We start from the raw sequence: 53032 nt of genomic DNA on the forward strand, positions 1-53032 counted from the left end.
GGGGATTGCCCTGTTCAACCGAACGACACGCAGCGTGGAGGTTACGCAGGCCGGGCGTGAATTCATCGCGATGGCAGAGCGCATCCTCAACGATCTCAAGCTGTCGAGCCGCAGTCTGCGCGATCTGATCGACGAAAAACGTGGGCAGGTCATCCTGTCCTCGATCATGTCGATCGCCAACAATCGTCTTCCGGCGATCATCGCAGAGTATCGGCTGTCGCGTCCGGCGATCGAAATCTATGTGCGGGAAGGAGTGCATGGGCAGGCGCTGGAGGAGGTCCGTGGCGGCGCCGCCGATTTCGGTCTGTCCTACATCGATGACCTTCCACCCGGGTTGACGGCAGAGCCGCTGGGCGAAGAATTCTTTTATCTGGCGCTGCCCGAAGGTCACCCGCTGACCGCGCTGCAAAAGGTGGCGCTGACCGACCTTGTCGATGTGCCTTTGGTGGGCCTGCCGCAGAACGCACAGACGCGCCGGATCATCGACGGGACTGCGGCCATACAGCAGATTTCGCTGACCTATTCCGTGACCGTGACGCAATCCCCGACGATGATGAAGTTCGTCTCTCAGGGGGTCGGGCCGGCAATCGTGCCGTTCGGCACGACAATCGGCCGCCGGGACGAAGGTATCGTCTATCGCCCGCTGCACAGTCCGCGCATCCGGCGGCGGTTCGGCATCATCATGCTGGAGGATCGGTCGCCATCACCGGCCGCATTGGGTCTTCTTGACGCGATCCGGTCGTTCTGGCTGCACGATGAGCGGCACCATGATGAGCCGGTCTGATTATTGCGTTTTGTGCATCAAACTTACGTATCAATAAGAGATAGGGAATTTCCACGCGGCTTTGTAACGTCCCGGTATCAGATCAAAACCTGGGAGAGCGGCATGGCCGGACTGGAAGAACTCAAGATGTATTCGGACTTCAAAAGCCCGTATGCATTCCTCGCATTCAAGCCATTTTACGAACTGGCAAACGACTTTGCCATCCATCCGCGGTGGATCCCGTTCCAGTTGCGGATCAAGGGCAAGGGCCAGCGCAGCGTTTATTCGGAATACAAGGTCAAGTATTCCTACATGGATGCCCGCCGCAGCGCCAACATGGACGGCGGTCTCATGCTGCGCGGTCCGCTCAAGATCTTTGATACCACCCCGGCGCTGATCGGCGGCCTGTTTGCGCAACTGCAGGGCCGCGACATGGATTATGGGCTGAAGGCGTTCGAGCTGTTCTTCTGCCGGGAATTCGCGGCGGACGAGGTGGATGCAACCGCTGACCTGATCGCCTCACTCGGCATGTCCGCCGAGGACTACCGCGCGTTCTACGACGGGCCGGGCAAAGACGCCTACGAGGCCTGCCAAGAGGAAGCGTCACAGGATCACATCTTTGGCGTTCCGATGTTCATATTGCGCGGAGAGCAGTTCTGGGGCCACGACCGGCTGGACATGTTGCGGCACCGGCTGCGGGATCTTGGGCTTGAGAAATCCGCTGTTGCGGCCACGGCCTGACGCCATGCTGGACCTGTATTTCTGGCCGACGCCCAACTGTTACAAGGTGGCGATCCTGTTGGAGGAGCTGGGCGAAAGCTATGCCGTCAAGCCGGTCCATCTCGGCAAGGGCGCACAACTGACCAAAGACTATCTGGCGGTGAATCCGAACAACAAGGTGCCCGCGATTGTCGATCCGGACGGGCCGGACGGGGCCCCGATCACGCTTTTTGAATCCGGGGCGATCATGCTTTATTTGGCGGACAAGGCGGGCGGAAAATTCATGGGGCTGGGGCCGCGGGGGCGGGCGGTCGTCACGCAGTGGCTGATGTTCCAGATGGCCGGGATCGGGCCGATGCTGGGTCAGGCACACCATTTCCGCCGCTATGCCCGGGACGACGTCCGCTATGCCATCGACCGGTACACCAACGAGGCGACGCGCCTGTACCGGGTTCTGGACCGCCGGCTGGGCGAGGCCGAATACCTTGCCGGTGCGTATTCGTTGGCCGACATGGCGACCTATCCCTGGATCCGCCCCCACAAGTGGCAAGGCCAGTCGCTGGACGACCACCCGAACCTTCAGCGGTGGTATTCGGCCATGCGCGCACGTCCCGCCGTCCAGAAGGCCGTCGAGGTGATGCGCGACCGGCTGGACCGCAACCGCGAGGTTCCCAAGGGCGAGGCCTGGGAAACGTTATTCGGTACGTCGCAATTCGACAGGAGCGTCAAACATGACTGATGCCAAAGCCATGCTGAGCGGCTACAGGGTTCTGGACCTGTCGCAGTTTGTCGCCGGTCCGACCTGTGCCCGTATCATGGGTGAATTGGGCGCCGACGTCATCAAGGTCGAGATGGCGCCGGGCGGCGATCGCGGCCGGATGTCGGGCATGCGGCCACAGGACGCGGCGCTGAGAAAGTCTAGCGCCAGCACCTATTACTTTCAGCACAACCATTCAAAGAAAAGCGTCGCCCTAGATTTGAAATCGGATGCGGGCAAGGCGATCCTGCTCGACCTTGTGCGGGTCTGCGACGTGCTGGTCGAAAACTTCAGCCCCGGTGTGATGGCGCGCATGGGGTTGGCGTGGGACGATCTGCGCGCGATCAATCCCGGGCTGGTCATGTGCTCGATCTCGCTTGCGGGGCAGGAGGGCATCCTGTCGGACCGGCCAGGGTTTGACTACATGGGTGCGGCCTATGCGGGGGTCACGGCGTCGATCGGCGAACCGGACCGCGCGCCGGGGCAGCTGCCGATCGCCATCGGTGACAGTGCGACCGGCGTGGCGGCGGCGATGGCCGTGGGCTATGCCCTGCTGCACCGCGAACGCACCGGCGAGGGTCAGCATGTCGAGAGCACGCTGATCGACACCTATTTCCACATGCACGAGGTTAACATCCCCAAGGTGTCTCTGGCCGGGGCGTCCGTGTTGCCGGAACGGTCGGGGTCGATGCATCCCGACGGCGGTCCCACCGGCGTGTTCCGCACACCGGGGGGCACTGCAATCTCGATCATGGTCATGCCGTATCAGTGGCCGCAATTCGTCGATGCCATCGGACTGCCGGATCTGGCGACGGATGCGCGCTATGGCACGCCAAAGGCACGCCGCGACAACAAACGCACGTTGGCGGATGTGATCGAAGACTGGCTTGCCGGGTTCGCATCGCGCGAGGCGGCGGTGGAACATCTGATGAAATATCGCATCCCCTGCGCGCCGATCCTGACGCTTGCCGAAGCGATGGACCATCCGCACCACATCGCCCGCGGGACGGTTCGCACCGTCCACGACCGGCACATCGGCGACTTCAAGATCCCGGGAATGCCGGCGCGGTTTTCGGCCTGGCCCCAGGAACAGGCACCTTCGGCTGCGTTGCTGGGCGAACATAACGAAGAGGTCCTGAAGACCGTTCTTGGCAAATCCGAGAGCGATATCGCCGCCCTGTACCAGAGCGGCGTTCTGATCCGGGATCCGCTGATCGCGGAGTCCGAACCGTCCGCCCTGCGCGAGGAGGAACGCGCGCAGGGATAGACGGAAAACCACAAAAAAGGGAGGAAAAAACATGAAATTCAATGGATTGTTCGCGGCCGCCTTGGCCGCGGCGGCGCTGCTTGCGGCCGGTGCACAGGCTCAGGACCGCGACGGATGGCCGTCAAGCCTGACCATCGGCACGGCAAGCCAGGGCGGGACGCTTTACAGCTACGGCGCCGGGACGGGGGCGATGATCGCCGAAGAGCTGGGCCTGAACGTCAGTGCCGAAATCACCGGAGGCCCGGTGCAGAACGTGACGCTGGTGCAGACCGGAGAGCATGACATCGGCCTGATGACCATGGGCCCGATGTACGAAGCCTGGACCGGGAAAAGCGAACTGGCGCCGGGTCTGGAACACAAGGACATCCGCGCGCTGTTCCCGATGTACACCTCGGCGTTTCATGCCGTCGCGCTGAGATCCAGCGGCATCGGTTCGATCGCGGATCTTGACGGTCGGCGGGTCAGCGTGGGCCCCGCCGGCGGCACGCCGGGCACCTATTGGCCGCGCATCTTTGACGCTCTGGGTGTTGCGCCCAGGATCTCCTACACCAGCGGTTCGGATGCGGCTGACCAGCTCAAGGACGGGCTGATCGATGCCTATTTCTTTGCCGCCGGGCTGCCGGTGTCGTCGTTCAGCCAGCTTGATGCGGAAGCGGACGTGACCATCTTTGGCTTCACGTCGGAGGAGCAGGAAAAGGTGCTTGCGGGATTCCCGTCGGTGGCGAAGTTCACGGTTCCCGCCGGCACCTATCCAAGCCAGACCGAAGATCTCAACTCAGTCGCGATGTGGAATTTCGCCGTGGCCAACAAGTCCATGCCGGAAAGCCTGGCCTACGAGATCACCAAGCTGGTTCTGGGCAACAACGACCGGATGCTTCAGGTCCATGCTGCATCGCGTGAGACCGTGATCGGAAACTGGAAGAACAACAGTTTCCTGCCGTTCCACGCCGGGGCGGTCCGTTACCTTGAGGAACAGGGTCAGGTGATCCCCCCCGAGTTGCGCGACTGAGCCGGCGCCTGCCTGCCTGTCGGGTGACGGGCGGGCGGGCAGTCTTTGGATACCTGTGGGAGGATGGTCGATGACGGACATCGCAGGGGCGCCAGCGCCCGAACAGCACGACGCCGACCTGAGACAGGCCGTCGACGACGAGATCGTTGCTGCCAACCAGCGCACCTATCGCGGATCCGCGGGGGTGCTGGTCGCGACGGCCTGCATTCTTTACACGGCCTTCCATATCTTTGTGATGAACTTCTATCCGCTGGAAACATGGGTCTACCGGCTTGTCCATGTCAGCGGCGGTCTGGCGCTTGGCTACATCGTGTTTGCGACGCGGGCGATGGACACCGGGCGCGTTTCGGACCCGCGCCTGTCCATGTTCGGGGGCGTGCTGGCCGCGCTGTCCGGCCTGGCCGTGGCCTTTGCGGCCGCGTCGATCACACGGGCGATCCTGCAAAACGATCTGATCGTGACCGGCGCCCCTGCGGGCAAGATGGTCGCGACATTCGGATACCCGCTCATCTTTGGCACGAGCGCCGCCATTCTGGCCTCCTGGCTGTGCGGTCCCGGGGGGCGCAACCGTCTGTGTCTGGCCGATGCGGTGCTGGCGCTGGCCGCGATCACTGTGGGCACCTACATCATTGCGCATGCTGAATTCCTGCGTGTCCGTGCCCAGGTCTTTCCCCATCCGAACGACATGTGGGCCGCGGTCGCCGGAATCCTTCTGATCCTCGAAATGACGCGGCGGCTCGCGGGGATGGCCCTGGTCATCATCGTGACCGTCTTCATCCTCTATGCCTTTGTCGGCCCGTGGCTGCCGGGCGAGTTGTATCACGGCGGGTATGCGCCGGCCCGGTTCTTTGCCTTTCTCTATACCGACAATGGCATCCTGGGTCCGACCACCGCGATTTCGTCGACCTACCTGATCCTGTTCATCACCTTTGCGGCGTTCCTTCAGGCCAGCCGCGTCGGAGAATATTTCGTCAGTCTGGCCTTTGCGGCGGCGGGCGGCGCCCGCGGCGGTCCGGCAAAGGTCGCGATCTTCGGGTCCGGGCTGATGGGGATGATCAACGGCACATCGGCCGGGAATGTCGTTGCCACCGGGTCGCTGACCATTCCGATGATGAAGCGGGTCGGCTACCGTCCGCAAACCGCGGCGGCGGTCGAGGCCGCGGCAAGTTCCGGCGGGCAGATCATGCCGCCGATCATGGGTGCCGGCGCCTTTATCATGGCCGAGATCACCGGCATTCCCTACACCGAGATCGCCATCGCGGCGCTGATCCCTGCCGCGCTGTATTTCGTTTCGATCTATGCGATGGTGGATTTCGCGGCGCTCAGGCTGGGCATGCGTGGCCTGCCGCGCAGCGAATTGCCCGAGCTGAACACATTGGTCCGGCGCGCCTTTCTGTTCATCCCGGTGGTGATCCTGATCGGCGCGCTGTTCGCGGGATATTCGGTGATCCGGGCGGGGACTTATGCCATGGTCGCGTCGGTCGTGGTCAGTTGGCTGACGCCGCAGCGGATGGGGCCGCGACAGATCCTTTTTGCTCTGGAAATCGCCGCAAGGATGTCCTTGCAACTGGTTGCGGTCTGCGCCGCCGCCGGAATCATCGTCGGCGTCATCTCTCTGACGGGGATCGGGTCGCGGTTTGCGTCGATGCTTTTGGGCATAGCGCAGACTAATCAGTTGCTGGCGCTGGTTTTCACCATGTGCGTCTGTGTCATCCTCGGGATGGGAATGCCTACCACCGCTGCTTATGCCGTGGCTGCGTCGGTCATGGCGCCGGGGCTGATCCGGGTCGGGATCGACCCGATGGTCGCGCATTTCTTTATCTTCTACTATGCGGTGATGTCGGCAATCACGCCGCCGGTGGCGTTGGCGGCCTATGCCGGCGCGGCGATCGCGCGATCCGACCCGATGACCACGTCGTTCGAAAGCTTCCGCATCGGAATCGCCGCCTTTGTGGTGCCGTTCATGATCTACTACGCGCCCGGGCTGCTGATGCAGGGAAGCTGGGTCGACATCGTGCATGTGAGCGTAACGGCCCTGATCGGCGTGATCCTGCTGGCGTCAGCGGTGCAGGGATGGTTGACGGCACTGCTGACGATCCCGCATAGGGTGATCATCTTTGCCGCAGGTCTGGCGATGATATATGGCGGATGGAGCTCGGACATCCTTGGGCTGGGCGCGGCGGTGCTGGTCGCCGTCTGGCAGCGCCGGGCGGCGTCTGAAGCAAAGATGGTGCCCGATGCAGAGCGGTAGCGCGGAGGTGACCGGGCCAAAGATCTATGGCTCGGCGGGGCAGGCAGTCGAAGGGCTGCTGTTCGACGGCATGACGATTGCGGCGGGCGGGTTCGGATTGTGCGGGCTGCCGGAGCTATTGATCGAAGCGATCCGCGCGGCCGGGACACGCAACATCACCTTTGCCTCGAACAATGGCGGGCTGGACGATTTCGGCATCGGAAGATTGATCGGCAACCGGCAGGTGAGGAAGATGATCAGCTCTTACATCGGCGGCAATGCCGAATTCATGCGGCAGTATCTGGCGAGCGAGCTGGAGGTCGAATTCGTGCCGCAAGGAACACTGGCCGAACGGATGCGCGCCGGCGGGGCCGGGATACCCGCGTTTTATACGCCAACCGGCGCCGGGACCGAGATTGCCGACGGCAAGCCGCGGGCGGAATTCGGCGGCCGCCTGTGCATCCTTGAACAGGCGATCACCGCGGATCTGGCGATCGTTAAGGCGTGGCGGGCTGATCCCGAAGGCAACCTGATGTTTCGCAAGACCGCGCGGAACTTCAACCCCCTCGCGGCGGGCTGCGGGCGCGTCTGCATCGCCGAGGTCGAAGAGATCGTGGCGCCCGGCGGGATCGACCCCGATCATGTGCATCTGCCGGGGATCTACGTGCAGCGCATTGTCACCGGCGTCCATGCCAAGCCGATCGAGCGGCTGACCCTGGCCGGAGGCGCGGGTTGATGGGCTGGACACGGGATCAGATGGCGGCGCAGGTCGCGCGTGAATTTTGCGACGGGATGTATGTCAACCTCGGCATCGGCATTCCGACGTTGGCCGCGAACCACGTTCCACCGGGCTGTCGCGTAATCCTGCACTCAGAGAACGGGATGCTGGGCATGGGTCCTTTCCCGACGCCCGGAGACGAGGATGCCGATCTGATCAACGCGGGCAAGCAGACGATTACAGCGTTGCCGACCAGCGTCTTCTTTGACAGCGCGACAAGCTTTGGCATGATCCGCGCGGGCAAGATCGACCTTGCAGTCCTTGGCGCGCTTGAGGTGGCGCAAAACGGCGATATCGCGAACTGGAAGGTTCCAGGCAGGATGGTGCGTGGAATCGGAGGGGCCATGGATTTGGTGGCTGGCGCCAGGCGCATCGTCGCCGTGATGGATCATCAGACCCGGGAAGGCACGCCGAAGATCCGGATCAGATGTTCCCTGCCACTGACCGGACAGGCGGTCGTGTCCCGCATCATCACAAATCTCTGCATTCTGGATGTTTCGGACGACCGCCTTGAGCTTGTCGAACTCGCACCTGGCGTTTCCGCGAACGACGTCATTTCAAGGACCGAGCCCGAGATTTTCATTCCCTGACCATCGACATAGGCAGCCGTTCGCTTGGGCCGCATTTCGCGCAGCGGTTGGCTCACGCACCCCGGATCGCCACGCTCTGTCATGCCAAATCTCCGTCGGTGTCCACAGACCTTCTGGCAGAGGTAGTGTCGCAAACTTTCAGAAAACAGTTGCGCTCTTTCAAGCCACGGTTCAGTGGGTGCGCTTACCAGGTCCAATATCAGGATCGAGACATTGATCAGTTTAAAAGGCGCGCATTACCCAAAATCTGTGATCTTGTACGCGGTCTATTTCTACATTGGGACTATCGCAACAAAATTACGAAAAAACTCGTCACAATCGCGAACGCCCTTTGCAAAAGTCGGCAGAAATGGACCAATCAACACGCTTGAGAGATACAGTTGCTAACGGGGGCAGGTGCGTTTTCCTGAAGTCGCGCACTTCGATCCCACAGCCACTCTCTTTTGTTGTTGATACTGCTAACAAACGGGCGGCATCCAACCGTGACAGATACTAGATCAGCAGAAATCGTCAGGATGTCTTGCGCTCTTCAATGGAGCCCGGCTAAGCTCGTTCGTAAACCTCCGCCGAGGGCCGTCTGGCTGGTGGGCTGTGAGATCGTTTATCGAGTGTCCTTATGGGCGCACACGAAGACACCCCCCGCATTCAAGTTTTGTCGGTCTCTGATACTGGCCGTCGCCGCCGTTGGTCAGATGACGAAAAGATCCGTATCGTTGAGGAAAGCTTTGGCGACGGCGTGACATTGGCTGAGGTAGCACGACGCCATGATGTTTCGCGGTCTCAGCTTTACGATTGGCGATATAGGCACAAGAATGGGCTGCTTGGGGCTGGCCCGCAATTTTTACGCGTTCTTCAGGTCGAAGACGGTTCTGGCCCTGATGATGTTCCAGCGCCGCCAGCGCCAGTATTGACGATCGACCTTGGCCCTCGGTGTCGCGTGACGATCCCGTCAGGTTTTGACATGGAAGCTGCTGCGCATCTGCTCAATGGCTTGATGGTGCGGTCATGATCGCGTTTCCGGCTGGAACGAAGGTGTGGATTGCAGGTGGTGTGACGGATATGCGCCGAGGCATGAATACTTTGGCGCTGACAGTGCAACAGGGGCTTGGGCGTGATCCGCATGCGGGCGAGATCTTTTGCTTTCGAGGCCGCAAGGGTGACTTGGTGAAGCTGCTCTGGCATGATGGGGTGGGCATGTCGTTATATTTGAAGCGTCTTGAGGCGGGGAAGTTCATCTGGCCGGTGAGCCAAGACGGGGCAGCTGTTGTGATATCTGCGGCGCAGTTGGGCTATCTTCTTGAGGGGATCGATTGGCGCAATCCACGCTGGACGCAAAGGCCCAAAGCGGCTGGATAATTTGTGCTGAAGCGGCTGTTTTTATTGGTGATTAACGTCTTTTGTGGTAAATATTTGCCATGTCACACGCCGCTTCCAAAATTGCCAGATTAAGCGCTGCACTTGCCGCGCAGACTGCCCGTGCGCAGGCTGCGGAAGCCGAATTGGCGCAGGCCCGCGCCCTGGCCTCCTGCACGGACGCAATAATCCAAGAATTGAAGCTGGAGATCGCCAAGCTGCGGCGCGACAAATACGGCATCTCCTCCGAGCGTCGCGCGCGGCTGATTGATCAGTTGGAATTGCAGCTTGAGGAATTGGAAGCGGCCGCAACGGAAGATGCGCTGGCGGCTGAACAGGCTGCGGACAAGACCAGTACCGTGCGTGCCTTCACGCGACGCAAGCCCGTGCGCAAACCCTTTCCCGACCATCTACCGCGCGAGCGTCACGTGGTAGAGGCCCCGACCAGCTGCACCTACTGTGGTTCAGACCGCGTCGTCAAAATGGGCGAGGATATTACGGAGACACTGGAGGTCATCCCACGCCAGTGGAAGGTGATCCAGACGGTCCGCGAGAAGTTCACTTGCCGAGCTTGCGAGAAGATCAGCCAACCGCCGGCCCCGTTCCACGCCATTCCACGCGGTTGGGCAGGGCCGCAACTGATCGCGATGATCGCCTTCGACAAGTATGGACAACACCAACCGTTGAACAGGCAATCCGAGCGCATTGCACGTGAGGGGATTGAGCTAAGTCTGTCCACCTTGGCTGATCTGATCGGTCATGCCTGTGTGGCGCTGACTCCCATTCATGCGTTGATCGCGCGCCATGTGCTGGCCGCTTGCACGGTGACGATACCACCGTGCCGCTTCTGGCGCGTGGCGGCACAAGGACGGCGCGACTGTGGACCTATGTGCGCGATGATCGACCGTGGGATGGGGGTGCGCCACCTGCCGCACTCTTCCACTTCTCAACAGATCGCCGGAAAGAACACCCAACACGGCATCTGGCCGAATGGCACGGTATTCTTCAGTCGGACGTGTATGGCGGCTACAATGATCTGTATCTCGCAGATCGTAGTCCAGGCCCGGTCCGTAGTGCGCTGTGTTGGAGCCATGCAAGGCGCAAGTTCTTTGAACTGGCCGACATCAAGGCCATAGCCCGCAAGGGCAAAAAGGTAGCGCAAGAGATCTCGCCCGTCGCGCTGGACGCTGTGACGCGGATCGATGCGATCTTTGCTGTCGAGCGTGAGATCACCGGCCTGTCAAATGCAGGGCGTCATGAAGCCCGGCAGCAGTGGGTAGCGCCGATGGTCAATGATCTGCATGATTGGATGCTGGCCGTGCGGGCCCGGATGTCAAAGCACAACCCTGTTGCCAAGGCGATCAACTACATGCTCGAGGGGACAGGCCGCTGGGAGGCCTTCACCGCATTCCTTGATGACGGGTGCCTTTGCCTAACGAACAATGCCGCCGAACGCGCGCTCAGAGGGATCGCATTGGGTAGAAAGTCATGGCTTTTTGCAGGGTCTGAACGCGGTGACGATAGGGCAGCCTTCATGTATACCCTCATCGTCACGGCAAAGATGAACGACATCGACCCGCAGTCATGGATGGCAGACGTCTTGGCGCGGCTACCCGATATGCCTGTGTCACGCCTACCAGAACTGTTGCCCTGGAATTGGAAGGCCGCCATGGAATTGAAGAGGATTGCTGCATGACATTGGTCGCGCGCCTCAAGGTCACATTGTCCGATGTCGAGCCTCAGGTGCTTCGGCGCTTTGATGTGCCCCTCAAGATCAAGCTGAACCGCCTGCATGATGTGATCCAAGCTGCCATGGGATGGACCGACAGTCACCTCTATGAGTTCAGGGCCGATGGCAGCGGCTGGGGCGTGCCAGATCCAGATGGTTTTTACGATGGCCCGATGCCCGCCAGCAAAACCAGCCTGTTTGACGTGATCGAAGATGTGGGAACCAAGACCATCCATTACATCTATGACTTTGGCGACAACTGGCACCACGTGATCAAGATCGAGAAAATCGATGATGCCATCGCGGCCGCCGCCTATCCACGCCTTGTCAGGGCCATCGGTGCTTGCCCTCCGGAAGATGTGGGGGGCTTCCCCGGCTACGCTGACTTCCTCGAAGCCATGGCCGACCCCAAGCACGAAGAACACGGCCAGATGCTGGAATGGTATGGGGGACAGTTCGACCCGGATGAGGCAGAGATCGGCCGCATCCTCGGTAACTTCGAGCGTCTTGCCAAAAAATGGGCCCCGAAGCCGCGTAAACTAAAAGCCGTACCCAAACACCTCTGATCAATACCGCGCGCCTACGGCCTTCGCCGAATGCTTACGCTCGTTCCCTTCCTTTGCAATTATTGCTGCTAGCCTCAAAAACTCCAACGCCTCCGCATCTGAAAGCCCAGCTCGAATTTTTGGATGAAGGTCTTGAACAATGGGGGTCAGATCCTTGAGAGCTTTTGCACCAATTGGCGTGAGTGATAGCTCACGTGCCCGGCGGTCCCGTTTGCTAACAACACGTTCCAGCAACCCTTTGCTTTCGAGCCGGTCGACGACGCCACCAATCGTTGCCCGATCATAGGCAATGAGCCCCGCAAGCCTCACCTGATCAATGCCGGGGTGAGACTTTATGGCGTTTAGTGCGGCAAACTGAACGGATGTTATGTCCAGTCCGTTTGACTTCATCCGGTCCTGGAAAACCGACGTCGAAATTTGATTTAGCCGTCGGATAAGATGACCTGCCATATTATATATCTCAATTCGTGGACGGGTTTGGCTTGGGCAAACTGCTAGATACGCGACAGATTAAGAAAATGATGTCGTCCTATGTGGGTGAAAACGAAGAATTCATGCGTCAGTATCTGGCAGGCGAGCTTGAAATCGAATTCAACCCCCAAGGTACGCTGGCCGAACGCAGGCGCGCAGGGGGCTGCGGCATCCCCGGTTTTTTCACAAAGACAGGCGTCGGTACAGTCATTGCCGAAGGAAAAGAGGTCGAATCCTTCGATGGCGAGGACTACATTCTCGAAGAGGGTATCTTTGCGGATTTGTCGATCATCAAAGCCTGGAAAGCCGACGACACAGGCAACCTGATTTTTCGCAAGACGGCGCGCAACTTCAACCCACCCGCTGCCATGTGCGGCAAGGTTTGCGTCGCAGAAGTCGAGGAAATCGTGCCGCGCGGGACGCTGGACTCTGACACGATTCACTTGCCCGGCATCTATGTGCATCGCCTTATTCAAGGCACACATGAAAAACGCATCGAACAGCGCACCGTGCGCAAAAGGGAGACTGCATAATGGCTTGGGACCGCAACCAAATGGCCGAACGGGCCGCACAGGAACTGCAAGACGGGATGTACGTCAATCTTGGCATCGGCATCCCCACGCTGGTGGCCAACTATGTCGGCGATATGGACATCACTCTGCAATCTGAAAACGGGATGTTGGGGATGGGACCATTCCCGATTGAAGGCGAAGAAGACGCCGACCTGATCAACGCAGGCAAACAAACGATCACCGAGCTAAACCGCACTTCATATTTCGACAGCGCGACCAGCTTTGGCATGATCCGTGGCGGTAAAATCGCCGCAGCGATCCTTGGCGCGATGGAGGTGGCCGAAAACGGAGATCTGGCCACCTGGATGATCCACGATAAACTGGTCAAAGGCATGGGCGGCGCGATGGATCTTGTTGCAGGTGTCGGCCGTGTGATCGTCGTGATGGATCACACCAACAAACACGGGGAAAGCAAGCTTTTGAAGACATGCACCTTGCCGCTTACTGGTAAAGGTGTCGTCGACCGCATCATCACCAACATGGGCGTTCTTGATGTCGTGGAAGGTGGTCTGAAGTGACCGCGCCGTCTCTTCGAATAGGGGCGCGCGCCCGCTCGCCAATGGATGGACCTAATTTGGAGTTTTGGCTATAATCTGAAAATTAAACTAGCTGTTCCAGTTCGATGATAGTGCTCTTTAACTTCAATCTACTCTTGAATGGGTGGATCTTTAACATAAACTTCATTATGCGTTTTTATACTTAGTGTTGCGATAGTATATTATCGTATGTATGCTGAACTCCTGTCACGGAGGTTTCTCAGCATGCGCCATCCAATCAAGAAGCTCCTCCCCTCGGTCGCAGTCGCTTTGACTGTCAATCGCAGAGTAAAAGTGGGCCAGGTCGCGGCATAAAAAGGGGCCACTGCGTTTGATGTTGTTTTGCGCTTTGGCGCGCGTGCTCTTCACAAAGCTGAAGCGGGCCAAAGCGCATGCTGGCCCTTGGGCCAGCATTTTCCTGTCTTTGATTGTGGGTGGATTATTGAATCGCCCCGGATTTACCGGAGACCTATAGCTTCATTTCACGCGACCATATCGAGCACGTCGTGCTGTGCATAGAAGTTCTGTTCAGCCTCTGCTGGCGGGATGTTTCCGATGGGACCAAGTAGACGCCGGTTGTTGAACCAATCGACCCAGCCGAGGGTGGCCAGTTCCAGATCCTGCATGTTGCGCCACGGTCCTTGGCGATGGACCAGCTCTGTTTTGTAGAGACCGTTAATTGTCTCAGCGAGGGCGTTATCATAGGAATCCCCGACGCTGCCTACCGACGGTTCGATGCCAGCCTCAGCCAAACGCTCGGTGTAACGAATGGACAAATATTGACCGCCGCGATCCGAATGGTGAACCAATCCACTTTTCTGGACCGGCCGTCGGTCATGCAGGGCCTGCTCCAAAGCATCGAGAACAAAGTCCGTTTTGGCGGATCGTGAGACCCGCCATCCGACGATGCGATCAGCAAACGTATCGATGACGAAGGCCACATAGACAAAGCCCTGCCACGTCGACACATACGTAAAATCGCTGACCCAGAGAAGGTTCGGAGCTGGTGCTCGGAACACGCGGTTCACCTTGTCACGCGGACAAGGCGCTGACGTGTCAGGCACGGTTGTTTTGACCACCTTGCCCCGCACAGCCCCACGGATGCCAATCTGTTTCATCAACCGTTGCACCGTGCATCTTGCAACCTCAAAGCCCTCACGTTTCAACTGATGCCAGGCCTTGCGCACCCCGTAGACCTGATAATTCTCATCCCAGACACGTTTGATCTCCGGGCGCAGCTCTGTATCCCGCTGATACCGGGCAGAAGCTTTGGCCGGATCAGCGAGGCATGCCAGACGATGGTAATAAGTTGACGGCGCAATCGGCAACACCCTGCAGATTGACTCGACACCGTAAACAGCCCTTTGATCATCAATGAAGCCGATCATCGCTTGAGTGGGCGGTCGAGTTCCGCCTGCGCAAAATAAGCTGATGCCTTGCGGAGAATTTCATTCGCTTGGCGCAGCTCACGGTTTTCCCGTTCCAGCGTCTTGATGCGATCACGCTCTTCGGTTGTCACTCCGTCGCGCATGCCGCTGTCCTTCTCAGCCTGCTTGACCCATCCGCTCAAGGTTTGGGGAATACAGCCGATCTTGGGTGCAATGGCCGCGATCGCGCCCGCCTGCGTTTCGTAGGAGCCTTGATGCTCGAACACCATTCGGACCGCGCGAGCGCGGACCTCTGGCGAGTAGCGATTTGCCATTTTGCTTTTTGTCATAACCATCATCCTTACTTAAGTTGATGGTCTCCGACAAACTCGGGGCGATTCATATTGTCGGTTTTTGCGACTGTGTTTGAGCCGGTAGCTTTCGCCATTCATCTCGAGGATGTGGACGTGATGGGTCAAACGATCCAGCAACGCGCCAGTCAGGCGTTCTGATCCAAAGACCTCGGTCCATTCATCAAAAGGCAGATTTGAGGTTATGATGACGGATCCGCGTTCGTAGCATTGCGATATGACCTCAAAGAGCAATTCTGCGCCGGATTTGCTGAGGGGCACAAAGCCCAACTCATCAATGATCAAGAGGTTCTGGCTGGTCAGTTGTTTTTGAAGACGCTGCAATCGCCGCTCATCTTGGGCTTCGATCAGATCATGAACCAAGGCTGCCGCCGTTGTGAAGCGTACTTTCAACCCGCGTTGACATGCAGCCAATCCAAGTCCCAAAGCGATGTGCGTCTTGCCCGTGCCTGACGGTCCAAGGGCGATGATGTTTTCCTTGCGATCAACGTAATCACAGCGTGCCAGCTCCATCGTCAGCGGCTTGTTCAAGCTGGGTATGATCTTGAAGTCAAAGCTATCCAAGCTCTTGGTACTGGGGAACTTTGCCGCTTTGATGCGCCGCTCAATCATCCGGCGCTCGCGATCAATCAGTTCCATCTCACACAGCCGTGCCAGGTAGTGCACATGGTCTTTGTTCTCGGCCGCACAAAGCTGCGCTTGTTTGGCATACTCGCCTTGGAACGTTGGCAGTCGCAGCTTTTTGAGATGGTGGTGCAGAAGGATTTGAGGCGCGTCAGTCATGCTGCTGTCCCTCCGATCAAACTCATGTAGCTGGATGGCCGCGTCATGGCGACATTGGCCTTGGGCAGATACGGATAGAACTCTAAATCCAACCTCGGCGGTCGTTTCTCAACCCGGCACAGCACGAGATGCTTTACAGCGTCATAGCCAATTGCACCCAGATCAATGGCATGACTGATTGCGCCCTGTACAACATCCATGTCGAATGTTTCCAACAGACGCAGGACCTGAACGTATTCCCGCTTGCCCGGTTTGCCCATGCGGGCTTCGAGCAGGCGGTGCAGGGTCGCGAAGACGTCCGGCAGTTCCCAACCCTGCAAAGGCGCTGCCTGATCCAAGGCCCCAACCTTCTGCTCAATCAGCGGCAAGAAGTGCAGCGGATCAAAGATCATATCCGCGGATGCGTAAGACCGCTGGTGCCGTGCGATCACCTCATTGCCGCAACCGATCAGTACCTCGTGTACAAAGCCACGCACATGAACGTCATGGTGTGCATAGGCCACCGGTACCGAGTAATCATTGCCTTTGTAGCGCACCATCGAGATCGATGTGGCCCGTGTGCTGACGTGATCGCAGGCTTCATACTCCGCAACGGGCAATCCCATCAGCGCATCCAAATCAGATATCAAGCGCTCGCCGATGGTTTTGTCGTGGCCACGAAGTGTCTCGCCCTGTCGGGCCAGGCACTTCGCTTCAAGGTGCGCATTGAGATCATCAAAGCTGTCAAAGCGTGGCGCGGGCACCATGAAGTTGCGGCGGGTGTAGCCAACCATCCCCTCAACATTGCCTTTATCGTTGCCTCGCGCAGGCCGCCCAAACTTGTCATCAAACAGGTAATGCGATTGCAACTCTGTGAACCGCTGGGTCCGGACGCGGGTTTTGTCCCCCAGAATGCGGGCGACTGCGATCTTCGTGTTGTCGTAAAGAATGGACTGCGGGATGCCGCCAAAAAACGCAAAGGCTGACACGTGGCCGTCACAGAACGCCTCGGTTGTCTCGGCGGGATATCCCTTCACAAACACCGCATCCGAATGGGGCAAGCTCATCACAAAGAAGTGGATCTTGCATTCCACGCCGCCAATCACACCCAGCGTCTCGCCAAAATCTACCTGCGCATGGCCCGGAAGATGCGACAACGGCACAAACACCTCTTTGGTCCGCCGCTTTTGCTCACGAACGTAATAGGTCACCGTCGTTAAGCTGCCCGCATATCCATGTTCGTCGCGCAAACGCTCGAATATGCGCTTTGCTGTGTGTCGCTGCTTTTTGATCAAGGCTTTGTCAGTGCGAAGGATCTCATCGATCACACCAACAAACCCATCAAGCGTCGGGCGGCGTGGCGGTTCTGAACGCTGATAGCCGGGCGGCAGCTCATGGCGCAGCATCTTGGCAATCGTCTTACGATCTTTATTGAAGTAACGCGCGGCCTCCCGCGCTGACATGCCGTCCTTCAAACACGCGCGGCGCACGCGGCTATAAATATCCACAGAATACATCTCCCGCCCTCCGCATAAACGAAGGGCACAAACTGGCGGACTTTTACTCCGCTACAACTGCAAAACGCAGCCGCTTCCGTGGCCCAATATTGCTCCGCGTTTTACAAACAGGGTCCAATGAACCCATCACCATGACAGACGGAAGGTGGGCGGCAGGAAACGCTTACGATGATGCTCGCCGCAAGCTGGATCTCTGGCGATACGATTACAACAACGTCAGACCGCACTCATCACTCGGAAACCAAGCACCTGCTGAAGCGCGCCGTGCGCGTGAGCAATTTGAGGGCACCGCACACGACGCGCTTGCCCAAAATGACGATGAAGAATACGAAATCCAAACCCGCAAACTCTCACTATGAATGAGGGAGCCTCGGGGGGCAGGTCAGTGTCAAAGGCGAGACCGAGTTCATCAATGGCCTATTCGGTAATGTCGCCTAGTTGAGGTACCGACCGACACCAATGCTATTGCCAAAACTAACGCAACAGTCCCATAGTTTGACATCTACGAGACGCGGCGATCATTCGCCTTAGCTTAATAAGATTTTCCTTAAAGCTTTCTTCATCTTTGCGAGCCGGTGCGAGTATTGGGTTGTTGGTCTTTTGAGATCTTCAAGCAGCTCCCGTAGCTCAGGTATCTGGTCAAGCTTTCCCTCTTCCCGTGCGATCTGACAAAGATCCATGATCAGGGGAATTTCTTTTCGGTCATCCAAATCGATAGATCTGAGAAATGAAGCGTCGAAGCTTCCGTCAATGAAGATGTCTGGAGTTTCTCCAAAAACGAGAAACATCGCTTTAGTGCGGAGGCATTTGGAGCACACGCCACAATTTTTTGGCCGAACCTCCCGATTTTTGCAAAATGAAGCGGCATGGATCGCGGTATCATGCTGGGCCACGCTTTTAGCCTTCATCGTCCTTGTTCTATGATCACTTAGACCTGTAAGATAGAAATTGTTCCCCTTGAGGTAGCGGTTTGTCACGTGGTTTGAACCCCACGGAAAGAGGGACATATCCTGCTCCCAATTTGAATCGGTTGCGAAGAGTGCCTTTTCGAACTGTCCGGCAAACAGAAATCCGGCCGCCGCAAGTTGGAGCGACCATGAATAATAGCCGCCGGAAACTCGAGAAATAGCCAATGTTGCATGTTTGTAATTCAATTCATCGAGAAGGGGAGCCACCTGATCCTTCAGCCGCGCAAATTGCTCCGATCTGGTGCTTGAGTAATCAAATCCTTGCACCGTCAAAGCAGTGGTCGCTTGCGCCTGTCGACCCAATTCCAAGAGCATATCCGTGGAATCCAGCCCCCCCGAATAAAAGACGAGATTTCCAAACTTTTCGGCGGGTACCACCTTTGATGCTGAAGCGACATCGACGGGAGAGAATTTGTGAGGCTCCCATAATTCCCACGCCTTGGAAAAATGCCGGATATTTTCAATTGCCAACGCGTCCACGGGGCCGTCGATCTCAATCGTTTCACCGGTTTTCATCGCCCAAGGCAGCATCAACCACGCGGCAAATGTGTGGTCCGTGAGAGGGTCGAGATCTATCCCCTCCACTTGAAAAATGATCGGATCCCCATAACCGGACACTTCAACGATGTTCCCTGACTGCTTAACCGTTACCCGCATATGTTATCTCCGCCTTCGCTCGTTTCAAAACGATTATAGCTGCAATGCAAGTAGACTCTAGGCAGGATTTAAAATGTTTCAGGTCTGCGGATGTCGCGAGGTGTATCTCAAGCGCGCATCAGCCTCACGAACTGACCTCCTGTGATACACATAGAAATAACAAATATTCTAATGCGCGTAAGCAAACCTGTGTAGTCTACCAACATACTGGTCCAATTGAGTTCTTGAATATGGTGTAAAAACCATATTTATGAATGTTCCTCTCTTGGCCAATCTAACTGCTTTCAATGTGGGCAGCCAATGCCGTAATCTCGGTTTCCGCATCTAATGGCTCTACCCCCACAACGGAGTTTAGATCGACGACATAGCCGTTGATGGGTTGGCGAATGCAGGATTTGATCTGATCTGGCTTTACGCCTGCAACGATCATTGCGGCTTCATCCGCGTTCGGACCAGGGGGCAATTCCAATGCGTTCTCCTGGACAAACCCTGCTGTCACAGACGCGACTCGTCGCGCGTATGGCGCGTATAACTTTTTGACAACCACGATCTCCGATACTTGAGGGCCAAGCCCTGCACTTGCTAGTCGACGTGCTGCAATCCAAGTTTCGGCCACCCGACGCGACACTGATTTATCTAAAGCTCTTTCCCAGTCCTGCACAAAGTAGTTACCTATCTTAGAGCCACTCTCACGCGCTTGCATATTATCCGTCGCTTCGGCCGCAGTCGGTTGAACGAACCTCTTGGCGACTTTATGAAGGCAGGTTTGTTTTCCTTGACGGGCATGCAATAATTTCAATCTTTGTTCTGGAAGATAGAAAGCCCATGCACCTGATTGAACCTTGCTGGAAACACCCTCAAAGTCAGTATATTTCAAAGCCCCAAATGAAATTTTAGAATATCTAAGCTTAACGCGTTCGATGATTCGAACCTTTGGGAAAGGCAAGATATCTTGATCGTAAGTGCGCAAGGTGTCCATCCAGTGATTGCTATTCACGATTTTCTCTCATTTTGAGTACACTTCTCTACGACTTCAAACACAAGATTTCTCGAAGCAACAATCTAATTTATCAACTATCCAGCGAAGCATCATTTCTGGCGAAGTTGCAATGCGTGTAAATTCGCAAACAAGCCACCGCGAACAAGAAGTTCTGCTTCTGTGCCTTGATCTTCTGTCTGCCCCTGATTTAAAACGATGATCTGGTCAGCGCGCGCAACCACTGACATATGGTGAGCGATTACCAGCACCGTGCGTCCTTTGGATAACGTCTCGATTGCATCCTGTACCTGAGCTTCGAGCGCGGCATCTAGGGCTGACGTGGCCTCGTCTAGCAACAGAATTGGCGCGTCGCGCAGCAAGGCGCGCGCGATCGCGATGCGCTGTCGTTGCCCCCCTGACAAGTTCGATCCACGCGGCCCTGCTGGCGTTTCCAAACCAACTGGCATTGCATCAATGAATTCAGACGCATGCGCCGCTTCAATCGCCTCGCGCAAGACATCCTCTGGAACATCTTTCCGACCTACCAAGATGTTTTCCCGGATGGTTTCATCAAACAATAGCAAATCTTGGCTGACAACCGAAAACAAGGACCTCAGGTCAGGAAGGTCCATCTTGGATATGTCTTGATCGCCTATCGTTATGCGGCCGGAATCTACCTCGACAAGCCGGGTCAGCAGGTTAAAGATAGAGCTCTTTCCCGCACCGGAGGCACCGACCAAAGCCGTCATTTTCCCAGCCTCAGCTGAAAAAGTGAGACCACGAAGAACTTCAGCATCACCGTAGGAAAGATCGACATTCTCAAAACGAATTGTCGTGTCCTGCAAGTCGGGCTTTACCACTGGAGACGAATTCCCACTGATAGAGGGGCGCAAATCAAAGAGCTGAAACACACGCTCGAGGCTGGCGGCGGCAATTTGCCAGGTACCGGTCAGCGAGCCCAACCGCCGCAACGGCTGAAAAGCCAAAGTCATAGCGGCGAAAAAAGACATGAAATCGCCAACGGTCTTTTCGCCGGCAATGATTTCGCTTCCCCCGTACACTATGACGCAGAAAAAACCCAAGCCCGTGGCGATGTCGATGACGCCGGGCATCATGCCGGATGTTCCGGTCATCTTGACCTGAGCTTTAACGAAAGCACTGGTCAGCGAGGCGTATCGTCGATGCTGATACGCCTCCAGCGCATTGAGCTTAACCGACGTGACTCCGTGGAAAATCTCATCCAGCCTAGTAACACGCGCAGCAGCTATATCGCGCAGCGACGCGCTTTTCTTTCGGAGGTAACGTTGCAGCATCAGGTTCGGTAAGATCAACAATGGCGTGCCGATGAGGGCGACCATCGTCCAGATCGGATCAACCATGAGTGCAACAGTGAAGAGTGATAACAGCGATATGGCGTCTCGTCCGGCACCAGTGATCAAAGCGGACCAGATGTTTTGCGTAGCACGAGTGTCGGACGATATGCGCGAGATCAAAACACCTGGCGAGGTGGCCTGAAAGAACGAATTATCCAACGTAAGCACGTGTTTGAGCAAATCGGTCTGCATCTCAGCGCTAGTTTTGTTCGACACCTTTGCCATGATGAACTTTTGCGCCACCCCGGTCGTCGCGCGCAACACGAACAACCCGAAAATACCCAAGCCGACCCACCAGATAGCATCCGCCTGTCCTCCGACAAACACCAGATCAAAGGTCGGTTTGAGCATCCATGACAATACGCCCAGAGTGCTGCCTTCTATCACCATCAAGACAGAAGCCAAGACGATGGGCACCGTATGCTTGCGTAGGTATGACCGCCACAAGCGGCCAAACATCTCGCCATTTCCATAAACAGGATTTAATCGCTTTGACTTTGCCAAATGAAGGTCGCCTCAATGAATGATATTATTGGTCTGACGGTTAATCTAGTCCGTTTCAGGCTAAATATCTAGCTGTTGCAGCGGACAAAGGGGGTTGCTACAAAAAAACTCCCAATCCATTTTTTTTGACAAAAGAGACAGATATGGTGGCAACTCAATCTAGCATCAAAGCGATGCGGTTTTCCTAAGGCAGAATTTTGTCATGAAAAAGCATCGCGCGGAAAAATTTTGGAACTACGCCATTCGTTTCACTGCGCCTCCACCCTCCGGGTTGACGCTGGCAACGGACATGCATCCAGGCGGCACAATTGACGTGGACGTCTGTATTGTGACGAACTGCGCGTTTCCAGGAGGCAATGCTGCCACAACCATTACCGAACTGCAGGCATTGAAGGCGGCAGGTTTGAAAGTACTGATTGTACATTGCAGTATGCGTAGATCTCGATGGAAATGGCGTTGGATTGCCGAGCGTTTTTTGCCGGTCCAAGAATATGTCGCATCCAGCACCGACATTGACTCGATTAAATGCAAATCTTTGATTGTGCGCGGGCCAAGAATGACCATGTCTAGCGCTTTCCAAAAACTGGCATCGAAGATCAAACCTGAGCATGCGATCTTTGTCGTCAACAATTCCGCTTGGAACGAAGATGGGCGCCCTATTTTTTCCTGGCCAGACCTGCATCGCCGCGTCGATTCATTGCCTTGGCGGCGCAAGGAGGTCTGCCCAACAGGCCCGATCATCAGAGCTGAATCGGCGCGCGACAGCGAAGGCACGGATGCACCCGACACATTATCGACGCGTGACTGGCCTCCTGTACTGGATGAAGACGCCTTCGACTTCGCTCCGCGCACGACAATGCAAGAGCCGATCATCATTGGTCGACACGCCCGAGACCATTTTGGAAAGTGGCTCGAAGATCCCGAAGACTTGCTAGCTGTCTATCCGGCAGACGATCCGGTGCTCCGGGTCAGTATTCTCGGTGGCGCAGATACTGTAGGCAAAATTCTTGGTAAAATACCCAACGAATGGGATGTGTTGCCGTTCGGGCTGGCCGGCGTACAGGATTATTTGGCAACTTTAGATGTATTTGTGAATTTTCCCTCAGCCGAAAGACACGAGGCCTTCGGGCGTACCATCGTAGAGGCTATCCTCTCTGGTCTGCCGGTTATTTTGCCCCCCCGTTTCAAGGCGACGTTCGGCGATCTGGCGTTTTACTGTGGCCCCGAAGAGGTGCGTGGCGTGATCGAGAGATTGGCCTCTGATGACAAAGGGCGTTTGGCACATGTTACGGCATGCCGTGATTTAGCCGCGTCACTCTATTGCGCCCCCAGCCTAGTGCGCCGTCTGCGCGAAGGGACGAACGTGGCGCAGCCGAGCCTCGAATCAAGCCAAAAAGCTTGGCGCGCTGGAATTATGGCTCAACCGTAGCGTTGCTTTAGCCCTTCCAGTATGACGGCACGGTCCGTGTCTGACATTTGATCAAAGCTTTGGACGCAGAAGGACGCGAAAGCGTTGTCATTCAAGCGGTCCATCATTTCGACAAGAGATGCACCGGTCGGCCGCCCGGGTCGAACATAGCCAACATCGTGCGGCGGCTCCATCCGTGCGCCAGCTGCCATCTCAAGATGGTTTGACAACCCGATCGGCGATACTTGCGCCGCAGATCGAAAGCGATGACCCGCCTGCGCCCGTATCGGTGCCGGATCTCCAGCATAATATGTCGCCAGTGTTGATCGCCGCATTGGATGGGGCTGGTGCTCTGCCAGCAGGTAGGTGTCGGTCCGCCCCGTCAGCCGCGCCGCGTCCCGCTGCGCGGCAGCGTAACCCGGTCGATCGCGGCGCAACCTCGATTTCAGCCACTGCAACATAGGATTGGGAAAGCGGCGCAACGCTGCACGCAAAATCGGAACGTCGCCATCAAAGTAGTCCTCCGGTCGCATCGGTCGTCCGACGAAAATGTCGTCGTTCAGGTACAGAAAATGCTCGGCCAGTCCGGGAATTCGGTGGATCATCGTCTCGATCGAGCGGGACGAAAAAACCGGCAGCAAGTCCGCGTGTTCGCCAAAAACATCACGATGATCTACGATCCGAACCTTTTCCTGATCCTCTAAAACCGACCTTAGAATGTCCGGATACTGCTCGTCGGTGACAACATGAATATGACGGACGAACGGGCAAAAATGCAAAAGGGACAACACGGCGAAACGAACTTCGCCCGAACTGAAAAAACGGGTCTGCGACTTGGCATCCGCGTGAACTGAACCATCGGCAAAGCGGTCGCGTCGGGCCCGATGTGCTGGATCTGCCCCGTCAACCCAAGTGATAACCGCGTCAATCATCGAAACGACCTTGCCGAGTTGAATGCGCATCGTCTCCGATGTGTCGAATTCGGCATGGGTTGGGGACCTCTCGCAACAGCTTTTGGTATATGGCGATCAATGCGTCAGCCGTGTTCTCGAGCGTGAAGTAACAGTGGACATGGGCGCAAGCGTCGGTGCCGTGATGTAAGGCGGTAGCGGGTCGCGGCAGAGAGGTAACACCATCGGTGGATGTCGCGACAAACGCGCCGGTTCTTGCAATCGCGCACCGTGTATTAACTGAACACTTGCGCTGATAAGTAGGCCTGAAAATCCGCTTCAGGTTTCTGCGCTTAAGGTGTGCAAGAGTGAGGCCCAACACCATCTCGGTGTTGCGTCGCGCCTGCCAGCCACGCAGAGAGTGTGGCGCTGTTGCTGGCAGATCTGGACCCGTCGATAGAATTGCGGCCTTGCGAACCGGCAGTTGTGCAAACCTTGCAATCGTCGTGGTCACGCCCAGCAAACGGCCCTCGAGGTTTGGAGCAAGGATGACAGGATTGAACATAGACTTCGGAACGGCCTTGAATAGGAGAGGAGCGCAGGGGCGCGGCAAAAGGAAAGCAGACTTTCTGCTGAATCTTGATTTTATGCACTCTAGACATTTCAGCATCCCTATGTCAAATATCGAACGGTAATGAAGCGCGCTGGAATCTTTAACGATACGTCAGTCACTGGGCACTACGGTTGCACCGCTGTCATGCATACCGTGATATCTGAATTGTCTGCCCGCGGGATTGAACCTGCCTATCTTTGGCCAGTCGCTGTGGATTGGCATGATCACGCGGCTCTGTTGCGCAAGCTGGAACCCGATATCATCGTCGTTAATGGCGAGGGCACGATTTACCATTCATCTGATCGCAAACGGACACGCGATCTTGTTGATTTGGCCCATTACGCCAAGAATAGGGGGCTACCTGCGCACCTGATAAACGCTTCGGTCAGCGCGCTGGACGACACGGCACTCGATGCGCTGCGCGCTTTTGATACAATCCATGTTCGGGAAAGCGAAAGCTTGTCCTATTTGGAAAGTCACAATATTGAGGCACATGTCGTCCCTGACCTTTCGCTGGGTCTAAAATCGCCGCCAAGCGCAGTTGCTAGGTCCGGCATCGTGATCACCGACAGCGTGCTGAAAGAGACGGCCCAAGCACTTCAACGATTTGCGTCCTGCGTAGATGGGTACCACGAGCGAATGAAGCCGCGTCTCTCACGTCTCGACAAAATGCGCGACAGGATGACCAAGACTTTGCGCGGCAGCCCTGAGACTTGTCGCTGGCGTGCGCGCAGCAGTCCATTGGCTTTCGCGGAACGACTGTCTCAAAGCAGTTTGGTTGTCACAGGCCGGTTTCACAGCGTTCTACTGGCAATCCTGACAGAAACCCCATTCGTCGCACTGCCATCCAATACGCGTAAGATCGAAGCGGTTTTGATAGACGTATTTGGTGACACGGCACGGCTGCTCAATCCTGAGGATCTCAACGATCCCGGTTTCGCCGACCGTGCGCGCAATGGTATGCCGTTCAGCGAAAGTGAGCGCGCCGCCCTTAATCGGTACCGTGATCACGCCGCTGTGGCGCGCAGCGCGATGTTTGATCATATCGCCCAAACAGTCGGCTTTTAATGGATCAAGTTTGGTCAATCCGCTACGCCCGACGGCTTTTTCGCGACCATTTGGCCATGCAGCGCTGGTGGCCACGGGGGCCCTCACTTTTGAGTGCTGAAGCGTTCCGTGGACGCCGCATCATCCTCATTGGCCCGGCCGACACCGTGCTTGAGGATCTGGCCGATACTAATGTGGATGATTATGATTATGTGATCAGATTCAACAACGGAATTGAATTGTCTAAGCGGCATCCCGAAATAATGGGATGCCGGACCGATATATTGTTCCATAACCTGCGAGAAACAGGCGAACGCAGCGCGGGTGCTATTCCAGGGTCTTATTTGAACGAAAATGGGGTAAAACTGGTTGTTTACCCTCACTGGCGAACGTCGAGGCTACGCAATTTATATCTTAAAAAACGCGCTGTTCTTGCGCGTGAGGGCGGTCCGCCAATCAAATTGCTGCCTCCGCTCGAAATGAGACAGCTACGGGCTGATCTGGGTGATCGCGCTCCAACTATCGGCACTTGCGCATCGCTCTTTTTTCTCGCTAGTCCCGCTGCCGAAGTCGCCCTGCACGGGTTCACCTTTTTTGAGACCGCCTATGTTCTGGGCTACAATGGTGCCGTAAAAAATGCGGCCGATGCGCGTGCATGGGTCGATCAAGGAGGGGCCCACGAGCCGCTATCGGAAAAAACTCTACTTCGGCACCGCCTTAAGGAATCTGATGTCGCCAAAGTAGTTCTTGGCACTAATGTGCGGCGTTATCTTTACGCCGACCGTTGATTGCTGCCTTTTCTTGACGAATTAAAAGCATCATTTGCGATCTACCGTTATCCGCGCTGATAAACTGTCGTTCAGCGCCTGTGTCATAGTTTGCGCATCGCTGTGAGCGAATTAGCACCTCAAGCACGACATCAAAGTTCAGCCCGTCCGATCGACGGATACCGTAAAGAGGTATCAGCTAGACGTTGTAACGCGATGCTAACTCTTCTGCAGAATGCGCTGTATTGGCAGGATTTTCCATAAAATTTAAGCAAGGTGCGCGAAAAACATGCTGATCAAACGCGACTGTTGCACTGTTTAGGTGAGGCCGGGTTGGGGCGATGTAGGATTCCCGGATCATGCGTCGGCAAACAACTGACTGATGAATTTTATCTCCCCTCGTACGCCTGGTTGCTTGTGATGGATGTTGCCGCGTTTGATAGTTCTGATCGTCTCAATCCGGTATTGCCAAGTTGTTCGCTACAGATTTTGAGGGATTGAAGAAGGGTAGATCATGCCGCCATTTCGGCTGTGTAATCGGCCAAGAAGCTGAACGCATCTGAGCGGGCGTGGCGGTATGAAATTGCTGTGATTTGGTAACGACGAGGGCGAAAGATCAGGTTGATCCGGTCATGCGCGGATAGAAAGCTCTGAGCTTGGCAGTGGGATTTGACCGGCCCATTATTTTCTCCGGTTTTCGGGTCGACCGGTGCGACACCTCGATCGCGTTGTTTAAGCCTTTGTGAGCGAGATGATCAGTGTCTGGGACCAGCGACTTAATCGGTTTGATGTAGCTGCGCAACTTGTCCGTGATGACGACCCTGGGTTCGCCAAACTTGGTAACCAGCCCTTTGAAGAACCGCTTTGCAGCCTTGGCGTTTCGGAGCGTTTGAACGAGAATGTCGAGCGCGTCGCCATTTGCATCGATCCCGCGTCATAGCCAGTGCTTTTTGCCGCGGATCGTGATCACGACTTCGTCCAAGTGCCACTTGTCGTTCGGCCGTGGTCGATCCCGGCGGATGCAATCTGAAAAGTGTAGACCAAAACGATTTACCCAGAGCCGGACCGTTTCCCGGCTGACAATCACACCCCGGACAGCCAACAGGGCTTCAACACCCGCCGTGCTTAGAGCTAACCGGTGGTACGCCCAGACCGCGTAAGCAATTACCTCACGAGGATAACGGAAGCCCTTTAGGCGTGGCATATCAATTGAAATATTCATTACAGAAAGAAAGCCAAATCAAACGCGACAAACAACTTGGCAATACCCTTTGGCGTGATGGCCGTCATCCGTTGGTCCATCCGGAAAGGTCCTCCACCTGGGTCATGGCTTGCCAAGATGCTGGCTCGCAAGCCTCGTATGCTGGTGGCGACTGCACTAGCAAACAAACTTGCCCGTACTGTTTGGGCGTTAACAACCACAAAAAAGAACGATCGAATTCCACCGCTGGCTGCATAAGCTTTGCACCATGCGCTGGAGTAAACCGGCAATGTGAGAAGGGCGAAGGAGAGTAAGGAACAACGGGCATAAGACGGGGTTGGGAAAACCAAACAGAAGCCAAGAGCCACATGTTCGCGTCAACGATTCGGACCCGATCCACGGACATCATACAGACCAGCGGTGTTTGAAAGCCGCATTCAAGGGCCGGACACACGACTGCACAAATCACTTATTCCAAGCAATCTGAAAAACCTCACATTGAAAGGGCATCCACACACGGTTTTTACAATCCGCGACGCCGACACTCAACACTGGGCTGGAAAGGTCCGGTCGCATTAGAACGGAAGGTGGCCTAAACGAGCATTTGGGGCGGCACGAAAGAGCGAAAGGTCCACACGCAAGCGATGCACAATTATCACATGCGCCGCATATACATTAAATCAACCATAAGGTGTCCTTGCGAAGCGCCCGATAAACTGAAAATTAACACTGGTTAACGATAATCCTTAAAGGAATTCCAAATGAAGACTTCTATCTACGGAGCTGCGCTAGCTGTGCTCGTTTCGAGCCCAGTACTGGCGGGTGATCTGGTCGCCCCAGTGATGGAACAACCCGTAATTGCCGCTGAGCAGCCTGTCTTTCAGACATGGACTGGTGGCTACATCGGTGGCAACATTAACTACGGTTTTGGCTCGCTTGATGCGAACGATGACTTGGCTTCGATTTTGACTACCAACGGATTTAGCGACAATCTCTCCGAGCCCAACGGTGTATCCGGTGCACTGCGCGCAGGCTACGATTGGCAGTTCGGCCGCGGGCTGTTCGGTCTCGGGGCTGAGTATAATTTCGGATCATACGACGGTGACGGCGAAGGCATTTTGGCAGGTTCCGGCGTAGACGTCGAAATCCAAGATATGGCGACCATCTTTGCGCGTGGTGGTTATCTTGTGAAAGATAACTTCCTTGCATACGGTTTGTTGGGCTACAGCCAAGCCGAAGGCGAAGTTTCCCTTGGTGGAGATAGCGTATCCGAGGATCTTGATGGCGTAACTATTGGTTTCGGCGGTGAATACATGTTCACCGAAAACTGGACCGGGTACGCAGAGTATAGCTACACAGACTTTGGTGATGTTGATAACACTGAGGGCCAGCTTGAAGCTGATCTTCAACAAATCAAGTTCGGTGTGAACTACCGCTTCTAAACTTTAGACCTCCAAAATCCCAAGTTTGAGCTGCTACCTAGATAAACTGGGTAGCAGTTTTTTTTATATCCGGTGGCTATTGAGCATTCCCACCGCAACGACTTCAGCCGGACGGGCTTTAGGCTTTTGCTCTAGGTGATGAAACATTGGCTGCGTATCAGTTGGGGATGGATGCTTTCATGGTCTCCCTTAAAAAAAGGCATACTTTTCATCTTAAAGCCCAGCTGCCTTGGTCATATTAACCCGAAACCGGTCACGCCGTCGCTGGTAGCGCCGTGTCATCTCGGCTGAGGCATGACCGAGATGCTTTTGCACATAACGCTCGTCGACTTCGGCGCTGGAGGCGAGGCCGGCACGCAGACTGTGACCCGAATAAAGGGCCACACGCTCTGCATCAGGCAAGTCGCTACGTAGGCCAGCAGCAAGAACTGTTTGTTTGATCAGCCGTGCCACATGCCTATCGGACAAGCGCGCATCAAGAGCGCGGGTGCCATCACGCGTGGTGCGCACAAAGATCGGGCCAAAGTTGATACGTGCAAAGTGCAACCATTGCTCGATAGCGTGCACGGGACAGGTTTGATCAGTTGATCCCCGGCCAATCTCGACCTCTCGCCAGCCTGTCTTGGACCTGTCGCGGTTTGATGCCGCTCCTTTGATAGCATCTACTGCAACAAAGGAGACTAACTATGGGACTGAAACGCACAGATGAATTCCGCGCTGATGCGGTGCGTATCGCGCTAACCTGTTGATTGTCACCGAGAACTGACCCGGCAACTGTAGAAATTGTCATTGAGAATTGACCCATGTGCAACCTTGCCCCTGCTTGAATCAGCTGGGAGCTATTGGAGTGTTAGACATGGGATTTCTGAGGATTATTCGGAAATGGGCTCTGCGAGACAAGATGCCCATCCGCGAGATTGCGCGCCGGACAGGGGTGTCTCGCAACACGATCAAGAAGTATCTGCGGACAGGGATAGTTGAGCCCGAGTTCCAGATTTTGAACCGACCGAGCAAGTTGGACCCTTATGCTGATAAGCTGACAGGCTGGTTGCTGTCTGAGCAGCGTAAATCACGGAAGGAACGGCGAACGGCCAAGCAGCCTCTCGTGACATTGCCTTTGGCAATGCACTGTCAGCCAGTGGATGCATGCGGATCTGGTTCAGCTCGGTTTTGATGGTTCATATGAGCGTGTCGCGGCCTTCGTGCGGAACTGGAAGGGCGAACGACAGCGTGCTCAACATACGACTGACCGTGGTGTTTTCGTGCCGTTGGTCTTTCAGCCAGGCGAGGCGTTCCAATTCGATTGGAGCGAGGACTGGGCCTATGTCGGGGGCGAGCGCCTCAAGCTTCAGGTCGCCCATATCAAGCTGTCACACAGCCGCGCATTTCTGGTCCGGGCCTATCGGCTGCAAACGCATGAGATGCTGTTCGATGCCCACTGGCATGGCTTTCGGGTGTTTGAGGGTGTTCCGGGGCGTGGCGTCTATGACAACATGAAGACAGCCGTCGACCGGATTGGCGTCGGAAAGAAGCGCGATGTAAACGCACGGTTCCTTGCGATGACCAGCCATTATGTCTTTAACCCTGAGTTCTGCAATCCCGCGGCAGGGTGGGAGAAAGGTCAGGTTGAGAAGAATGTGCGCGACGCCCGCCATCGGCTTTGGCAACTCATGCCCGCCTTTCCGAACCTCAATGCGCTGAATGAATGGCTGGAGGAGCGCTGCAATCTTCTGTGGACCGAGACACCGCATGGCAGATTGCCTGGCAATATTGCGGATGTCTGGGACGCCGAGAAGGCCGCGCTGATGCCACTGCCCAAAATGTTTGACGGCTTTGTCGAGCAGAGCAAGCGGGTATCCCCCACTTGTCTGATAGCATTCGACCGTAATCGCTACTCAGTGCCTGCCAGCTTTGCGAACCGCCCTGTCAGTCTCCGCATCTATCCTGAACGGCTGGTCATCGTCGCCGAAGGCCATGTGGTCTGCACGCATGGGCGCATTATTGAACGCTCACACCGTCAGCCAGGGCGCGTTATTTATGACTGGCACCATTATCTGGCGGTGGTTCAACGCAAACCCGGCGCGCTGCGCAACGGGGCACCCTTCGTTGAGATGCCAGAAGGGTTCCGGAAGCTGCAGGATCATATGTTGCGTAGGCCAGGCGGTGACCGCGAGATGGTCGACGTCCTGTCCTTGGTGCTCCACCATGACGAACAGGCCGTGCTTTGCGCGGTGGAAATGGCGCTGGAGGCGGGCGTGCCAACAAAAACCCATGTATTGAACCTACTTCACAGGCTGGTGGATGGCGCACCGGTAGACCAACCCGATGTGACCCCGCCTGCGGCCCTTTCTTTGAATAAGGAGCCCGAGGCCAATGTCGCACGATATGACGGGCTACGCACTACAGGAGGAACACGTCATGCGTCATGATCCCGCCGGCGCTGCCATCGTCATTATGATGCGCAGCCTGAAGATGCCGGGCATGGCACAGGCCGTGCAGGACCTGCATGAGCAGGGATCGCCCGCTTTCGATGCAGCGATCCCCATGTTGTCGCAGCTGCTTAAGGCCGAAATAGCTGAACGTGAGGTGCGCTCCATCGCCTACCACATGAAGGCAGCACGCTTTCCGGCATACAAAGACATCTCTGGCTTCGACTTTGGTGCCAGCGAAGTCCGTGAAGCTTTGGTCCGCCAACTTCACCGATGCGAGTTCATGGAGGCGGCTGAGAATGTAGTGCTGATCGGGGGCCCTGGAACGGGAAAATCACATGTCGCTACCGCCCTCGGCATTCAAGCAATCGAGCATCATCGCAAGCGTGTGCGCTTCTTCTCCACGGTCGAGTTGGTCAATGCGTTGGAGCAGGAAAAGGCCCAAGGCAAGGCAGGAAAGATCGCCGAGGTGCTGGTGAAAGCTGATTTGGTGATCTTGGATGAGCTGGGATATCTGCCGTTCAGCGCTTCGGGTGGCGCGTTGCTGTTCCACCTTCTGAGTAAACTCTACGAGCGCACCAGCGTCGTTATCACAACCAACCTGAGCTTTAGCGAATGGGCCAGCGTGTTCGATGATGCCAAGATGACCACCGCGCTCCTCGACCGCCTCACACATCGTTGCCACATTCTCGAGACCGGCAATGACAGCTATCGGTTCAAGGCCAGCTCGGCGACAGCCAAACAAACACGAAAGGAGAAAGCGGCATTGACGCCATCATAAAGCAAAGAACATAACAACTGGGTGGGTCAAGTCTCGGTGACAATGCTGGGTCAGTTCTCAGTGACAATCAACAGTCAATGACGAGAATTACACCCTATTTTAGAAGCTCACCGTTAGCAGTCATTCGTCTAGGTGCAGCGAACGTCCGGTTTCCGCCCTACATGTCGGTCGACACGAACGGCCCTAACCGGACTTGGCCATGCACAACCGTCGCTTCGTCGCGGCCCCTCAGACCGGTCATTCGCTGCATGTGCAAAATCTGGATGGGGTCGAACTCACAGTGTGCGGACGAACCTGCCGTTCTCATAGGGCACGGGAATGACTGGTCCCAGCCCAAAACGGCTGTGGCACTTCGGGGATGAATTGACAAAGCCGACGTTCATAGTGTTGTTTGTCAGTGACGGCAATGCGGACTTTGCCGCCGTTTGCTTCGCAGCGAGTGCTCGCGCAGCATTCCCATGCGAACGCAGCACAGGACTTTCAGCGGTGCAGCAATTTGCACCAAACCTGCCATTGGATCGTGTAACGCCGGATGGAATCCAAAACGACATTTCGCTGCGGCTTGCCCCAACAATCAAGGCGGTGGGACTTTGCTCCCGTTGGCTACGGCTGCATGAATGGCTGCTTTAAAGGAAAAGAGGCATGGGATGCCTCTTGTGGCGTCCGGTGAAGATTGGAACCTAGGGAAAAGTTAAGTGATTGATATAGAATCAATTTGTTCAGGTTGTCCTAAATGAATTGGAGCCTATTTCGGGCAAGACTGGAACCCGCCATTTTGTAGTCAAATTCCATCTAAGATTTTATGCCGTTGACCAAGGTCCATATGAATAGCCCCTAGTTTCCTAGACACCTTCTTGGTTCACATTGCGCTGTCTGTTTTCGAAGTCGCACCATCTGCGCTTCTGTAAGCCAATAAAGATTGCTCATCTGTCCCCCAAATCATTGGGGTTCGTGAATCATGACACCAACCCAGCATCAAGTCGATTAATAGGTCCTGAACCTAGAAATCCCTCTTCGGAGGAGCTCGACGGCGCGCATCGCCACTTGCCTGCGTTCGGTCGTTGGGCCAGAGTGAACCGCTCCGCCAATCATACGTAACAGCAACACGATATCAGAGGGGGCAATGTCGGGGTCGACGCTCTTGTCTTGCTTTGCAATGGCCAGCGGTGTCTCAAATATCCCGACCAACTTTTTGTGACGGATCGCCAATTGGTCGCTGTCGATATCTGCCGCATCCCAAATGGCGTGGCTCACTTCATTTTCCACCACTTTGACGGCAGCCTCTGCCAGAAGGTCCCAAAAGTCATCAGAATGAAGGTCGAGTTCATCAAGAGCCTCATCGACAAGGGCTAGAAACAACGCTTGTCGATTTGGGAAGTTTCGATAAAGCGTGGCGCGGCCGACATTCGCGCGTTCGCGGACAAGTTCCAACGGAGCCGTGACACCAAATTCAGAAAATACAAGCTTAGCGGCGGCCAATAGGCGTTCGCGGTTTTTTTGCGCATCAGGGCGTTGTTTCATTGGGCGCGGGTGCTCCTATAATTCTAACGCAGATACGGACAAAAGTGTCCATTTGTCAATTGACAAATGGACACTTTTGTCCGTATTGGGCTGAGAGGAATGAGTACAACGTGATTTCCGTGAAAAAGCACAATGCCCAAGAGCGATGAGCGTTTAGAAAGCCTGAGACATGTCAAATGAGACCTCCCCACCCCCGTCAAACCCCAGCAAACCAGTAGCGCAGGATATGCCCACTGACACTGGGCCAGAAATTGCAGAACCCGAAAGCAAGAAACCGATTTTTCTAGTGCTGGCCATAGTCTTGGTTCTCTTGTCGGGGATCGTGACGTGGACTGTTGCCTCGGATCATTATGCACCGGGCAGTTCGCGGGGGATCGTTTCAGCCAGCGTTGTGCAAGTAGCACCACGCGTTTCCGGGCGGATTATTGCGATTGAAGTACATGACAATGCCATTCTGGACACGGGGGATGCGATGTTTCGCATTGATCCCAGACCGTTTGAATTGGCGGTAGAACGGGCGCAGGCGTCTTTGGCACAGGTGGTGCAGGGGGTTGATGCGTCAAGCGCGCAAATCGAGGCGGCCCAGGCCCAGATTGCCCAAGCGCGCGCCAATGCAGACACGGCCCGAACCAGCGCAGAACGCTCTGCCGCCCTTTTTGAACGGGGCATCGTTTCGGGTGCGGCGCGTGATCAGGCGCAGGCAAACCTTGCCGCCGCTGAGGCAGCACTGCATGCCGCTCAGGCCACTGCCGAAAGCGCGCGGTTACAGCTTGGAGCCGCCGGCGAGGGTAATCCACAAATTCGCGCCGCCGAACTCGCTTTGGAAGTGGCGGAATATGACTTGCTAAGCACAGTGGCGCGCGCGCCCGGCCCCGGCGTTGTGACCAATGTGCACTTGGGGCTGGGGCAGTTTGTTGGTACAGGGTCGCCGACCATGACTTTTATCGACGGCGAAGCAGTCTGGATCACGGCGGACTTGCGTGAAAACCAGCTTGTTAATGTGCAGCCAAATGATCGAGTTACGTTGGTGTTTGATGCGATACCAGGGCAGATTTTTGAAGGCCATGTTGAAAGCCTTGGCTGGGGGATAAATCCCGGTCGCTCTGAGGTTGGCGGCCTGCCGGTCAACACCCCAATCAGCCAGTGGTTTGAGCCAGCGCGCAAAATGCCGGTTCGGATTGTGCTTGAAGGAACCACTCATACTTGGCCGCGGCAAGCCCGTTTGGGGGGGAAGGTAAATGTTCTCATTCACCCTGACGGTGGCACCCATTTTGTCACCCGCACAGCCGCATTTTTCCAGCGCATCGGCAGCTGGACCACCGCATTATACTAAGGCCCCGAGATGTATATAGCTCCCCGCCCTCGCTCTGCTGACGATCCTAATTTTCCTATTCGGCTCGGGCTGACGGTTGTTGCAGGGTTTTTGGCAATGGCTTGGCTACAGCCAACTTTGGCGCCGATCTGTGTCGCCTTGCCGATCGGGCTGATTGCGGGGCTGCGCAAGGCCTTTGATCCGGCGCGCGCGATTGGCGGGGCGGTGGCTTTTGCGGTGGTGGTCTGGCTGATGGCGGGGATCGTTGCCATCACACGCCATGTGCCCGCTGCGATGTTGTTGGTGATGTTCATGTTCTATTTTGTCGGCTTTTATTTCACCCGCAGAACTGGCAGCGCTTTTGGGATGCTCTTGCTGATTGCGGCCTCCCTGATGTCGATTGTCGGGATGAAAAATCCGGTGATGTTGAATATTTTTCGCGACGGTTTTCTTCTAGGCTGTGGTGTTGCGGCGGTCACAATTCCCACGCTTTACCTGCTGGTGCCTGCGAAAACGAAAGAAAAACACGTCGACGCCCCGCGGGCCGCGGCGGGGCATCATGGTGGTGGTGCCTTGATCCGTGCTGTGGTTTTAACCGGGCTGTGTTTCTGGCTATACGCAGTTTTGCCAGTCTCGGATATGATCCTAGCGATTGCGGCTGTCTTTCCACTAATTTTCCCGACTCAAGATGAGGCCTTTGCAGAAGCCGCCGAGCGGAGTTGGGCTACTTTGATAGGCGGGATTGTCGCGCTGGTTGTATTGGCACTATACGGGTTTTCGGCGCATTTCGAGGTTTTGCTGGTGTTGATGTTTACAGTCGGCTGGGGTTTTGGTGTTGCGATGATGCGCGGGCGGATGTCGGCGTCGGTCTACCAGTTTGGCCTGTCCGTTGCTGCGGTTTTGGTGGCAACGGCCCTGACAACAAGCAACCCTGAGGTCGCAATGGTCCAACGAGTGTTTTTGACCTTGATCGGAACGCTCGGCGCTTCAATCGCGGTTGCAGTGTTGGATTGGCTACTCTTGGCACCAGCATCCCATGAAGATGGCTATAGCCCCCACCCCGCGATCCAACGCAAGAAGTTCAATCGTGAATATGACATTTAGTCTGATTGGGGATGTTACTACTCAATTTTCGTGGGTTTCCGCTATGTTTGTATCTCGTGCTCTTCAATGTTGGGCAACTCTCTTAAGACCGCTGTATGGTGCAGCGTGAAATCAGGCACACGGCAATACCGCTACACAGAGTTTCAAGATCGGGAAGAAGGATTCTGGATCGATATTTAATCCACAAAGAAATTTGCCCTTAACCGGCCATTTGCACGTACTGCAGCAGATGGCAGCTTCCCGCCCATTCTGTGGAAAAACAACGTGTTGCTGGCGCAGAAAGTAGTTCGTTGAACGGGGTGCAAGCGCCTTTCTGATCAGGCTTTGCGCGTTTGCTGCGGTGCAGGAAAGATCTTTGCGAGTTTGCGGAGGTTCTGGGCGGTGGCGGCGAGGAGGAATTCGTCGTTTGCGCCGCATGGCCCACGTAATCGGAGCCGTCCCAGGCCAAGGATGCGCTTGAGGTGGGCGAAGAGCATTTCGACCTTCTTGCGCAACTTCATCGAGATGTCGTACTGACGGGTCTTGGCGATGTCGCGGGCAATCTGGCGGGCGTCTTCGTGTTCTTCGCGGTTGATCTTGCGCGCATCGGCATTGGGGCAGCATTTGGCCTTGGATGGACAGACCTGACAGACCTCTTTCAAAGCACGGTATCGTGCGGTCCCTTTTCCGGTCGGTCCTTCTGTTTGGGTCGGAATAATTGCGACGGAACTGCTTGAGTTCCTGCCCCTCGGGGCAAATGTATTGATCGTTCTCGGCATCCCATTCAAAGTCTGCCCGGGTCAACGTCCCATCATTTCGTCCGGACTTGTCGAAGACCGGAATGTGCGGCGCGATCTTGCGGTCTCCCAGCCAGCCCAACATTGGCCCCGTGCCGTAGGCCGTGTCCGCGATCAGGCGTTCGGGATGCAGATCAAACTTGTCCTTCACACGCTTCAGCATCGTTTTTGTTGATCCGACCTCGGCCTGCCGGATTGAGCGGGTTGCTTCGACATCAACAATGACGCCGTGATCCGTGTCGATCAGGTAATTATCGGAATAGCTAAAGAAAGCAGGGCCTTTGCGTGCCGCCGTCCATTGGCTTGCCGGATCAGAATGGGAGGTGAACTTCGGCTGCACCTCGCTCGCCGCGCCAAACGCTGCTTCATCCAGCGTTTCGAGATACTCGCGAACCGCGCGGGGTGCATCTGTCGGATCGATGGTTGTCGTGTCCCACTCTTCCTTCGGCGTTGAGTTCTGCTTGTTCGCGTCCGCCTCAATCAGGCTGGCATCAATTGCCAGGCGCTGGCCACTGACCAGACCTTCTTCGATGCACCTTGCAACGGTCATCTCAAACAGATGGCGCAGTAACTTGCTCTCCCTGAAACGCCCGTGCCGGTTCTTCGAAAAGGTAGAATGGTCAGGCACGCGGTTGGTCAAATCCAGACGGCAAAACCACCGATACGCCAGATTCAGATGCACTTCCTCACACAGACGCCGCTCGGACCGGATGCCAAAGCAATACCCCACCAGCAGCATCCGGATCAGCAGTTCGGGATCGACGGACGGGCGACCGGTGTGGCTGTAGAAGTCCGCCAAATGGGCTCGGATGCCGTTTAGGTCGACGAACCGATCAATCGACCGCAGCAGGTGGTCTTGGGGAACATGATCCTCCAGGGAGAACTCGTAGAACAGCGCTGCCTGCGCTTCTTGCTTCGGTCCCATCATCAACAGCCCCGCCCCGCAGGACCCATTGAATCAGCGACTTAGGCTTCGATCAAGGAAGAGTTTTTCAACAAAATACGCCCTCCCCGACAAACAGGCGATGTCCGCCACCCTATCGCGCAACCAGCCTTTCACCATCCTCCTCTCGCAGCATCGCTTCCATTTCGTCCAAGCCATCGACTGCAGAGCGCATCTGCGCCTCATCAGCTACGCTCGCAGCTTCAGAATCCACGACGCCGCTGCCAAAATCCATCTCCATCTGGCGCTGTTCCTCGGCGATGACGGCTTGAACGACAGGCGCGGTTTTCTTTGGAACGCCGCTAGTGTGTCGTGACAGTTGATCCCCAGAAGCCTGAGCTGAGTTTTCCACGACGGCTTCTGTTCCCCCTGGCCCATCCGACGGCGGCGTCATCGGCATGGCGCGCACACTCAGCGGCAGCGTGCCTTGCGATCCCCCTCCCCCCGGCTCTGGAAACGGCAATTCACCCGTCTGCGCCGCGTGGATCGCCTTGAACAGCCGGTCGTCAAAATACTGAATCCGCTTTGCACGGACCGGCATCTGCGCATCGATCACCATGACGATCTCATCGAGCGGCAAGCGGCGCGCCTCATCTTCGGGCAACAACGAACTTTCCTCGGTCCGCGTGGATTGGCTGCGCCCTTCAAACGGGTTCTTGCCGATGGACTGCGACCGCGTGACAACGGTCTTCGTGGTCTTGCCAACCGCCTTGCTCAGTTCTTCGACGGTCTTTTCGTCAGAGGGCGTGAGGTAGAGCTTCACCCCGGCATTCCCCTGCAAGGCGCGGCGGGTGTTTTCGCCGTAGATTTCATCAAGGGCGGGGATGGTTTGGGTGACCACAGCGAGGTGACCACGATAGGTCCGCAGCGTCTCGATGCTCTCGACCACGATGGGCATCTTGCCGAGGCGATTGAACTCGTCGAGCATGATCATTACGGGCCACGGCTCATCCGGCCCGGGGTCCTTTTCCTGCATGGCGGAGAGGAGATCGGAAAAGAACAGCCTGATCAGGGGTGCAAGCGGCTTCACCATCAGAGGCTGGACCACGAGATAGACCGAAAAGGGTTTCTTGCGGATCGTGCGGAAATCAAAGTCCGAGACTGCCGTCGCCTCATCGATGGCCGGGTTCTGCCATTGATCGAGCCCCGAGGTCATCAGGAGCGAGACGTATGAGGTCAGCGTATCGTTGTTGGTCGACGCCAGCCGCGTGAAGATCAGCTTGGCCGCTCTGTTGTCGACCTCGTGGCCGCGCGCGAAGTATTCCTTCTGCTTGTTCCCGCCGGAGGCCGCGATGCGGTAGATTTCTCCTAAGGTCGGGCGCTTGCGCTGGAAGGCCAAGAGCCCTGCCGCCACGAAGAGATCGATCCCGCCCTTGAGGAGGCCCTGCACCCGGTCATTGTCACTCTGCAGGAAGAGCGTCGCCAGGAGCTGCAATTCCATCTGCTGGCGCGCGGGATCTTTCAGCTCAAAGATGCGCAGGAGCGGGTTGTAGCGATGCGTGCGCTTGCCCTCCCAATCGGTTGGGGCAAAGCGATAGACCTTGTCGCCCTGGGCTGCGCGGTGCCGGGCCGTGGCCTCGAAGCACTCGCCCTTCACATCGAGCGTCACGGCGGAGCCTTGCCAGGTCAGCAGGTTCGGAATGACGAACCCCGTGGTCTTGCCGCGGCCCGTGGGCGCCACGATCAGCGCATGCGGGAAAACCTTCGAGCAAATGTAATTGGCGCGGGAGCCCGGCGGCCCCAGCTTGCCGAGGATGAACCCGGTGCCGGGCGCCCCGAAGAACCCGTTGGCCTTCATCTCGCGCGCGCTCTGCCAATGGGTCTGGCCAAAGCGTGTCAGGGCGGACCCTGAGAGGGCGAGGCTCAGCATTAGCCCGGCGGCGGCGAAGCTACCGATGATCAGGTGAATAAGTTGCGCGTCCTCCGGGCGGCGATCGAGGATCGCCAGATAGTTCTGCGCGATATAGGCAAAATCGATCTCGGCCCCGAAGCCAAGATCCTGGTAGGTCAGCACCGCCGAGGCGATGGTATAGCCCATCGCCCCGGTCACCAGCGTCACCAGCAAGACGCCGGTTGCGATCCGCGCTTTTCCCATGGAGGCGCTCAATGGACCTGACCCCGCTCGGTCTCGCCATCCACGTCTGTCGCGCGGTGTTTTTCATATTCGGTGTCGGCAAGATCATCGACCACCTGGCGCAAGGCTTCCGTGTTGGCCGTCGCTGCATCCGATTGCAGGTAAACCTTGGCGACATAGAGCCGGTCGAGACGGTCCTCGAGAACCTTTTCCAGCGCATCGGCATCGCCGGATGTGAGCCGCTCAAGTTGACGGTTATCAAGCACCCGCGCGATCTCGTCGCGGAAGGCGTCCCGCTCCGCCTCGGTCTCGAAGGGCGCGGACAATTCCCCGGCCCGCTCATGGTCCACGACACGCGCAATCTCGTCTGCAAGGCGGTCGGCACGGTCAGACCGCATCGGCGTTCCATCGCGGGTTGCGAGGATGTCATCGCGCGTGCCAACCCCAAGCCCGTCGCGCATCTCGGTTTCGCGGCGGACCTGATTGATGGCCTCCGTGTCCCGGATCTCGAAGACAGCCGCATAGGTCGCGCCGAGCCCGCGGGCGAGGTGGGACGGCATGTCCGGATAGCGCTCCCTGAATTCATCCGTGACAGCATCTGCAACGGGCGTGCGGACGTCGCGTCCCTCCATGATCCGGTCGACCTCACGGGTGATCTCGCTGGCGCGGGCCGCATCGGTAATGGTCTCCCTGTAGGGTTCAGACCGGTCGATCACATCGCCAGGACGTGCGAGCAGGTCCGGGTGTGCTTCGAGATACGCGCGCTGCTCCGTCTCGATCCGACGCTCCGCTCGCGATACAACCTCCCAGTCCCGGTCCTCGATCTGCTGCGCTGTCAGGCCGTCTGCGCGCATCTCCTGACGGATTGTTCCTTCCATCGCCCGGACCGCGTCCCGGTGATAATGGAACCGCTCGCTGACCGGTTCCGTTTCCATGACGCCATCCCGGCGCAGCACGTTCTCCCGTTCCAAAAGCGTACCAAGCTCGACATGCACATCGTTGAGAATGTCGCGCGCCTGTTCCAGATCGGCGCGGCGTTCGAGGTTCAGATCGCGCGCCTCAGCCACTTTGGAGAGATCATTGGCGATCCATTGATGCTCGAGCGCTGCATTTGAGGCGCCCGTTTCGATCCGGGCCACCACTTCCGATGTGCTGATGCCCGTGCCCCGTAGTGCTACGTCAATGCGCGATCTCAGGTCGGGCTCGGCCAGTCGCTCGCGCTGGCTGGCGTCGATATTGGCCTCGGAATAAATCCCGCCCTCCGAGGGGGCCTCTGACAGCGTGGATGATCGCAATCCGAGAGGCTGCATGTGCTGGACCTGCGCCTGGATCTCGATCAGGCGTTTTTCCAGCACGGGACGTTCCGCGTCAGACTTCTCGGCGATCATGCCCTGCACCCGCGCGAGCTTTTCCGCATAGAGGCTTCGCAGATCCTCGAAGCTTTGATCCTCGGCCATATACACATCTCCTGTTCGGTCCACCTGCCCACCGCGCGCCAGCACCTCGCCCGCGCGGAAGAGTGCCGCGGCAATATCCTCGCGGGCCTCCCGGGAGGCCTCTGCGGCCAGCGAATGGTAGACGGTTCTGGTGTTGGCGATCTCCGCCAGCGTCCGGGTCAGGTCCTGCCCCACGCGTTCGCGCTCGCGGGGAGCGCGACCCTCTTCTTTCGCGGCGTAAACCTCGCGGGTAGGGACTGGGTAATGCACAACCCCGCGATCCACCCGGCGCGTGGCCTCCAGCCGCACGCCATACTTTTCCGCCTCCTCGACCATGGCGAGGCGGAAATCGTCATAGTTGAAGCGATGGTTGCGCCCGAGGAAGAAGAACTCCCCTTCCTGGGAGCGGCGGTTCAACACCAGATGCGCATGGGGGTGATCGCGGTCCTCATGCACCGCGATGATGTAGTCGAAATGGCCCGCGTCGGTCTGGAAGAACCGCTCGGCCACATCCGTCGCGATGTCGCGCACATCCTCCCCACGCGTGCCGATGGGAAAGGACATGAGCATATGGGTCGTCTGGCCCAGCTTGGGCTTGAAGCCTCCATCCCACCGCTTGGCAAAGCGCTCGGTCAGATCCTTGATGTCGCCCGCCTCAAGTTTCGCCTTGCCATCCAGGAACCCGCTACTGTCCACGATATGGGTGGACTTGGTGGTGAGGTAATCGAGCTGGTTTGCGAGCTGCGATTTGGTATGCGTGCCGCCGCCCCGGATCGCCTTGAAGACTGCTGGCCGATGCCCTGCTGCCGCGCGGGTAAGCTGGGTCTGCTTGGCCACGTGCAAACCTTGCATGGAGCCCCGGACGCGGCTCCAGCCATCCCGGAAGACCTCGCCCGTGACAGCATGGACGGCATCATTCAGCCGCATGGGCAAACTCCCTCAGCGCGGCCGTGGCCTGCAGCTGCATCCCATCGCGACGGCGGCGCAGAAGCAGATCGATCTCGTCAGCAGAATCCAGGATGAACCGCGCCAACCCGCGCATCTGTGCGAGGCGCAACTCGGTGAACTCCGAGCCGGCCCCCTGCCCCATCCGGTTGGCCTGCGTCATCTGCTTGGCGATCTGCCCGACCCCATTGCCGACCTCGTGCAGCGAGGCGCGGTAGCGCGCCATCTCAGCTGCCATCTGCGCGTCCGGAACGAACACCCCGCCTGCCGCCTGAATGAGCCGCCGCAGCCCCTCGGCCCGGCTCTCGATCCCCGCCTTCGCCAGCACCTCGTCGAGCGCCGCCAACTCCGCAGCCGTGACCTTCACACTGACCGCTAAGACCGGAATTGCGGCATCTGCCTGGCGCTCGGCATCGGCTTTGAGCGTGTACTGGATCGCCCGCACCGACACGCCAAACCGTTCCGCCAGCACTGAAGTGGAAACGCCTTCCGCAGCCTCGCGAACGATCTCCATGCGGTCCGCATCTGTGAGACGTTTTGAGCGCGACATGCGAAGAAAGACCCCCTATTTCCTGCCACCTTCCACCAAGGCTGCCCCTACCTTACGATAATATACCGCACTGTCAATTATATACTTCCGTCGCATTCAGGCTCAGGCAGCCTTGGTGTCCGCTTCACGCCGCGGCCCGCAGGGACGCGGCTCTGCCGCCCTCACCACCAGGCGACCCACCTGTCCTAGGGGTCCCGTCCGCCAGCCCCGCCCGAGGGTCTGGCCGAACACGCATGTGTTCGGACGGAAACGCGGGCGGGCGCAAACCCCACCGACAGGGCGGATAGGCAGGGTCAAGGAGGGCCAGATTTGGCTTGCCAAATCTCTGCCGCAAAAACCGGGAGGCCCTGGCCGATAGGTTTTTACGGATGGCCCCCTTGAGGCTGACTGGCCGGTCTGTCGCGGCCCGACTATTCCGAGCGGCGATCGTCCTTTGAGCGCGCAGGGACCGGGACCAAGGGGAGGTCGCTGTCGGCGATCACCCGCGCCGGAACCGGCATCCCTGGAACTGGGGCAGGGCCGCCCCAAGATCGTCCTGGGGCGGCCCATCCTCGTCAGAGGATTCAGTCCTGGGGATCCTTCGCGCTCGGCGGGAACATCACCAGCTCCGAGACCGCGACGGGGAAGTCGAGCTTGAGGCTGAAGAACTCCGAGCCATCCCCATTGCGGGTGTTGCGGAACATGGCACCCACGCGCTGAAAACGGGTGCGCTCCTGGCCATCGGTGTCGGTGAACTTGACGGGGACGGTGGCGACGTAGTGGTTGGTCATTTGGGTCTCTCCTTTTTGCGATGGGGATCTGCCAGCACGGGGGCAAGAGGCCCGGTCGCAAGTGCAAATGCGGAGGGTTCGCGGCTCCGCCGTGGAAGCCGTATTTGTGCTTGCCGAAGCGTGAGCTGAGGGCACGATTGGGCCGACCCCGTGCGATCCACATCTATGAGCAAAAAGGAGTGATCCGGATGACCCCTGCCATCACGCAGCCGCCACCATCCGCGTCCCGCCGAGCCTGGCCGGGGTGCTGACGGAGCCCGCCGGCGTAGATGCAATGTTCCGAAACACGCCCCGAGGAACCTGCAGGTCTTCAGCCTTAAGTGGGACGTCTCGACCCCTCGCGTCTTGTCCCGCTGACGATGTGCGAGTGCGCACCATCCCCAGCCCGTACCGATGCGGATGGGCCGAACTCTGACGGGCTGGGTAGAGGGATAACAGTGCTGGACGCCGTGAGCTGCCGATCAAGTGTGACCGATCGCACGCGCCATGAGACATGACGAAAGGGCCGCGCCAAGCGCGACCCCCTCTCTTCAATCCTGCGACGCCTTCTTCGCCGGGTCCGCAACCCGCATGACCGTCAGGCCTTTCGCTTCCGCCTTCTGCCCGAGGTTCAGCGCGACCCCGTTGCCGCCGAAGAGTACAACCCCCGTCGCCGCGAACTTGTCGTCCAGCATTTCGTCGTTGCACTTGAACGGTGCCGCCCGCCCGTGCGCGGACCAGCGCGGATCGAACCGCGCCTGCGCCACTCCGCGTGCCCGGGCCCACCGGGCGGCGATCATCTCGGCTCCGTGTTTGCCACCTTTGTGGCAGAGGAAGATCTCCTGATTGCGGTTCTGCTTGATCCGTTCGCGAACCTTGTCGAGCGTGTTGAAGATCACATCGACATCGGTCCAGTCGGTGGCGCCTGAGACGATCAGGGGCACCCCCTCGACTTTCGACTTCTCGGCAGTCTCGCGGTCGTGCTGCTCCAGGAGCTGCCGTGCCTCGAAGACCGCCCCGGTTTCTTGCGCCCGGACGCTTGCGCGCGACCCGGCTGCAGGGATGAAGGCATGGCCGGTCTCGATCTCGTAGCATTCCGCGGCCGCCTCGCTCATCACCTCGATGGCGCCGACAATCTCGCGCAGCTGCAGAAAGCGCGCCTGTGCCTCTTCGAGCGCGGTCTCGGCGATCTCCGATCCGTCGTGGGATTTTGCCAGCGCGCCGATCTTGTCGGCGGTGCGGTCGACCTCCTTACCGAGTGCCACCTTGCGGCGCTGCAGGATCGTGGCGAGCCCATGGGCCAGCGGTTCGATTTCTGCCTCAAGCCCGGTTCCGCGCAGCTGACCGAGCAGAGCCTCGAAGCTCTCGCGGATGATGTGGTCGGTCAGGATGTGATCTTCCGGGATCGGCAGGTGGGCGTCCTTCTCGGTCAGTCCGAAAAGCTCGATGGTCTCGTAGGTGTTCGCAGTGTCGTAAGCCATGTCTGGTCTCCAGTGTTCGGTTGCAAGGCCACCACGTGAGTGTGGGGGCATGGCCGAATGCCTGGTTTCCGAATTTGCCCGGGTCAGGGACGGCGCAGCCGCCGGCTTGCCGGGCGCAAAAGTTTTCCGAGCGCGGCACCCGACACATGCGCGCGCTCACGCACGGGACCGCCCCAAGCCACAAGCCCCGCCCTCGCCGAAAAGTTTTGCGATCCTTGACGCGGGCTGATTTGGGGGCCATCCGGAGGATATGCTTCCGCACTCATGTGTGTGTGTTTTGACGGTAGGTTTGCCCGACCCGAGCAGGCAAACGGCCTGACCGGACGCGGGAGACGGATGAAGCGGCGGGATCGTTTTGCCTCGCAAAACAGACCAGAGCGCAATCCGGCGGAGCGGCCAGGGAGGGACGTGCTCGCGAGGCGGGCAAACCGGGATGCCGGGTGCGACGCCGCGGTGAGGCCGCATGGCCGAATGCGCGACGGACCGAAGGGCCGTTCTCCCCTGCGACACGCGAAGCCGAGCTGGGGAGGCCGCAAGGCATAAGCCAAGGTTGATGTGCAGGCGACTATACAAAGTATCTACTCCAGCATGCGACATGATGGGCAGGAAAGCGGACTTTCGATGTGCCTGCTCGACGCTCACTGTACCCTTCTGTCACAACTGGGTGCTATCGAACGGACCCAGGTCAATATTCGAGAACGCCTCTATTGCCTGTTTGAGGTCCTTGCCCGCGCGAACCCTTTCTTTGAGATTTTCGAGCGTCTCGCCGCTTTCTGCTGCAGCCACATGCGGGCGTACCTCATCGAACGCCCGATGGGTCGCCCTTCGAGGCAAGGCTCCCCCCGACATCGAAAATGCTGCCATCTCTGCATCTCGAAGCCCTCGTCGAACGCAGACATGAGCGAGGAGGAGGGGGCCCGCACCCTCCACCGTATTCGGCTCAGAATCTCCCGGCGTGAATATCTGCATCATACGAGAAGGCAAACCCATCACATGCGCCAGGTCGGGGATCATGCGAATGACAAACTTGCGTGCGTCAGGCGAGAACTCCGCCGAAGCCCCATTCGGCGATATCGTCTGCTGGATTTCTTTCAGTGGCGCGCCGTCCATCCATTGACGCAGAGTCGACTCAAGCTTGGGGACCGCGTACATCGCTTTCTCTTCATCCGATGCCAAGTCTCCATAGGTCTTCCCAAAGAGATCTTCGAAGGTCGAGGGCTTAATCATTCGGAAAAGGTGACCCGGATTGGCCTCCATCCACGAGAACATCCACTCGCAGATCCCGGCCACCGTGCTTGCCATGTCATCTTGGGCGTCGGCAAGCGCGTCAGACAAAGCTTTGAGCACGTCCTCTGGGAGACCCACCATGGAGGCGAGGTCTCGGTATCTCTGATCCAGCACGACAGCATCTTCATCCGGGCCGGACAAGACAGAAAGGGCGGCCTCCGTACGGCTAGCGACCCACTGTTCGTCACCCGCCTTACGCTTTAGGAACGCCGTGAGGCTCCGGGACAGATCGACCCGAGGCGACGAGCCTCCGTCCTCGCCATCTGAGGGCGTTTCCATTAGACGGCTGACGACATATCGTTCCAGATCTCCGGCGTCCTCCGCCTTGTGATGGACACGGTCCATGACGGCTTCGAATGGGTCCTCGAGCACCAAGCACTGATCGGATTGGCTGAAGACCTCCCGGAGCTGCGTCCATTGCTCACCAATCGTTCCCTCTTCATCTGACAGGGGAACAACCTTTCCAGGAACAATCAGCACGATACCCGACGCGCTTTGACCCGCGCGTCCTGCCCGCCCAGCGGCATTCAGCAACGCAGCGGCATCGAGAAGATCGCGACGGTTCGTTTCACGATCAAAGCGGCTGTCTTCAGCGATGATCACCAAATCGGCAGGAAGATTCATCCCCTGCGCCAAAGTCGGGGTCGCTGCGAGTACCCGCAGGCCGTCGTCCCTACCGTAAAGCCTCTCCGCCAAATCTCTTTCGTAGGGAAGCAAAAGGCCGTGATGCGCCGTGGCGGCGCTTTGCAGAAGATCGTTCTCGACGGCGAGATATACATCACCCGCGTCGCCCATTTCATCGATTGCCGTCTCGTATAGGTCCTTTTCGGCTGTAGTGAGTTCGGTCGGTGGAGCGTCGATGAGCGCCGATGCCTTTTTGGCGATCGACCATGCGTTCGGGATTGACTGGGAGAAGACGAGGGTCCGGAGTCCAGCCTTTGACGCCGATGCCGCGATGTGCGACGCAAGCTCGCCCGAGTTTGGGGTGAGGCTCCAGTAGTTGTTCGCCGTCAGCAGAACCTGATGATCCAAGAGCGAGAGCAGGGCGTAGTCGTCGCGTTTCATCGAGGCCCATGTCTGTTTCAGACTGAACAGTCCTAATGGGGACGCGTGTAGATCCCTCTTGAGCCCTACAGGCGGAAATTTTGTCGTCTTATTCCTCCACGCCTCCCCAATTTTCTGGTTCAGACGTTCGATTTCGTTTGCCTGATAGACGACGCAGCCCCGCAACTGACGGGTTGGTTTCCAAACGTCGTCAAGGGGGATTGATCGACGGCCTTTCAGTTCTCCCCCAGTCAGCTCCCCAAGCCATTCAGCAATTTCTGCCGTGTTCTTCATCATCGCCGATAGGAGGACGAGGTCAGCCTCCGGGGCGACTCGCGTGAAGCGAATTAGGCAGAGCATCGCGTCGATGGCTCGCCGATCCCCGTCAGTCTTCGGATGAATCAAATGGCATTCGTCGAAGATCAGCAATCCGACATCCGCGAAGCTATCAGGCTCGATGTGACTCGCGTAGAGGCATGCCTCCGGGGTCATGACGAGTATGTCAGGCAGCTCTTCGAGCAGCGTGCCTTCCTCAAACTCCTCTGCTCGCTGTCCCTTAACGTTGGTGTTCGGGAAGGCGGCCCGCAGATCCCGGGCCGTCTGATCGACCAGCGCATGGGTCGGCGCGAGAAAAACCACCTTCAGGTTTCGCAGGAGAGCTGCGTGGATCTTCAGTTGAGCGGTAGTCGATTTACCTGCGCCTGTCGGAAAGCCAACAGCACAGGATGTACCCGGTTCGAGATAGCCTCCTCTGATTGCCGCAAGATGGTTAGTCCAGAGGTATGGCCTCTTCTTCGCGATTCGTGCCATCGAATGATGCCAGCGATCCGCAGGCACACCGTCCGGCGGGTTGATATTGATGACTGCCGCCTCGAGAAGTGCCGAAGTCGCCGTTTCGAGAAGCCGCGCCAGGTGGAACGGACCTGGAAACGAGGCGATCGGCATCGGCGGCAAGCCTTCGATTGCAATGGCATCGTCTGGTCTCGCTGACCTGGCGACGCCACGAAAGATCGCGGCAGGTCGGTCCCGATCCGCGTCCGGAATGCCTCCCAAGACAGCCGCGAGGGCACGGACGCCTTCGAGAAGTCGATGGTACAACGCATTCGCGGCTCGCGTGCCATCGACGCCTTCGCCAGCGACCAGCTCCGTGACCGGACGTCGCTCCTGGTTGAGGATTGTCCCAATCATTCCACGCGCTAACCAGCCCAGGTTTAGCACGAGTTCGTGCTGAAGCCGGTCTTCCGCCGGTGACCGAAGCGCCCGCGCGACCTCGGTGGCGTCGGCAGACGAGCCTGCGATCAAAAAAAGCAGCATTGCGGAGACGTCGGCACCGATCGCGTCCGCTGTGAATGTAGTAGTCCTCGAAGCCAAGCCGAGAAGAGCTTCGGCCTGGTAAACAAGTTGATGCGCGGACGCTGCCACAAAGCTTGCAGCGCGACGGTTTTCGCGCTCAGGTCTCGTCGTAACCAACACCTCATTGGTCGCGGCAAGCTTACGCGCGAACGCGATGGTCTCGCTGATGTCGCCCGCAGGAGTCTCGGTATCGCGCAATGCGATGCGGGCCGACACGATCTCAGCAAACGCTTGCGACAGTTGTTCCGGCAACCGATCTCGATCGAGGCCGGGAAGGTCTGGGGCGGATCGGATCAGATCGGCCGTCCTCTCGTCATACATTGATGGCGGCCTCCTCGGCATCGATGATGGAGGTTGCCCTGACGGCGATATTTTCGAACCAAGGCCGGAGATTCTGAACTTGGAAGGCCTCCACCCGGCGACGGTCGATCGCGCCGGAGACTGCCACCTCGTAGCCCTTGTAGAGAGCCTTGAGGCCTTTCTCCGAAGCGTGCGTGTCGTCGATCGTTACCGCAACCCGGTAGGCCCGCTTCTCCGTCCACAAGATGGCGGCCACCACGGCATCGGGATTAGGATGCCCAGCACCCGCAAGCAACGTTGAAACACCATCGACGAGTTCGGCATCCCGTCTGCCCGTCTCAAAGTCTTGAAACTCGGGCCAAACCCGATCCCGGACCATAGTTCGAGCATTCCCCGTTGCCTTCTCCTCAGAGATCACTACTCGCGCGATCTCCATGTCGTCGAACTCAACCAAGAGCCCATCAAGGCCCTTGTCCGCATGTCGCATGTGTGGCGACCGGATCATGCCCGGCCTGCCTGCGCGGTGCGCGGCAATCCACGAGATCACTTGGAACATCCAACCATCACGATGGGCCGGATCACCACTTGGGCCAAGTTTGAGTAGGTTCCGCGCACTTTCATAGCCGCCCATTGGGTAGTTGATGTCAACCAAACCGTCCTCGTGCAGAATGCGCTCGGCAACTCTGGCTTGGCCGATGGCCACCCGAGCAAGCAGCCCGGCCAACACATTTTCGTCTTCGACCGTCCATGTAGACCCGGTCCATAGATCGCCCTCTCGGACCGGTGTCAGCGCAATTACCATAGTGATCAGTCATTCTGTTCGGGGTCGAGTATTGCCCAGAGGACATCGATGCGGTGAATGTTAATGGATATTCCTACCCTAGTTAACATTACGCGGAGAATGGGTCGCAAATACCAGAATTGCAACGATCGCAGGAAGCCTCGGTCAATTCGCAACTGAATTAGAAAAATTAGATATTTAATATCGTTGCGTCGCAGTATTTGACCTCTCATTGAGTGGCAGTTTTGAGCAGGTGTAGCGCTTCAGTCCAGATCGACGTCGCCCAAGCGCGGCGCATGGACATGCGTCCGGACTAGGACTGCAGCCGCCGCGCCGGCGATGGCACCGAAGAGATGCGCCTCCCACGACACGCCGGGTTGGCCCGGAAGAACGCCCCAGAGAATGGAGCCATAGAGGACACCAACCACCAGTGCTGCGCCCAGCGTGATCGGGGAGCGATCCACAAGACCGCGCACGACGAAGAAGCCAAACCAGCCGAAGATCAGCCCCGACGCACCGATATGGATCGCCGAGCCGCCGAACAGCCACACGAGACCGCCCCCAAGGCCGATCACCACGGCGTTCACGGCCAGCAAGGCCCGCGTGGTCGTGATGACCAGAAGCCCACCCATAACCAAAAGTGGCGGCGTATTGGCCATCAGGTGCGAGAAGCTCCCATGCAGGAGGGGCATGGCGATGACACCATCCAACCCGCTGCCGTGCCTGGGGATCAGGCCGAAGGCCGGGTTCAGGCCGTAGCCGGTGATCCAATTGACAACCTGAACCGCCCAGAGCAGCGCGACAAAAGCTGCAAGCGTTGCGCCGCGCTGCAAGAAAGCGCGCATGTGATCCCGTTTCATCATGTTGGCGACAGTAGTCGTCCCCACAGCGCCTTCAACGGCTTTCGCGCGCTCCACACGGTGCCACCTCCGGGAAAGGGGGTTCGAGGCGGCCAACCTCGGTACGGCTCAAGCCAAGAGAATGGCTCCGATCTTACACGGTGTTCCCAGGCCGCAGCGGCATGATTTCACGCTCGGGGCGCTTCAACGCTTCGGCATATTTGCGGGCATTGTCGTCAATCGTGCCGTGCCAGAGCTTTGAGACAAAGGCGCGGGCGTCTTGGACCGTCATGTCCTTCAGCGAAGAGGACAGCGCCATGAAGAGCTCATCCTCGCTGATCGCGGCGGCATAGTGCATGGCGTCCGCGTAAAATGATGGATCGTTCAGAACCTGCTCGCTCAGGGGCATCCGCGCGAGGTTCTCTTCCGGAATCGCCATGAAGATCGTGTCCTGCAGGTCGGTCAGATAAGCCCTGCGCGACGTGGACACCGGCTTTCGTGCCGCCTTGGCCTCCAGATATGCCTGCCTTGTCCTGTCGAGCTTTACCTTTGCATGGGTCATGATGACATCACGCTGTCGTTCAGGCAGCGCAAACCCAGTGCAGCGTTCGATATGAGCAAGGAACTCTGCAACCTCTTCCTCAACATCAAAGTTGTCAAACCATGGAACCGTCCCTGATCCAGCCGCCACGCGCCCGCCCTCAACATTACATTAATATACTATTGTATCGCATTTGCACCAGATCGCAAGCGGTTGGCGTCCTTGACGCAAACGGACATGGAAAAAGGGGAACCGTGATCCCACGGCTCCCCTTTCGGTGCGGATCGTCTAATCTCGCGCGTTGGTCATGCGACCAGCGACAGCCCCGCGCCTGCGTCCTGCGGCTGCTCACCGCTGTCGATGAACGGGATGATCGAGAAGGTCTGCCCACCGCGCTGTTCTTCGTTCTGCACGGCGTTCACGCGCAGGTCGCCATCGGGCGTGTTGATCAGCAGCGACAGGTAGTCATTGCCCGTGCGCCTGCTTTTCGCCATCCAGGCCGAGCCGACGCGGATCGGTGTGCCCCGGGGCGAGCTGACCTCGATCCGGTAATCGGGGTGGGTCTCCTCGGATTTATAGCTGTTCTCGATCAGCATGAACTCCAGATCGAACATCATGTTGGCGATGTAGCCGGTGAAGGCGTTGTCGGCGTCCATAGCGGTGAGCTCTCCCGAGATCGAGCCGGATTTCATCAGGCCGTTTGAGACAAGTGGGATGATCTCGAATTCGCCGCTCTGGGCCGCGCGCGCCTCTTTCGTCTGCACCGCGTTGACCCGGAACGGACCCAAGCCGACATCGATCTGCATCGAGATGTAGGGGTTGCCGCTGGTATTGCCGGTCTCGTTCCAAGCCGTGCCGATGCGCACCTTGCGGCCTGATTTGTTGACTGCCGTCACGTCAAAATCCGGGCTGCGTTCGGACATCTTGGCCCGCGCCTCCAACTGGATGGCGATGTCAAAGCGCGTCGAGTGGATCATGCCGGTGTACTGAGCGGCTGCGGTCTCGACATTGCGGGTGAGGGTTCCTGCGAACATGGGATGGTTCCTTTTGGATTGGCCGGTGCCTGACGTCCTTGCCAGCGCATCCGGGATTGCTTTCTCGACCCCTTGAGGGATCACAAATCAGAATGCCTGCTTTCCTTTCAGCCCCGCCCACGGGTCAGAGCTGCCGTCCGAGTGGGTGTGCTCCCGCGCCTCAGTGTGCTCCGCCCCTCCCCTGCCCGTCTGGTCTTGATTGTCTGCCCGGATTTTCCGCGCTGTCCTTCGATCGCGCTATGAAGAACTTCGCCTCTTTTCCGTTCAACTGGTGCCCGCCCCGGTCGGTCAGGCCGATGCAGCTGCCGTTGGGCAGATAGGTGATGAGGTACTGCCCGAGCCGGTCCTTGTGGACAACGTAGCCAGTATTGGCCCAATGCACGGTCTGGCCGGCATCAACGGCCGCCTTGATGTCTTCGAGTGTCATGCGAACCTCCTTACGAAGAATGGTGGGGAAACAACGCAAGAAGCCCGGTCGTTCAACCGGGCTTACATGCAGCATTTGTTTGGCCAACGGCCGAGAGCTGTCAGGCACCTTGCGTGGC

39 protein-coding genes, 9 pseudogenes and 1 other annotated feature (1 of these 49 cut by a window edge) are annotated in these 53032 nt (G+C 57.7%); of the genes and pseudogenes, 25 read left to right on the forward strand and 23 right to left on the reverse strand.

Features of this window, described 5'->3' with window-relative positions:
* The 12 genes and pseudogenes from SJY36_RS17275 to SJY36_RS17330 form a co-directional block, all read left to right on the forward strand.
* Nucleotides 1–784, forward strand: the 3' portion of a protein-coding gene (locus SJY36_RS17275) for a LysR family transcriptional regulator (protein WP_386176716.1). The gene continues 152 nt to the left of window position 1, outside the view; the window shows 784 of its 936 coding nt (coding positions 153–936); its start codon lies off the left edge, out of view; the stop codon is at nt 782–784.
* 102 nt (nt 785–886) lie between these two features.
* On the forward strand, nt 887–1504 hold the full coding sequence (locus SJY36_RS17280; protein WP_386176717.1) for a DsbA family protein: 618 nt from the start codon (nt 887–889) through the stop codon (nt 1502–1504).
* A gap of 4 nt (nt 1505–1508) precedes the next feature.
* Entirely contained in the window at nt 1509–2222 is a 714-nt protein-coding gene (locus SJY36_RS17285) for a glutathione S-transferase family protein (protein ID WP_386176718.1), read from the forward strand.
* A complete protein-coding gene (locus tag SJY36_RS17290; protein WP_386176719.1) occupies nt 2215–3507 on the forward strand; it encodes a CaiB/BaiF CoA transferase family protein in 1293 nt (430 codons plus the stop codon). The genes SJY36_RS17285 and SJY36_RS17290 overlap by 8 nt, the downstream gene beginning before the upstream one ends.
* Before the next feature lie 31 nt (nt 3508–3538).
* Complete coding sequence (locus SJY36_RS17295; protein ID WP_386176720.1) at nt 3539–4516, forward strand: TAXI family TRAP transporter solute-binding subunit; 978 nt, start codon at nt 3539–3541, stop codon at nt 4514–4516.
* Between the two features lie 70 nt (nt 4517–4586).
* Nucleotides 4587–6767, forward strand: coding sequence for a TRAP transporter permease (locus SJY36_RS17300; protein WP_386176721.1), 2181 nt, complete (start codon nt 4587–4589; stop codon nt 6765–6767).
* Complete coding sequence (locus tag SJY36_RS17305; RefSeq protein ID WP_386176722.1) at nt 6754–7482, forward strand: CoA transferase subunit A; 729 nt, start codon at nt 6754–6756, stop codon at nt 7480–7482. The genes SJY36_RS17300 and SJY36_RS17305 overlap by 14 nt, the downstream gene beginning before the upstream one ends.
* Nucleotides 7482–8114: a 3-oxoacid CoA-transferase subunit B gene (locus tag SJY36_RS17310; RefSeq protein WP_386176723.1), complete on the forward strand. Its 633-nt coding sequence runs from the start codon at nt 7482–7484 to the stop codon at nt 8112–8114. The genes SJY36_RS17305 and SJY36_RS17310 overlap by 1 nt, the downstream gene beginning before the upstream one ends.
* Nucleotides 8115–8730: 616 nt before the next feature.
* On the forward strand, nt 8731–9123 hold the full coding sequence (locus SJY36_RS17315; protein WP_386176724.1) for a transposase: 393 nt from the start codon (nt 8731–8733) through the stop codon (nt 9121–9123).
* Nucleotides 9120–9470: an IS66 family insertion sequence element accessory protein TnpB gene (tnpB, locus tag SJY36_RS17320; RefSeq protein WP_386176725.1), complete on the forward strand. Its 351-nt coding sequence runs from the start codon at nt 9120–9122 to the stop codon at nt 9468–9470. The genes SJY36_RS17315 and tnpB overlap by 4 nt, the downstream gene beginning before the upstream one ends.
* Before the next feature lie 59 nt (nt 9471–9529).
* Nucleotides 9530–11163: pseudogene (locus tag SJY36_RS17325) on the forward strand (IS66 family transposase).
* A complete protein-coding gene (locus SJY36_RS17330) occupies nt 11160–11762 on the forward strand; it encodes a plasmid pRiA4b ORF-3 family protein (protein WP_386176726.1) in 603 nt (200 codons plus the stop codon). Before SJY36_RS17325 ends, SJY36_RS17330 begins: the two are co-directional and overlap by 4 nt.
* Here SJY36_RS17330 and SJY36_RS17335 read toward each other — a convergent pair whose 3' ends face one another.
* Complete coding sequence (locus SJY36_RS17335; RefSeq protein WP_386176727.1) at nt 11763–12212, reverse strand: MarR family winged helix-turn-helix transcriptional regulator; 450 nt, start codon at nt 12210–12212, stop codon at nt 11763–11765.
* Between the two features lie 17 nt (nt 12213–12229).
* Between SJY36_RS17335 and SJY36_RS17340 the strand changes: the two are divergent.
* Nucleotides 12230–12766: pseudogene (locus SJY36_RS17340) on the forward strand (CoA transferase subunit A); the annotation flags it as partial.
* Nucleotides 12766–13320, forward strand: a pseudogene (locus SJY36_RS17345) (3-oxoacid CoA-transferase subunit B); the annotation flags it as partial. The pseudogenes SJY36_RS17340 and SJY36_RS17345, both read left to right, overlap by 1 nt.
* A gap of 503 nt (nt 13321–13823) precedes the next feature.
* Here the strand turns inward: SJY36_RS17345 and SJY36_RS17350 are convergent.
* From SJY36_RS17350 to istA (SJY36_RS17360), 3 genes are all read right to left on the reverse strand, one after another.
* Nucleotides 13824–15058, reverse strand: a protein-coding gene (locus tag SJY36_RS17350) for an IS3 family transposase (RefSeq protein ID WP_386172136.1) whose coding sequence is annotated in 2 segments (ribosomal slippage) — nt 13824–14764 and nt 14764–15058 — 1236 coding nt in all. Because the reading frame shifts where the segments join, the coding sequence is not laid out codon by codon here.
* Nucleotides 14655–14771: a sequence feature (AL1L pseudoknot), on the reverse strand. Its footprint overlaps the gene before it by 117 nt.
* Nucleotides 15059–15073: 15 nt before the next feature.
* Nucleotides 15074–15862, reverse strand: coding sequence for an IS21-like element helper ATPase IstB (gene istB / locus SJY36_RS17355; protein WP_386176728.1), 789 nt, complete (start codon nt 15860–15862; stop codon nt 15074–15076).
* Nucleotides 15859–17358, reverse strand: a complete 1500-nt coding sequence (gene istA / locus SJY36_RS17360; RefSeq protein WP_286699790.1) for an IS21 family transposase — start codon at nt 17356–17358, stop codon at nt 15859–15861. The genes istB (SJY36_RS17355) and istA (SJY36_RS17360) overlap by 4 nt, the downstream gene beginning before the upstream one ends.
* Nucleotides 17359–17516: 158 nt before the next feature.
* Here istA (SJY36_RS17360) and SJY36_RS17365 point away from each other — a divergent pair.
* Nucleotides 17517–17717 (forward strand): annotated as a pseudogene (locus SJY36_RS17365) (integrase core domain-containing protein); the annotation flags it as partial.
* 168 nt (nt 17718–17885) lie between these two features.
* Here the strand turns inward: SJY36_RS17365 and SJY36_RS17370 are convergent.
* The 3 genes from SJY36_RS17370 to SJY36_RS17380 form a co-directional block, all read right to left on the reverse strand.
* Nucleotides 17886–18983 (reverse strand): hypothetical protein, encoded by a 1098-nt coding sequence (locus tag SJY36_RS17370; protein WP_386176729.1) that lies wholly within the window; start codon nt 18981–18983, stop codon nt 17886–17888.
* Between the two features lie 274 nt (nt 18984–19257).
* Nucleotides 19258–19962: a hypothetical protein gene (locus tag SJY36_RS17375; protein WP_386176730.1), complete on the reverse strand. Its 705-nt coding sequence runs from the start codon at nt 19960–19962 to the stop codon at nt 19258–19260.
* Nucleotides 19963–20072: 110 nt separating this feature from the next.
* A complete protein-coding gene (locus SJY36_RS17380) occupies nt 20073–21794 on the reverse strand; it encodes an ABC transporter ATP-binding protein (RefSeq protein WP_386176751.1) in 1722 nt (573 codons plus the stop codon).
* Nucleotides 21795–22041: 247 nt separating this feature from the next.
* On the opposite strand from SJY36_RS17380, the gene SJY36_RS17385 reads away from it, so the two are divergent.
* Complete coding sequence (locus SJY36_RS17385) at nt 22042–23268, forward strand: glycosyltransferase (RefSeq protein WP_386176731.1); 1227 nt, start codon at nt 22042–22044, stop codon at nt 23266–23268.
* Here the strand turns inward: SJY36_RS17385 and SJY36_RS17390 are convergent.
* The gene (locus SJY36_RS17390) at nt 23259–24209 is read right to left on the reverse strand and encodes a stealth family protein (protein WP_386176732.1); all 951 of its coding nucleotides are present in this window, start codon (nt 24207–24209) and stop codon (nt 23259–23261) included. The two genes, SJY36_RS17385 and SJY36_RS17390, sit on opposite strands and share 10 nt — an antisense overlap.
* Before the next feature lie 622 nt (nt 24210–24831).
* On the opposite strand from SJY36_RS17390, the gene SJY36_RS17395 reads away from it, so the two are divergent.
* On the forward strand, nt 24832–25818 hold the full coding sequence (locus SJY36_RS17395) for a polysaccharide pyruvyl transferase family protein (protein ID WP_386176733.1): 987 nt from the start codon (nt 24832–24834) through the stop codon (nt 25816–25818).
* A complete protein-coding gene (locus tag SJY36_RS17400; protein WP_386176734.1) occupies nt 25818–26585 on the forward strand; it encodes a hypothetical protein in 768 nt (255 codons plus the stop codon). Before SJY36_RS17395 ends, SJY36_RS17400 begins: the two co-directional genes overlap by 1 nt.
* A gap of 491 nt (nt 26586–27076) precedes the next feature.
* On the opposite strand, the pseudogene SJY36_RS17405 reads toward SJY36_RS17400, so the two are convergent.
* Nucleotides 27077–27786: pseudogene (locus SJY36_RS17405) on the reverse strand (IS6 family transposase).
* 99 nt (nt 27787–27885) lie between these two features.
* Here SJY36_RS17405 and SJY36_RS17410 point away from each other — a divergent pair.
* Both SJY36_RS17410 and SJY36_RS17415 read left to right on the forward strand, forming a co-directional pair.
* Nucleotides 27886–28023: pseudogene (locus SJY36_RS17410) on the forward strand (IS110 family transposase); the annotation flags it as partial.
* A 503-nt stretch (nt 28024–28526) separates the two neighbouring features.
* A complete protein-coding gene (locus SJY36_RS17415; protein WP_386176735.1) occupies nt 28527–29207 on the forward strand; it encodes an outer membrane protein in 681 nt (226 codons plus the stop codon).
* Between the two features lie 213 nt (nt 29208–29420).
* Here the strand turns inward: SJY36_RS17415 and SJY36_RS17420 are convergent.
* Nucleotides 29421–29834 (reverse strand): annotated as a pseudogene (locus SJY36_RS17420) (tyrosine-type recombinase/integrase); the annotation flags it as partial.
* A gap of 229 nt (nt 29835–30063) precedes the next feature.
* Between SJY36_RS17420 and istA (SJY36_RS17425) the strand changes: the two are divergent.
* The 3 genes and pseudogenes from istA (SJY36_RS17425) to SJY36_RS17435 all read left to right on the forward strand — a co-directional run bounded on the left by istA (SJY36_RS17425) (nt 30064) and on the right by SJY36_RS17435 (nt 33047).
* Nucleotides 30064–31636, forward strand: a pseudogene (istA, locus tag SJY36_RS17425) (IS21 family transposase).
* Nucleotides 31626–32417, forward strand: coding sequence for an IS21-like element helper ATPase IstB (istB, locus tag SJY36_RS17430; RefSeq protein WP_386176736.1), 792 nt, complete (start codon nt 31626–31628; stop codon nt 32415–32417). Before istA (SJY36_RS17425) ends, istB (SJY36_RS17430) begins: the two are co-directional and overlap by 11 nt.
* 318 nt (nt 32418–32735) lie before the next feature.
* Nucleotides 32736–33047: a hypothetical protein gene (locus SJY36_RS17435; RefSeq protein ID WP_386176737.1), complete on the forward strand. Its 312-nt coding sequence runs from the start codon at nt 32736–32738 to the stop codon at nt 33045–33047.
* Nucleotides 33048–33401: 354 nt separating this feature from the next.
* Here the strand turns inward: SJY36_RS17435 and SJY36_RS17440 are convergent, their stop codons facing one another.
* Nucleotides 33402–33938 (reverse strand): TetR/AcrR family transcriptional regulator, encoded by a 537-nt coding sequence (locus tag SJY36_RS17440; protein WP_050527171.1) that lies wholly within the window; start codon nt 33936–33938, stop codon nt 33402–33404.
* Between the two features lie 286 nt (nt 33939–34224).
* Between SJY36_RS17440 and SJY36_RS17445 the strand changes: the two genes are divergently transcribed.
* Both SJY36_RS17445 and SJY36_RS17450 read left to right on the forward strand, forming a co-directional pair.
* Complete coding sequence (locus SJY36_RS17445) at nt 34225–35271, forward strand: HlyD family secretion protein (RefSeq protein WP_386176738.1); 1047 nt, start codon at nt 34225–34227, stop codon at nt 35269–35271.
* Nucleotides 35272–35475: 204 nt separating this feature from the next.
* A complete protein-coding gene (locus tag SJY36_RS17450; RefSeq protein WP_386176739.1) occupies nt 35476–36354 on the forward strand; it encodes an FUSC family protein in 879 nt (292 codons plus the stop codon).
* Between the two features lie 317 nt (nt 36355–36671).
* On the opposite strand, the pseudogene SJY36_RS17455 reads toward SJY36_RS17450, so the two are convergent.
* The 12 genes and pseudogenes from SJY36_RS17455 to SJY36_RS17510 all read right to left on the reverse strand — a co-directional run bounded on the left by SJY36_RS17455 (nt 36672) and on the right by SJY36_RS17510 (nt 52914).
* Nucleotides 36672–38058: pseudogene (locus tag SJY36_RS17455) on the reverse strand (IS1182 family transposase).
* A gap of 109 nt (nt 38059–38167) precedes the next feature.
* Nucleotides 38168–40168, reverse strand: coding sequence for a type IV secretory system conjugative DNA transfer family protein (locus SJY36_RS17460; RefSeq protein ID WP_386176740.1), 2001 nt, complete (start codon nt 40166–40168; stop codon nt 38168–38170).
* Between the two features lie 8 nt (nt 40169–40176).
* Nucleotides 40177–42510 (reverse strand): relaxase/mobilization nuclease domain-containing protein, encoded by a 2334-nt coding sequence (locus tag SJY36_RS17465; RefSeq protein WP_386176741.1) that lies wholly within the window; start codon nt 42508–42510, stop codon nt 40177–40179.
* Nucleotides 42497–43078 carry a helix-turn-helix domain-containing protein gene (locus SJY36_RS17470; protein ID WP_386176742.1) on the reverse strand — a complete coding sequence of 194 codons (582 nt, stop codon included), beginning with the start codon at nt 43076–43078 and terminating at the stop codon, nt 42497–42499. The genes SJY36_RS17465 and SJY36_RS17470 overlap by 14 nt, the downstream gene beginning before the upstream one ends.
* A 563-nt stretch (nt 43079–43641) precedes the next feature.
* A complete protein-coding gene (locus tag SJY36_RS17475; protein ID WP_007120662.1) occupies nt 43642–43848 on the reverse strand; it encodes a hypothetical protein in 207 nt (68 codons plus the stop codon).
* 530 nt (nt 43849–44378) lie between these two features.
* Nucleotides 44379–45308 carry a DUF2493 domain-containing protein gene (locus SJY36_RS17480; protein ID WP_386176743.1) on the reverse strand — a complete coding sequence of 310 codons (930 nt, stop codon included), beginning with the start codon at nt 45306–45308 and terminating at the stop codon, nt 44379–44381.
* Between the two features lie 654 nt (nt 45309–45962).
* Complete coding sequence (locus SJY36_RS17485; protein WP_386176744.1) at nt 45963–49313, reverse strand: DEAD/DEAH box helicase; 3351 nt, start codon at nt 49311–49313, stop codon at nt 45963–45965.
* On the reverse strand, nt 49306–50094 hold the full coding sequence (locus SJY36_RS17490) for a hypothetical protein (RefSeq protein ID WP_386176745.1): 789 nt from the start codon (nt 50092–50094) through the stop codon (nt 49306–49308). The genes SJY36_RS17485 and SJY36_RS17490 overlap by 8 nt, the downstream gene beginning before the upstream one ends.
* A gap of 242 nt (nt 50095–50336) precedes the next feature.
* Complete coding sequence (locus SJY36_RS17495) at nt 50337–50936, reverse strand: rhomboid family intramembrane serine protease (protein ID WP_386176752.1); 600 nt, start codon at nt 50934–50936, stop codon at nt 50337–50339.
* Between the two features lie 130 nt (nt 50937–51066).
* Entirely contained in the window at nt 51067–51603 is a 537-nt protein-coding gene (locus tag SJY36_RS17500; protein WP_386176746.1) for a hypothetical protein, read from the reverse strand.
* A gap of 155 nt (nt 51604–51758) precedes the next feature.
* Nucleotides 51759–52487: a DUF736 family protein gene (locus SJY36_RS17505; RefSeq protein ID WP_386176747.1), complete on the reverse strand. Its 729-nt coding sequence runs from the start codon at nt 52485–52487 to the stop codon at nt 51759–51761.
* Between the two features lie 160 nt (nt 52488–52647).
* A complete protein-coding gene (locus SJY36_RS17510; protein WP_386176748.1) occupies nt 52648–52914 on the reverse strand; it encodes a hypothetical protein in 267 nt (88 codons plus the stop codon).
* Between the last annotated feature and the right edge of the window lie 118 nt (nt 52915–53032).

This window comes from Sulfitobacter sp. R86518 (assembly GCF_042466275.1).
GTDB classification, from domain to species: Bacteria; Pseudomonadota; Alphaproteobacteria; order Rhodobacterales; family Rhodobacteraceae; genus Sulfitobacter; species Sulfitobacter pontiacus.

What these genes read in the sequence shown, in the direction of transcription:
- SJY36_RS17280 (WP_386176717.1), top strand. Translation starts at nt 887, where the DNA reads ATGGCCGGACTGGAAGAACTCAAGATGTATTCGGACTTCAAAAGCCCG.
- SJY36_RS17285 (WP_386176718.1), top strand. Translation starts at nt 1,509, where the DNA reads ATGCTGGACCTGTATTTCTGGCCGACGCCCAACTGTTACAAGGTGGCG.
- SJY36_RS17290 (WP_386176719.1), top strand. Translation starts at nt 2,215, where the DNA reads ATGACTGATGCCAAAGCCATGCTGAGCGGCTACAGGGTTCTGGACCTG.
- SJY36_RS17295 (WP_386176720.1), top strand. Translation starts at nt 3,539, where the DNA reads ATGAAATTCAATGGATTGTTCGCGGCCGCCTTGGCCGCGGCGGCGCTG.
- SJY36_RS17300 (WP_386176721.1), top strand. Translation starts at nt 4,587, where the DNA reads ATGACGGACATCGCAGGGGCGCCAGCGCCCGAACAGCACGACGCCGAC.
- SJY36_RS17305 (WP_386176722.1), top strand. Translation starts at nt 6,754, where the DNA reads ATGCAGAGCGGTAGCGCGGAGGTGACCGGGCCAAAGATCTATGGCTCG.
- SJY36_RS17310 (WP_386176723.1), top strand. Translation starts at nt 7,482, where the DNA reads ATGGGCTGGACACGGGATCAGATGGCGGCGCAGGTCGCGCGTGAATTT.
- SJY36_RS17315 (WP_386176724.1), top strand. Translation starts at nt 8,731, where the DNA reads ATGGGCGCACACGAAGACACCCCCCGCATTCAAGTTTTGTCGGTCTCT.
- tnpB (WP_386176725.1), top strand. Translation starts at nt 9,120, where the DNA reads ATGATCGCGTTTCCGGCTGGAACGAAGGTGTGGATTGCAGGTGGTGTG.
- SJY36_RS17330 (WP_386176726.1), top strand. Translation starts at nt 11,160, where the DNA reads ATGACATTGGTCGCGCGCCTCAAGGTCACATTGTCCGATGTCGAGCCT.
- SJY36_RS17335 (WP_386176727.1), bottom strand. Translation starts at nt 12,212, where the DNA reads ATGGCAGGTCATCTTATCCGACGGCTAAATCAAATTTCGACGTCGGTT.
- istB (WP_386176728.1), bottom strand. Translation starts at nt 15,862, where the DNA reads ATGACTGACGCGCCTCAAATCCTTCTGCACCACCATCTCAAAAAGCTG.
- istA (WP_286699790.1), bottom strand. Translation starts at nt 17,358, where the DNA reads ATGTATTCTGTGGATATTTATAGCCGCGTGCGCCGCGCGTGTTTGAAG.
- SJY36_RS17370 (WP_386176729.1), bottom strand. Translation starts at nt 18,983, where the DNA reads ATGCGGGTAACGGTTAAGCAGTCAGGGAACATCGTTGAAGTGTCCGGT.
- SJY36_RS17375 (WP_386176730.1), bottom strand. Translation starts at nt 19,962, where the DNA reads ATGGACACCTTGCGCACTTACGATCAAGATATCTTGCCTTTCCCAAAG.
- SJY36_RS17380 (WP_386176751.1), bottom strand. Translation starts at nt 21,794, where the DNA reads ATGTTTGGCCGCTTGTGGCGGTCATACCTACGCAAGCATACGGTGCCC.
- SJY36_RS17385 (WP_386176731.1), top strand. Translation starts at nt 22,042, where the DNA reads ATGAAAAAGCATCGCGCGGAAAAATTTTGGAACTACGCCATTCGTTTC.
- SJY36_RS17390 (WP_386176732.1), bottom strand. Translation starts at nt 24,209, where the DNA reads ATGCGCATTCAACTCGGCAAGGTCGTTTCGATGATTGACGCGGTTATC.
- SJY36_RS17395 (WP_386176733.1), top strand. Translation starts at nt 24,832, where the DNA reads ATGAAGCGCGCTGGAATCTTTAACGATACGTCAGTCACTGGGCACTAC.
- SJY36_RS17400 (WP_386176734.1), top strand. Translation starts at nt 25,818, where the DNA reads ATGGATCAAGTTTGGTCAATCCGCTACGCCCGACGGCTTTTTCGCGAC.
- SJY36_RS17415 (WP_386176735.1), top strand. Translation starts at nt 28,527, where the DNA reads ATGAAGACTTCTATCTACGGAGCTGCGCTAGCTGTGCTCGTTTCGAGC.
- istB (WP_386176736.1), top strand. Translation starts at nt 31,626, where the DNA reads ATGCGTCATGATCCCGCCGGCGCTGCCATCGTCATTATGATGCGCAGC.
- SJY36_RS17435 (WP_386176737.1), top strand. Translation starts at nt 32,736, where the DNA reads ATGACTGGTCCCAGCCCAAAACGGCTGTGGCACTTCGGGGATGAATTG.
- SJY36_RS17440 (WP_050527171.1), bottom strand. Translation starts at nt 33,938, where the DNA reads ATGAAACAACGCCCTGATGCGCAAAAAAACCGCGAACGCCTATTGGCC.
- SJY36_RS17460 (WP_386176740.1), bottom strand. Translation starts at nt 40,168, where the DNA reads ATGGGAAAAGCGCGGATCGCAACCGGCGTCTTGCTGGTGACGCTGGTG.
- SJY36_RS17465 (WP_386176741.1), bottom strand. Translation starts at nt 42,510, where the DNA reads ATGCGGCTGAATGATGCCGTCCATGCTGTCACGGGCGAGGTCTTCCGG.
- SJY36_RS17470 (WP_386176742.1), bottom strand. Translation starts at nt 43,078, where the DNA reads ATGTCGCGCTCAAAACGTCTCACAGATGCGGACCGCATGGAGATCGTT.
- SJY36_RS17475 (WP_007120662.1), bottom strand. Translation starts at nt 43,848, where the DNA reads ATGACCAACCACTACGTCGCCACCGTCCCCGTCAAGTTCACCGACACC.
- SJY36_RS17480 (WP_386176743.1), bottom strand. Translation starts at nt 45,308, where the DNA reads ATGGCTTACGACACTGCGAACACCTACGAGACCATCGAGCTTTTCGGA.
- SJY36_RS17485 (WP_386176744.1), bottom strand. Translation starts at nt 49,313, where the DNA reads ATGTATGACGAGAGGACGGCCGATCTGATCCGATCCGCCCCAGACCTT.
- SJY36_RS17490 (WP_386176745.1), bottom strand. Translation starts at nt 50,094, where the DNA reads ATGGTAATTGCGCTGACACCGGTCCGAGAGGGCGATCTATGGACCGGG.
- SJY36_RS17495 (WP_386176752.1), bottom strand. Translation starts at nt 50,936, where the DNA reads ATGATGAAACGGGATCACATGCGCGCTTTCTTGCAGCGCGGCGCAACG.
- SJY36_RS17505 (WP_386176747.1), bottom strand. Translation starts at nt 52,487, where the DNA reads ATGTTCGCAGGAACCCTCACCCGCAATGTCGAGACCGCAGCCGCTCAG.
- SJY36_RS17510 (WP_386176748.1), bottom strand. Translation starts at nt 52,914, where the DNA reads ATGACACTCGAAGACATCAAGGCGGCCGTTGATGCCGGCCAGACCGTG.